Origin of the sequence: Paraburkholderia sp. Ac-20347, assembly GCF_017104805.1 — a bacterium.
In the GTDB taxonomy this organism is placed as follows: Bacteria; Pseudomonadota; Gammaproteobacteria; order Burkholderiales; family Burkholderiaceae; genus Paraburkholderia; species Paraburkholderia tropica.
In genome coordinates, this window is record NZ_JAAGPN010000001.1 from 56490 (window position 1) to 114160 (window position 57671).

The 57671-nt window shown below is 62.6% G+C and carries 54 protein-coding genes (1 of these 54 only partly in view); 15 read left to right on the forward strand and 39 right to left on the reverse strand.

Annotated features, from left to right (window positions below; translation table 11 throughout):
- Positions 1-131: 131 nt before the first annotated feature.
- Positions 132-1145 (reverse strand): FecR domain-containing protein, encoded by a 1014-nt coding sequence (locus G3N97_RS00285; protein ID WP_205991343.1) that lies wholly within the window; start codon positions 1143-1145, stop codon positions 132-134.
- Positions 1146-1157: 12 nt separating this feature from the next.
- A complete protein-coding gene (locus tag G3N97_RS00290; protein ID WP_205991344.1) occupies positions 1158-1661 on the reverse strand; it encodes a sigma-70 family RNA polymerase sigma factor in 504 nt (167 codons plus the stop codon).
- Positions 1662-1991: 330 nt separating this feature from the next.
- Here G3N97_RS00290 and G3N97_RS00295 point away from each other — a divergent pair, with 330 nt between their 5' ends.
- The 3 genes from G3N97_RS00295 (at position 1992) to G3N97_RS00305 (ending at position 4610) form a co-directional block, all read left to right on the forward strand.
- A complete protein-coding gene (locus G3N97_RS00295) occupies positions 1992-2294 on the forward strand; it encodes a DUF4148 domain-containing protein (RefSeq protein ID WP_205991345.1) in 303 nt (100 codons plus the stop codon).
- Positions 2295-2457: 163 nt separating this feature from the next.
- Positions 2458-3135 carry a heavy metal response regulator transcription factor gene (locus G3N97_RS00300; protein WP_065059758.1) on the forward strand — a complete coding sequence of 226 codons (678 nt, stop codon included), beginning with the start codon at positions 2458-2460 and terminating at the stop codon, positions 3133-3135.
- The gene (locus tag G3N97_RS00305) at positions 3135-4610 is read left to right on the forward strand and encodes a heavy metal sensor histidine kinase (RefSeq protein WP_205991346.1); all 1476 of its coding nucleotides are present in this window, start codon (positions 3135-3137) and stop codon (positions 4608-4610) included. Before G3N97_RS00300 ends, G3N97_RS00305 begins: the two co-directional genes overlap by 1 nt.
- Before the next feature lie 16 nt (positions 4611-4626).
- Here G3N97_RS00305 and G3N97_RS00310 read toward each other — a convergent pair whose 3' ends face one another.
- The 7 genes from G3N97_RS00310 to G3N97_RS00340 form a co-directional block, all read right to left on the reverse strand.
- Entirely contained in the window at positions 4627-6066 is a 1440-nt protein-coding gene (locus G3N97_RS00310) for an efflux transporter outer membrane subunit (RefSeq protein WP_205991347.1), read from the reverse strand.
- Entirely contained in the window at positions 6063-7268 is a 1206-nt protein-coding gene (locus G3N97_RS00315) for an efflux RND transporter periplasmic adaptor subunit (RefSeq protein WP_205991348.1), read from the reverse strand. The genes G3N97_RS00310 and G3N97_RS00315 overlap by 4 nt, the downstream gene beginning before the upstream one ends.
- A gap of 55 nt (positions 7269-7323) precedes the next feature.
- Positions 7324-10602 (reverse strand): efflux RND transporter permease subunit, encoded by a 3279-nt coding sequence (locus G3N97_RS00320; RefSeq protein ID WP_205991349.1) that lies wholly within the window; start codon positions 10600-10602, stop codon positions 7324-7326.
- A 139-nt stretch (positions 10603-10741) separates the two neighbouring features.
- Complete coding sequence (locus tag G3N97_RS00325) at positions 10742-11530, reverse strand: metallophosphoesterase (RefSeq protein WP_205991350.1); 789 nt, start codon at positions 11528-11530, stop codon at positions 10742-10744.
- A gap of 40 nt (positions 11531-11570) precedes the next feature.
- Positions 11571-12605, reverse strand: a complete 1035-nt coding sequence (locus G3N97_RS00330; protein ID WP_205991392.1) for a lysylphosphatidylglycerol synthase domain-containing protein — start codon at positions 12603-12605, stop codon at positions 11571-11573.
- Positions 12606-12663: 58 nt separating this feature from the next.
- Entirely contained in the window at positions 12664-13788 is a 1125-nt protein-coding gene (gene hpnI / locus G3N97_RS00335) for a bacteriohopanetetrol glucosamine biosynthesis glycosyltransferase HpnI (RefSeq protein ID WP_241030274.1), read from the reverse strand.
- Between the two features lie 293 nt (positions 13789-14081).
- A complete protein-coding gene (locus tag G3N97_RS00340; RefSeq protein ID WP_205991351.1) occupies positions 14082-14480 on the reverse strand; it encodes a hypothetical protein in 399 nt (132 codons plus the stop codon).
- Between the two features lie 38 nt (positions 14481-14518).
- Here G3N97_RS00340 and G3N97_RS00345 point away from each other — a divergent pair, with 38 nt between their 5' ends.
- Positions 14519-15082, forward strand: coding sequence for a hypothetical protein (locus tag G3N97_RS00345; RefSeq protein WP_205991352.1), 564 nt, complete (start codon positions 14519-14521; stop codon positions 15080-15082).
- On the opposite strand, the gene G3N97_RS00350 is transcribed toward G3N97_RS00345, so the two are convergent.
- Positions 15067-16125 carry a LacI family DNA-binding transcriptional regulator gene (locus tag G3N97_RS00350; protein ID WP_205991353.1) on the reverse strand — a complete coding sequence of 353 codons (1059 nt, stop codon included), beginning with the start codon at positions 16123-16125 and terminating at the stop codon, positions 15067-15069. The genes G3N97_RS00345 and G3N97_RS00350 overlap by 16 nt on opposite strands.
- 215 nt (positions 16126-16340) lie before the next feature.
- Here G3N97_RS00350 and G3N97_RS00355 point away from each other — a divergent pair, with 215 nt between their 5' ends.
- Together G3N97_RS00355 and G3N97_RS00360 are read left to right on the forward strand one after the other, a co-directional pair.
- The gene (locus G3N97_RS00355) at positions 16341-17405 is read left to right on the forward strand and encodes a fatty acid desaturase family protein (protein WP_205991394.1); all 1065 of its coding nucleotides are present in this window, start codon (positions 16341-16343) and stop codon (positions 17403-17405) included.
- A 41-nt stretch (positions 17406-17446) separates the two neighbouring features.
- The gene (locus tag G3N97_RS00360; RefSeq protein WP_205991354.1) at positions 17447-17755 is read left to right on the forward strand and encodes a non-heme iron oxygenase ferredoxin subunit; all 309 of its coding nucleotides are present in this window, start codon (positions 17447-17449) and stop codon (positions 17753-17755) included.
- Between the two features lie 23 nt (positions 17756-17778).
- On the opposite strand, the gene G3N97_RS00365 is transcribed toward G3N97_RS00360, so the two are convergent.
- From G3N97_RS00365 to G3N97_RS00395, 7 genes are all read right to left on the reverse strand, one after another.
- Entirely contained in the window at positions 17779-19665 is a 1887-nt protein-coding gene (locus tag G3N97_RS00365) for a S9 family peptidase (RefSeq protein WP_205991355.1), read from the reverse strand.
- Positions 19631-20806 carry a pyrroloquinoline quinone biosynthesis protein PqqE gene (pqqE, locus tag G3N97_RS00370; RefSeq protein ID WP_205991356.1) on the reverse strand — a complete coding sequence of 392 codons (1176 nt, stop codon included), beginning with the start codon at positions 20804-20806 and terminating at the stop codon, positions 19631-19633. The genes G3N97_RS00365 and pqqE overlap by 35 nt, the downstream gene beginning before the upstream one ends.
- Complete coding sequence (gene pqqD, locus G3N97_RS00375; RefSeq protein WP_205991357.1) at positions 20799-21074, reverse strand: pyrroloquinoline quinone biosynthesis peptide chaperone PqqD; 276 nt, start codon at positions 21072-21074, stop codon at positions 20799-20801. Before pqqD ends, pqqE begins: the two co-directional genes overlap by 8 nt.
- Positions 21075-21087: 13 nt before the next feature.
- Complete coding sequence (gene pqqC / locus G3N97_RS00380; RefSeq protein WP_205991358.1) at positions 21088-21834, reverse strand: pyrroloquinoline-quinone synthase PqqC; 747 nt, start codon at positions 21832-21834, stop codon at positions 21088-21090.
- A 109-nt stretch (positions 21835-21943) separates the two neighbouring features.
- Entirely contained in the window at positions 21944-22855 is a 912-nt protein-coding gene (gene pqqB, locus G3N97_RS00385; RefSeq protein ID WP_205991359.1) for a pyrroloquinoline quinone biosynthesis protein PqqB, read from the reverse strand.
- A 93-nt stretch (positions 22856-22948) separates the two neighbouring features.
- Positions 22949-23020, reverse strand: coding sequence for a pyrroloquinoline quinone precursor peptide PqqA (gene pqqA / locus G3N97_RS39910; protein WP_110327818.1), 72 nt, complete (start codon positions 23018-23020; stop codon positions 22949-22951).
- 264 nt (positions 23021-23284) lie between these two features.
- Complete coding sequence (locus G3N97_RS00395) at positions 23285-24148, reverse strand: NmrA family NAD(P)-binding protein (protein WP_205991360.1); 864 nt, start codon at positions 24146-24148, stop codon at positions 23285-23287.
- Between the two features lie 145 nt (positions 24149-24293).
- Here G3N97_RS00395 and G3N97_RS00400 point away from each other — a divergent pair, with 145 nt between their 5' ends.
- The 6 genes from G3N97_RS00400 to G3N97_RS00425 all read left to right on the forward strand — a co-directional run bounded on the left by G3N97_RS00400 (position 24294) and on the right by G3N97_RS00425 (position 31098).
- Positions 24294-25226 (forward strand): LysR family transcriptional regulator, encoded by a 933-nt coding sequence (locus G3N97_RS00400; RefSeq protein WP_205991361.1) that lies wholly within the window; start codon positions 24294-24296, stop codon positions 25224-25226.
- Positions 25227-25371: 145 nt separating this feature from the next.
- Positions 25372-27207 carry an SLC13 family permease gene (locus G3N97_RS00405; protein ID WP_205991362.1) on the forward strand — a complete coding sequence of 612 codons (1836 nt, stop codon included), beginning with the start codon at positions 25372-25374 and terminating at the stop codon, positions 27205-27207.
- A 92-nt stretch (positions 27208-27299) separates the two neighbouring features.
- The gene (locus tag G3N97_RS00410; RefSeq protein WP_205991363.1) at positions 27300-28199 is read left to right on the forward strand and encodes a LysR family transcriptional regulator; all 900 of its coding nucleotides are present in this window, start codon (positions 27300-27302) and stop codon (positions 28197-28199) included.
- Between the two features lie 122 nt (positions 28200-28321).
- Entirely contained in the window at positions 28322-28996 is a 675-nt protein-coding gene (locus tag G3N97_RS00415; protein ID WP_205991364.1) for a histidine phosphatase family protein, read from the forward strand.
- 55 nt (positions 28997-29051) lie between these two features.
- Positions 29052-29816 (forward strand): SDR family oxidoreductase, encoded by a 765-nt coding sequence (locus G3N97_RS00420; RefSeq protein ID WP_205991365.1) that lies wholly within the window; start codon positions 29052-29054, stop codon positions 29814-29816.
- A gap of 37 nt (positions 29817-29853) precedes the next feature.
- Positions 29854-31098 carry an acyl-CoA dehydrogenase family protein gene (locus G3N97_RS00425; protein WP_205991366.1) on the forward strand — a complete coding sequence of 415 codons (1245 nt, stop codon included), beginning with the start codon at positions 29854-29856 and terminating at the stop codon, positions 31096-31098.
- Between the two features lie 10 nt (positions 31099-31108).
- Here G3N97_RS00425 and G3N97_RS00430 read toward each other — a convergent pair whose 3' ends face one another.
- The 10 genes from G3N97_RS00430 to G3N97_RS00475 all read right to left on the reverse strand — a co-directional run bounded on the left by G3N97_RS00430 (position 31109) and on the right by G3N97_RS00475 (position 41127).
- Positions 31109-32512 carry an MFS transporter gene (locus tag G3N97_RS00430; protein ID WP_205991367.1) on the reverse strand — a complete coding sequence of 468 codons (1404 nt, stop codon included), beginning with the start codon at positions 32510-32512 and terminating at the stop codon, positions 31109-31111.
- Positions 32513-32666: 154 nt separating this feature from the next.
- Positions 32667-33830 carry a porin gene (locus tag G3N97_RS00435; protein WP_205991368.1) on the reverse strand — a complete coding sequence of 388 codons (1164 nt, stop codon included), beginning with the start codon at positions 33828-33830 and terminating at the stop codon, positions 32667-32669.
- A gap of 429 nt (positions 33831-34259) precedes the next feature.
- Positions 34260-35231, reverse strand: coding sequence for an agmatinase (gene speB, locus G3N97_RS00440; RefSeq protein WP_205991369.1), 972 nt, complete (start codon positions 35229-35231; stop codon positions 34260-34262).
- A 12-nt stretch (positions 35232-35243) separates the two neighbouring features.
- Positions 35244-36005 carry a cupin domain-containing protein gene (locus tag G3N97_RS00445; protein ID WP_346777993.1) on the reverse strand — a complete coding sequence of 254 codons (762 nt, stop codon included), beginning with the start codon at positions 36003-36005 and terminating at the stop codon, positions 35244-35246.
- 70 nt (positions 36006-36075) lie between these two features.
- Positions 36076-36774 carry an urea carboxylase-associated family protein gene (locus G3N97_RS00450; protein ID WP_065059732.1) on the reverse strand — a complete coding sequence of 233 codons (699 nt, stop codon included), beginning with the start codon at positions 36772-36774 and terminating at the stop codon, positions 36076-36078.
- Positions 36775-36814: 40 nt separating this feature from the next.
- The gene (locus G3N97_RS00455) at positions 36815-38065 is read right to left on the reverse strand and encodes a M20 family metallo-hydrolase (RefSeq protein WP_205991370.1); all 1251 of its coding nucleotides are present in this window, start codon (positions 38063-38065) and stop codon (positions 36815-36817) included.
- Positions 38062-38889, reverse strand: coding sequence for an amino acid ABC transporter ATP-binding protein (locus G3N97_RS00460; protein ID WP_205991371.1), 828 nt, complete (start codon positions 38887-38889; stop codon positions 38062-38064). Before G3N97_RS00460 ends, G3N97_RS00455 begins: the two co-directional genes overlap by 4 nt.
- Entirely contained in the window at positions 38886-39539 is a 654-nt protein-coding gene (locus tag G3N97_RS00465) for an amino acid ABC transporter permease (protein ID WP_205991372.1), read from the reverse strand. The genes G3N97_RS00460 and G3N97_RS00465 overlap by 4 nt, the downstream gene beginning before the upstream one ends.
- A gap of 31 nt (positions 39540-39570) precedes the next feature.
- Positions 39571-40233, reverse strand: coding sequence for an amino acid ABC transporter permease (locus tag G3N97_RS00470; RefSeq protein WP_205991373.1), 663 nt, complete (start codon positions 40231-40233; stop codon positions 39571-39573).
- A 39-nt stretch (positions 40234-40272) separates the two neighbouring features.
- Positions 40273-41127, reverse strand: a complete 855-nt coding sequence (locus G3N97_RS00475) for a transporter substrate-binding domain-containing protein (RefSeq protein ID WP_065059727.1) — start codon at positions 41125-41127, stop codon at positions 40273-40275.
- 510 nt (positions 41128-41637) lie between these two features.
- On the opposite strand from G3N97_RS00475, the gene G3N97_RS00480 reads away from it, so the two are divergent.
- On the forward strand, positions 41638-42090 hold the full coding sequence (locus G3N97_RS00480; protein ID WP_205991374.1) for a DUF3331 domain-containing protein: 453 nt from the start codon (positions 41638-41640) through the stop codon (positions 42088-42090).
- Here G3N97_RS00480 and moaD read toward each other — a convergent pair.
- From moaD to G3N97_RS00520, 8 genes are all read right to left on the reverse strand, one after another.
- Positions 42041-42298 (reverse strand): molybdopterin converting factor subunit 1, encoded by a 258-nt coding sequence (gene moaD / locus G3N97_RS00485; RefSeq protein WP_205991375.1) that lies wholly within the window; start codon positions 42296-42298, stop codon positions 42041-42043. The genes G3N97_RS00480 and moaD overlap by 50 nt on opposite strands.
- A gap of 62 nt (positions 42299-42360) precedes the next feature.
- Positions 42361-42903, reverse strand: a complete 543-nt coding sequence (locus G3N97_RS00490) for a molybdenum cofactor biosynthesis protein MoaE (RefSeq protein ID WP_205991376.1) — start codon at positions 42901-42903, stop codon at positions 42361-42363.
- 73 nt (positions 42904-42976) lie between these two features.
- Positions 42977-44041, reverse strand: a complete 1065-nt coding sequence (gene moaA, locus G3N97_RS00495; RefSeq protein ID WP_346777994.1) for a GTP 3',8-cyclase MoaA — start codon at positions 44039-44041, stop codon at positions 42977-42979.
- Positions 44042-44251: 210 nt separating this feature from the next.
- Complete coding sequence (locus G3N97_RS00500) at positions 44252-45163, reverse strand: bestrophin family ion channel (RefSeq protein ID WP_205991378.1); 912 nt, start codon at positions 45161-45163, stop codon at positions 44252-44254.
- Positions 45164-45244: 81 nt separating this feature from the next.
- On the reverse strand, positions 45245-46252 hold the full coding sequence (cydB, locus tag G3N97_RS00505) for a cytochrome d ubiquinol oxidase subunit II (RefSeq protein ID WP_205991379.1): 1008 nt from the start codon (positions 46250-46252) through the stop codon (positions 45245-45247).
- Positions 46253-46256: 4 nt separating this feature from the next.
- Entirely contained in the window at positions 46257-47645 is a 1389-nt protein-coding gene (locus G3N97_RS00510; RefSeq protein ID WP_205991380.1) for a cytochrome ubiquinol oxidase subunit I, read from the reverse strand.
- Between the two features lie 98 nt (positions 47646-47743).
- Positions 47744-50023 (reverse strand): FdhF/YdeP family oxidoreductase, encoded by a 2280-nt coding sequence (locus G3N97_RS00515; RefSeq protein WP_205991381.1) that lies wholly within the window; start codon positions 50021-50023, stop codon positions 47744-47746.
- Between the two features lie 399 nt (positions 50024-50422).
- Entirely contained in the window at positions 50423-52750 is a 2328-nt protein-coding gene (locus G3N97_RS00520; protein WP_205991382.1) for an FdhF/YdeP family oxidoreductase, read from the reverse strand.
- A 201-nt stretch (positions 52751-52951) separates the two neighbouring features.
- Here G3N97_RS00520 and G3N97_RS00525 point away from each other — a divergent pair, with 201 nt between their 5' ends.
- Positions 52952-54376 carry a PLP-dependent aminotransferase family protein gene (locus tag G3N97_RS00525; protein ID WP_205991383.1) on the forward strand — a complete coding sequence of 475 codons (1425 nt, stop codon included), beginning with the start codon at positions 52952-52954 and terminating at the stop codon, positions 54374-54376.
- Positions 54377-54423: 47 nt separating this feature from the next.
- On the opposite strand, the gene G3N97_RS00530 is transcribed toward G3N97_RS00525, so the two are convergent.
- The 3 genes from G3N97_RS00530 to G3N97_RS00540 form a co-directional block, all read right to left on the reverse strand.
- Complete coding sequence (locus G3N97_RS00530) at positions 54424-55425, reverse strand: sensor domain-containing diguanylate cyclase (protein WP_241030265.1); 1002 nt, start codon at positions 55423-55425, stop codon at positions 54424-54426.
- Positions 55426-55562: 137 nt separating this feature from the next.
- Complete coding sequence (locus G3N97_RS00535) at positions 55563-55706, reverse strand: hypothetical protein (RefSeq protein ID WP_205991384.1); 144 nt, start codon at positions 55704-55706, stop codon at positions 55563-55565.
- Positions 55707-55888: 182 nt separating this feature from the next.
- Entirely contained in the window at positions 55889-56806 is a 918-nt protein-coding gene (locus G3N97_RS00540; protein ID WP_205991397.1) for a LysR family transcriptional regulator, read from the reverse strand.
- 258 nt (positions 56807-57064) lie between these two features.
- On the opposite strand from G3N97_RS00540, the gene G3N97_RS00545 reads away from it, so the two are divergent.
- Entirely contained in the window at positions 57065-57580 is a 516-nt protein-coding gene (locus G3N97_RS00545) for a TraR/DksA family transcriptional regulator (RefSeq protein WP_241030267.1), read from the forward strand.
- A gap of 30 nt (positions 57581-57610) precedes the next feature.
- Here G3N97_RS00545 and G3N97_RS00550 read toward each other — a convergent pair whose 3' ends face one another.
- On the reverse strand, positions 57611-57671 hold the 3' end of the coding sequence (locus G3N97_RS00550; RefSeq protein WP_205991385.1) for a hypothetical protein. Its footprint extends 200 nt past the window's final position; the window shows 61 of its 261 coding nt (coding positions 201-261); its start codon lies off the right edge, out of view; its stop codon occupies positions 57611-57613.

Sequence of the window (57671 nt, forward strand, 5' to 3'; positions counted from 1 at the left end):
CCGATGAAGAAGTGCTCTCATCTGGCTTGTCCCGCGAGAATCGAAAACAGCTCAGCTTTTTTCGAAATTTTTTCGAATCGTTTTTATCGCGCTAAAAAGTGCGGCTGAAAGGGTGCGCGCGCTCGCCGTCGTCACGCGCGGGCGGGCCCCACGGTGACCCAGAAACGCGTCATGTAGTCCACGCGCAGCGGCAGGGCGCGCGTGAGCGTGTCGAGGACGAGATCGGTATCGGCGAGCAGATAGGTGCCGGAAACACGCAGCGAAGCCACGCGCGGATCGCAACGCAGAATGCCTTCGCGATAACGCGACAGTTCGTCGAGCAGATCGCCGAGGCGCTCGTTACTCGCGACGAGCATGCCTTGCGTCCACGCGGCCGCCGCGTTCGAAACGGGTTCTTTCGCGAGCACGGCGTTTGCGGTGAATTGCACGCGCTCGCCTGCGTTGAGCGTTTGCGCCGACGAGGGGGCAGCGTCCGGCACCACGCGCACCGCGCCTTCGAACACGGCGAGTTGCGTGACGTCGCTCGCCTGACGCACCGAAAAGCGCGTGCCGATAGGCGTTGCCGTGCCTTGCGCGGTCTGCACCACGAAGGGGCGAGGCGCGGGGCCGTCGCGATGGCCGGTGGCGACCATGATCGCGCCGCGCCGAAGCACGATGCGCCGCTCGTCCGTCGTGAATCGCAGGTCGACGGCGGTGGCGGTGTCGAGCGTCAACGAGGTGCCGTCGGCGAGCGTGAGTGTGCGCACTTCGCCGGTCGCGGTGTGCAGATCGGCGGTCCAGCCCGGCCACGCCGAGCGATGGCGTGCGCTCCATGTTGCGCCGCCCGCGAACAGCAACACGGCGAGCGCCTTGATGCCCGCACGGCGATGGCGCGACGCCGGTCCCGCGCCGCTACGCGTCGTGGCTTTCGCGCGCGTGAGCGCAGCGCGCGCGGCATTCGCGGAAGCGCTTTCGCCAATCGATTGAATGCGGCTGGAAACGGATTCGATATGCTGCCAGGCGCGTTCGTGATCGGCATGCGCCGCGCGCCAGGCGTCGAAATCCGCGCGTTGCGAAGGCGTGACGCTGCCGCTACTCAGATCGAGCCACCATTCCACGGCGCGATGCGCGACCTCGGGCGCCACATTGGGCGGCGTGACATTCACGGCGCGCTCCGCTCAGAGCGCGAAAAAACACTGCGCCGCCGCCTTCGCCAGATAGCGCTTCACGGTGGCCAGCGAAATATCGAGCGATTCGGCGATTTCCGCATGCGTGGCGCCATCGAGTTGCGCGAGCAGAAACGCACGCTTGACGATGACGGGCAGGCCGTCGAGCAGCTTGTCGATTTCGCAGAGTGTTTCGAGCAGCAGCGCCTGTTCTTCGGGCGAGGGCGCGAGTGCTTCGGGCACGTGCGCGAGCGCGTCGAGATACGCGCGTTCGACCTGCTCGCGACGCCAGTGGTTATACAGCACGCGCTGCGCGACCGTGGTGAGAAACGCGCGCGGTTCGCGGGCTTCGATCGGTTCTTCGCGATCGAGCAGGCGCGTGAACGTGTCGTGTGCCAGATCGCTCGCGCGATGCGCGCAACCGAGCTTGCGCCGCAGCCAGCCGTGCAGCCACCCGTGATGCGCCCGATAAAGCGCTTCGATTTCGAGGTGCACGGTGGGCGGAAGGGCGTTCATGCGTCTTTACACGGGCGATTGGCAGGTCGGGCGAGCGGCGAGCAAAAAGGGCAGGTTTACAGATTTCGTCGCGTAGCTTACACGCGGGCTTCAGAAAAGTAAATGAGAATTGTTCTCGAAAACTCGATTTGAATCGCCGGTCCATTTGTCCCTTTAAGCTGCGAGTTCAATAGCGGATAAGCGACATTGGCGTGACATTGCACGCACATAACCCGCGGATTACCAATCCGTTATCTGCATTCTGTTTCATGTTCGCTTAAGGCAACGAGACACAAAATGGATTCGCCTTCACCCGTAGTCAATCCGGTTTACTTATTCGAGGATGAATCCATGAAAGCCAAATTGTTTGTTTCGATGATCGTTGCCGCCGCCATGCTGCCGAGCGTGGTTTTTGCCCAATCTTCATTCCAGTCCCGCGAACCGGTTTCGCGCGCCGAGGTCAAGGCGCAAATCGTTCAGGCCGAACACGACGGCACCTTGCATCCGTCCAATACGCGTTATCCGGACCCGGCAATCCACGCCCGGATGTCGACACAAAACGACAGCGGATACGGCATGACGCCCGCGACTTATTCGCAGTCGGGCGCTTCCGTCGCACCCATGTTCGTTAAAGCGATTTACGAACACCATTGAAGCGCGGAATGCATCGCTATTCACCGCCATTCGACGCTTTCTCCCTGGGCCGGGGCGAAGATGTCGAAAATGTAATGCGGTGGTTATCCGCCTGACCGCTACGCGTGCGCGAACCCGGTAGAATCGCGCCATCAGGGAGGCGGAATAAAGCCGGAGAAAACACATGCGAGTCCTCGTTATCGAAGACGAGCCCAAGACGGGCGCCTACGTGAAAAAAGGCCTGGAGGAATCGGGCTGCAGCGTGGACCTCGCGACCGACGGCGCTCAGGGGCTGCTGCTCGCGCAGGAAGAGGAGTACGACGTGATCGTGCTCGACGTGATGCTGCCGGTGCTCGACGGATGGGCCGTGCTCAAGCGCCTGCGCGCCAGCAAGCCCACGCCGGTGCTGTTCCTCACCGCGCGCGACGACGTGGCTGATCGCGTGCAAGGGCTCGAGCTTGGCGGCGACGATTACCTCGTCAAGCCGTTCGCCTTCGTCGAACTGCTCGCGCGCGTGCGTACACTGGCGCGACGCGGCCCGCCGCGCGAAGCGGAGAGCATGCGCATCGCCGATCTGGAAATCGACGTGATTCGCCGACGCGTGAAGCGCGGCACCACACGTATCGATCTCACGCCGCGCGAATTTTCCCTGCTGCAATTGCTCGCACGCCGCCAGGGCGAAGTGCTGAGCCGCACGCAAATCGCCTCATTCGTCTGGGACATGAATTTCGACAGCGACACCAACGTCGTTGAAGTCGCCATTCGCCGTCTGCGCGCGAAAGTCGACGAAGGCTATCCGGTCAAGCTGATCCACACGGTGCGCGGCGTGGGCTACGTGATGGAAGAAAAGGACGCCGACTGATGCCGCGCCGCTCGCTTGCGGTCACGCTCGCGGTGGCGTTCAGCGCCACGACGCTCGCGGTGTTCGTCTGCGTCGGCTGGTATCTGTATCTCGCGCTGGCACAGCAGGTGCGCAAGCACGACGATCAGGACGTCGTGCTCGCCGCGCGCCATGTGCGCCGTCTCGCCACCGAACTCGGTTCCGCGCAGGATGCGCTCGCGCACGCGCAGCGGCTTTCGAGCGCGGTGCTCGGCAATCCCTCGCTCGCTCTGCAGATCGTCGACGCTCAAGGCCACCAACTCGCCGCGCACGACGAAGGAGAAACTTTCGACGAACCGCCCACACCGCTTTCCAACGCCATTGCGTCCGCCGATGTCGATCTCTCGCCCGCGCACGCGGGCGCGCTCGTGCTCGCGCCCGACGCGCGCATTACCGATCGCGCGATTCGCGAATGGCGCAGCGCGCATGGCGTGCCTGTGCGCAGCATCGCCTTCGACGTGACGCTGCGCGATGGCGCGACCGTGCGCGTGGCCATTGCGCGCGACATGCGCGGGCCGCTGAGCCTGCTCGATTCGTATCGCGACACGCTCGCGTTCGCGGGCAGCGTGGGCACGCTCGTCGTGCTGCTCGGCAGTTACGCGTGGATTCGTCTCGCGTTGCGGCCCTTGCGCCAGATTGCCGATCAGGCGCGCGAAGTCACCGCGTATCGGCTGGATCAGCCTATTCGCGTGAAGCACGTGCCGGGCGAACTGGCGACGCTGGTGGCGTCGCTGAACGCGATGCTCGAACGTTTGCACGCGGGTTTTCAGCGGCTTTCCCAATTCACCGCCGATCTCGCGCACGACATGCGCACGCCGTTGAGCAATATTCGCGGCGCGACGGAAATCGCGCTCGCGCGCCCGCGCCCCGAAGAGGAATATCAAACGGTGCTCGCCTCGAATCTCGAAGAGTGCGAGCGACTCTCGCGCATGATCGAGAACGTTATTTTTCTGGCGCGTGCGGAGCATCCGCGCTTTGAAACGCGCCGCCGCGCCGTGAACGTGTACGACGAACTCGAACGCATCGCAGGCTATTTCGAAGGGCTCGCGGAAGAGGCGGGGCTGGCGATTCGTGTCGACGGCAGCGGCACCTTGAATGTCGACGTCGAATTGTTTCGCCGTGCGCTGAGCAATCTGATTGCAAATGCGCTGCGCTATACGCCCGCTGGCGGCACGATCGTTTTAACGGCGACGCCGTCCGCGCATGCGCTCGATGTCGTCGTCGAGAATCCCGGCACGCCGATCCCGCCCGAACATCTCGAACGTATTTTCGAGCGCTTTTATCGCGCCGATCCGTCGCGCACCAGCGCGCCCGAAGCAATGGGCGCGGGCGCATCCGCGGGTCTCGGGCTTGCGATCGTGCGCACCGTGATGGAACTGCACGGCGGCAGCGTGCGCGCGGAAAGCGACGCACGCAGCACGCGATTCATTCTGCGTTTTGTGGACGATGCAGTGTGAAAAGCGTTCGCACGTTTCAATGCGCGTCGCTCCACGTGCCGCCTAGCGCCTGAATCAATCGCACGCAGGCATCCATTCTTCGTCCTTCGATTCCCACGGCATCGCGCTCGTTCGTGAGCGCAATGGTCTGCGACGTGACCACGTCGAGATAACTGACTGCGCCCGCGTTAAAACGATTCGTCGTAAGTTGCAACGCCTGTTGCGCGGCCTGGGCGGCGCGCTGTTGCGTGACCGATTCGTCGGCGAGCGCCTGCAGCGCGGAAAGATTGTTCTCCACCTGCTCGAACGCCACGAGCACGGTTTGCCGATAATCGGCCACCGTGCCGTCGTATTGCGCGGTTGCGCCGTGCAAGGTCGCCGTACGCTTGCCGCCGTCGAACAGCGTGCCGACGAGTTGCGGCCCGATCGACCAGAACAGGCTCGGCGCGCTGAGCCACGGCGCGAAGAACGAGCTTTCGAGACCCGCCGTCGCGCTGAGCACGAGATTGGGAAAGAACGCCGCGTGCGCCGCACCGATCTGCGCATTGGCGGCCGCGACGCGACGTTCAGCAGCGGCGATATCGGGACGTCGCTCGATCAATTGCGCGGGCAGACCCGGTGGAATCGTCGGCAACGTGAACGACGCGTGCGCGACTGGCAGCGAAAATATCGACGCCGGCTCGCCGATCAGCGTGGCGATCGCGTGTTCGAGTTGCGCGCGATTGACGTCGATATCGCGAGCCTGCGTGCGCGTGCTGTCGAGTTGCGTTTGCGCCTGCGCCACCGCCGAAGCGTCGATCGCACCATTGCGCTGCTGGTTCTGCACGATACGCAGCGCGTCGGCGTAGGCCTGCACGCTCGCATCGAGCAATTGCTTTTGCGCGTCGAGCGTGCGCAAATCGAAATAGTCGACGGCGAGTTGCGCGCTCATCGCCAGCCGCACGGATTCGAGATCGGCGGCGCTCGCCTGTGCATTCGCGCTGGCGTTGGTGACTTCGTCGCGAATGCGGCCGAACACGTCGGGTTCCCACGTCGCGGAAACGCCCACGGCGTAATCGGGAATCGTCTTGCCCGCGAGCGACGAACCCTCTTTATTCGCGGACGTGCGATAGCGGTCCTGCGCAACGCCCGCAGTAATGGTCGGCAGAAAACCCGCGCGTTGATAATCGGTTAGCGCGCGCGCCTGATTCAGATTCGCGAGCGCCTTGCGCACACTTTGATTCGACACGTCGATGCGCGCTTCAAGCGTATTCAATTCCGTGTCGTTGAATACGGTCCACCACGCGCCGCGCGGCGTGGCATCGGCGGGCGTGGCGACTTGCCACGCGGACTGCTGCGCCGAAGCGTCGGATGCGCCCGCGAAATGCGTGGGAATTTCGACCTTGGGCGCCTGATACGGCGCGACTGTCGAGCACGCAGCAAGCGTGGTGATCACCGCCGCTGCGAGCGCGCGTTTGGGCAGCGTGCAAAAGCTCATGATTGCTTCGCCCCCGCGTCAGGCGTGGTCGTGGCGATGCTGACCGCTTGCCCGTTCGTGATGCTGTCGCCGGGATTGTCGATCACGCGATCGCTATCCACGAGACCTGATGTGATCTCTACGTGCGTGCCGAAATCGCGGCCCAGATGCACGAGTTTGATCTGCACCTTGCCGCTCGTATCGACGATGGCGACCGACACGCCATCGGGGCGGAACAGCAGCGCGCTCACCGGAATTTCCAGGGCGGGCGTGGCGGTCGTGAGCGCGAGATGCGCCTGCACATAGCCGCCAGGCAGCAGCGCGCCGTCGGCATTATCGACGTCGATCTCCACGCGCAAGGTACGGCTCGCGGGATCGAGCGCGCCTGCCGTGCGTGCCACGCGCGCATTGAAACGACGCCCGGGATATTGCTGCGTCGTGAGCCACGCCTGCGTCGTCGGCGTGATGCTCGCCGCGTCGTCTTGCGGCACGTCCACGAAAACACGCAAGGTCTGCGTTTGCGACAGATGGAACAACTCGTTGGTGGCGTTGGGCGTGCCCGGCGTGCCGCCCGCGGTGACGAGCGCGCCCACGTCCACATCGCGCGACGTAATCACGCCGTCGAACGGCGCGGTGACTTTTTCATACGAAACGAGTTGCGTCAGGCGCGCGACGTTCGCTTGCGCGGCGGCGAGCGCGGCTTGTTTCGTCTGCATGTCGCTGGTTTTGGCGTCGGCGTCCTGCTGCGCAACCGACTGGCTCTGCAACATCGTTTGCCAGCGGGCGGCGGTGGTTTTCGCATACACATACGCGGCCTGCGCTGAGGTTTCGTCGGCGCGGGCCGCACGCAATTGCGCGTCGAGATCGGGCGCGGCGATATCGGCGAGCACCTGGCCCGCCTTCACGTGTGTGCCGATGTCGGTGTACCAGTGCGCGATATAGCCGCTCGTGCGCGCGTAGATCGAAGCATCCGAATAAGGCGTGGCGGCGCCTGGCAGCACGAGGTCTTCGCTCGCCGGCGCGTGCTGCGGTTGCACGACCGAAACGGTGAGCGTGGTCTGCGCGGACGTTTGCGCGGCGAGCGCCTGGTTCGCACGCAGGCGCGGCACGACGCCCGCTGCGAGCAACGCAAGCGCGAGCCCGGCGAGCAAGGGCAATGCGAAGGAGCGCGAGCGGCGTTTAGTGCTGCTGCCACGTTCTTGTGAGTTGTCGGTGTCGTTCATGATCGTGAATCGAGCGAGAAATAAGGAATGTCGATTGAAGCGGCCGGGCGCGGCGTTATTGGTCGGCGTCGGCGGATTGCGCGTCGAGCGCGGCGGCTTCCTGCGCTGTCATTGCTTCGCGCGCCTCAGCGCGTGCTTTACGGCGTGCGAGCCAGCCGTGGACGATGCTGAACACCACCGGCACGAACATCAGCGTGGAGAGCGTGCCGCACGCGAGACCGCCGATCACGGCGCGGCCGAGCGGTGCGTTCTGTTCGCCGCCGTCGCCGAGTCCGAGCGCCATCGGCAACATGCCGATCAGCATCGCGAGCGCCGTCATCATGACGGGACGAAAGCGCGTGAAACCGGCCTGCACGGCGGCTTCCGCAGGCGCGAGGCCTCCGGCCAGCCGCTCGCGCGCGGCGGTGATCACGAGAATGCTGTTCGCGGTCGCAATGCCGATGCAGAGAATCGTGCCGGTGAGCGCGGGTACGCTGATCGTGGTGTTGGTGGCGAACAGCATCCACGCAATGCCCGCGAGCGAGGCGGGCAGGCCGCTCAGGATAATGAGCGGATCGAGCCACGACTGGAAGTTCACGACCATCAGCAGATAGACGAGCGCAACCGCGAACACGAGACCGCCCAGAAGCCCGGAAAACGCCTCGTGCATGGCCTGCACCTGGCCGCGAATCACGATGGACGAACCCGGCGGCAGCTTCGCTTCTTCGCTCTTCACGATGGCGGCGACGTCGTTCGCCACACTGCCCAGATCGCGGCCTTGCACCGATCCAAAAATATCGAGCACAGGCTGTACGTTGTAATGCGACACGACGGCTTGTTGCGTGCCGCGCGTAAACGTGCCGAGCGAGCCGAGCAGATTCTGCACGCGTGGCGCGCCATTGGCGGCGTTTTGCGGACCGCCGGCATCACTCGTGCTCGAACCGGTCAGCGGCAGATTCGCGAGCGCCTGCAGCGAATTCACGTCGTATTGCGGCATCATCACCATGAGCGGATAGCTCACGCCGTTCTTCGGATCGAGCCAGAAATTCGGCGTGGTTTGCGAACTGCCCGAGAGTGCGATCAGCAGGTTCTGCGCGACGTCGCGTTGCAGCAGCCCCGATTGCATGGCTTTAGTGCGGTCCACGTCGATATTGATCGCGGGTTCGTCGCCCGGTTGTTGCAGCCGCGCATCGACAAGTCCGCGCACGCCACGCAGTTTCGCGAGCAGATCGTTTGCGACGACGCGATTGGCCGCGAGTTTGTTGCCGACGATTTGAATATCGATCGGCGCGGGCAAGCCGAAGTTGAGAATCTGGCTGACGATATCGGCGGGCAGGAACGCAAAGCTCACGCCGGGAAACGCTTTCGTGAGGACGTTACGCAGTTGCGCGACATATTGCGCGGTCGGACGGTGGCCCGGTTTGAGCGACACCATCACGTCGGCGTCTTCGGTGCCGATCGGGTCCGACGAGTCATACGTGAGATTGATGCCGCTGACCGGCACGCCAATATTGTCGAGTATCGCGCCTTGTTCCGCAGGCGGAATCACGCTGCGAATGCGCGCTTCCACTTCATCGGTCAGGCGCGCGGTTTGCTCGATACGCGTGCCGGTGGGCGCGCGCAGATGCAGGCGGATTTCGCCGGTATCCACGCTCGGGAAAAAGTCGCGGCCCGTGAAGGCGAGTAGCGCGAGCGATGCAAAACAGCAGCCGAGAAAGATCGGCACGAAGCGGCGGCGTTGCGCGATGGCGCCTGCGAGCGCCGCGTGATAACGCAGACGCAATGCTTCAAAGCGCGCTTCGAATGCGGCCTGAAATTGCGTCACTTTCGCAACGAAAGCGTTTGCACGCGTTTTGCTGGTTTTATTCCCAGTCTTGCGTTCTTTAAGCAAATAGAGTGCGAGCGTCGGCACAACCGTGCGCGAAAAGAAATACGATGCGCACATCGCGAAGATCACCGCTTCCGCCATCGGCACGAACAGATAGTGCGCGACGCCGGTGAGCAGAAACATCGGCGCAAATACAATGCAGATCGACAGCGTGGAAACGAAAGTCGGCACCGCGATTTCGCCGGAGCCATTGAGAATGGCGTCGTAAAGCGGCTCGCCGTTTTCGAGGTGATGCGTGATGTTTTCGATGGCGACAGTGGCGTCGTCCACGAGTATGCCCACGGCGAGCGCGAGGCCGCCGAGCGTCATGATGTTGATGGTCTGGCCGAGCGCGGAGAGCGCGATTATTGACGTGAGCACCGCGAGCGGAATCGAGACGGCGATGATCAGCGTCGCGCGCCAGCTGCCGAGAAACAGCAGGATCATCAGCGCGGTGAGCGCGGCGGCGATCAGCGCTTCGCGGACCACGCCGCCAATCGCGGCCTTCACGAACACCGACTGGTCGCCAAGCGGCGTGATATTCAGTGCTTTCGGCAGACCCGCTGCGATATGCGGCAGCAGCGCACGCACCTGGTCGATGATCGTCAGCGTCGACGTATTGCCGGTCTTTTCGATCGTGAGCAGCGCCGCGCGCTTGCCGTCGCTACGCACGATATTGGTTTGCGGCGCGTAACCGTCGCGCACGTGAGCGACGTCGCGCACGTAAATCACGCTGCCGTTTACCGTCTTGACCGGCAGGTTGTTGAGCGCGGCGATGGTGTCGGTGCTGCCGTTCATCTGCACGTTGTATTCGCGCGCGCCGATTTTCGCGGTGCCGCCCGGCAGAATCAGATTCTGCGCGTTGATCGCATTCACCACGTCGAGCGGTGCGAGACCTTTGGCCTGCAAGGCGTGCGGATCGAGATCGACCATGATCTGACGCACCTTGCCGCCAAACGGCAGCGGCACCGACGCGCCTTGCACGGTCGCGAGCTGCGTGCGAATAAAGCTGTTGCCGAGGTCGTAAAGCTGTTGTTCGGCGAGCGTCGCGCTCGACAGGCCCAATTGCAGGATCGGCACCGTCGAGGCGTTGTAGGTGATGATATTCGGCGGCAGCGTGCCGGGCGGCAGCACGCGCAATATCGACGCCGAATTGCTCGCGGCCTGCGCGATGGCGCGATTGATGTCCGCGCCCGGATGAAAGAACACCTTGATGACCGACACGCCATTCAGCGATTGCGATTCGATGTGTTCGATATCGTCGACGTCGGACGTCAGCGCGCGTTCGTAATTCGACGTAATGCGCTGCGCCATGTCCTGCGCCGAAAAGCCGTTATACGACCAGACGATGCTGACCACCGGAATATCGATGTTCGGAAAGATATCGGTGGGAGTGCGCAGAATCGCGAGCGGTCCCGCGATCAGAATGAGAATCGCGAGAACGGCGAACGTATAAGGGCGGCGCAGGGCGAGCCGGACAATCCACATGACGAACCTGTTTGACGGTGAGCGCGCGCGGCGTGCAGAGCAACGCGCGCGCAATGCGGGCAGAAGTCCGCAGTCTGACGTCGGGGGCTTTGCCGCAGGGTGACCGTCGGATTACAAAATCGTCATGTGGCGAGGCGGATCAGACCTCGATGGTGCGCAGCGGATCGAAGACGCGGTTTTCCCAGACCAGTTCGTCGGCGCGCTGCGCCTCGCCGGCATTGAGCGGATAACCGCGCGGATTCGTCACGACGCGCGCGCCATTCGCGCGATAGTCGAATGAATCGTGCACATGGCCGTGAATCCAGAGATTCGCATAGGGCAGCAAATAACGCAGGTCGCTGAGAAAGGCGGGATTGTCGGGATGCGTGGCGAAGCGGTCGTGAATCGAATCGGGCGAAATGCCGTGATGCGTGACCACGATCGTTTTGCCCTTGAACGGCGCGGCCAGTTCGCGCGCGAGCCACGAAACCGAGCGCTGATGTTCGAGCAAGGCATCTTCAGGGCTGAACGGCGCGCGGCCGTCGAGCGTGATCGCGCTGTGATCCGAATTGGTATCGAGCGCATATTGCATGTCGCGCGCGCGATCGCCGTACAGCGCGTAATCGGTCCACAGGCAACAGCCGAGAAAACGCACGTTGCCGATCACGGTTGCGCTGCGTTCCAGAAAATGGACGTGCGTGCCTTCGGCTCGCGCGTGCAGCGCCGCCGTCACGTCGGGCCATGCGCTGCCATAGGCTTCATGGTTGCCGCAGACATAGACGACCGGCACGGGCCAGTTGGCGAAAGCGTCGAGTGCGTGAGTGCCGCGATGAATATCGCCCGCGAGCACCAGCACATCGGCGCCGGGAGCGGGCGGAAAAGGGGGCGCCTCGGCAAAGCGCGCGTCGAGCGCGTCGAGGTGCAGATCGGAGGCGATCTGAATACGCATAAGGGTCCTGCCAACGAAGCGGAGAATCGAACGCTGCGTATTATCGCGAATCCAGCCGGTCGGGTGCAGTCTGGCTTACATTCTCCGTATCGACGCGATCCGGCGTGCAAGGTACCGGTGCGTTTTCCGCGATCTGCCAGGCAACGAGTCCGGGCAGATAAAACAGCAGATCGCGCAGGCGGCGCGCCCCCGCGAGCGCGAGACAGGTGGGCGCGTCGATGCCCAACACCGAGCCGATCAGCACAAAACCGCCTTCCTGCACGCCCAGACTGCCGGGCACGAGAAACGCAATGCTGCTCGCGAGTTGAATGAGCGCTTCGAATACGAAGGCTTGTGCGAAGGTTGCGTTCACACCCAACGCGTGCAGCGCAATCCAGATTTCGAGCGCGAGACCGAGACATTGCAGCGTTTGCCAGATCACGAGGTATTGCATCACCACGGAGGTCTGGCGCCAGACCGATTTAATCGAATCGTCGATACGCCGCGAATTACCAATTAGTCCATAGACATTACCGCCCGTTACGCGATTGACGAGATTCGCCGCGCGTTCGAACGGACGCGCGTGTTGCACGAGCGCGAACAGCAGCAGGATCGGCATGAAAAGCGCAATGCCCAGCGCGAAATGCGCGGCCACGCGCGCGCCCACGCTGCTCGTTTGCGCCAGCAGATACGCGATGGCGAGCAGCGCGAAAATCACCTGGCTGATGAGCGTGAGCTGCATGTCGGTGACGAGACTCGCGACGATGGCGGCCGGGCGCACGCCCTGGCGGCCGAGCAGGCGGAACGACACCAGTTCGCCGCCGATGCGGGCGACCGGCAGCAGTCCGTTCACCGACTCGCGTATCCAGACGAGCCTGAGCATGAAGGCGAGCGTCGGGCGCTGCGCGCGCCGGATCAGCAGACGCCAGTCCCACGCATTCGCGAGCATGGGCAGCACGTGGACGAGCGCCGCGAGCACGAGGCCGAAGCCGGCCTTGCGCATCAATTCGACGATGGTTGCGGGATTGTCTCGCCAAACGAGCCAGATCGCGAAGATCAAACCGCATAGCGCGGCGACGCGACCGACGTGCTTCATATTCATTCTGGTCCAGCTTATATAAGGAAGTCCACGCGTATTCGATGCGGCCAACGGCTCATTCATCGGAGGAAAGCGTCAGCATGCCCGCGCGGTTCACGCGAAAGCGGCGGCCCCGCCACATGACATGCGAGGAAAGAAAACTGCTGAGATACACTGTGAATTGCACGATATCCCACATCGGCAGCAGCCACCAGCCTTTGGCGGATTGCGCCGTCGCGCGGTCGATGCGCCAGCGCAGCAGTTGGCGTGCCGCGAGGGCGAGCAGCAGCACGCCCGACGACGCCAGCGTGTCGCTCGACGCGAGCAGCGCCAGCAGCGCATAAGGCATCGGATGCATCAGACAGGCGCCGAGATGGCCGAGCCGGTCGGCGGCGCGGATGGTGCGGCTCCAGCGCAGTTCGTGCGTGAACAGCGCGGAAAACGTGGCCTCGGTGCAGGCGTGGCGGACGAGATGCGAGGGCACCGCGACGGTCGTGCCGATGCGGCGCGCGGCTTCACCAAGCGCGTGGTCCTCGGCAAGATGATGCGAGAACTGCGCGAGTCCGCCGATGGCGTCGAGCGTGGCGCGCGTCATGGCGATCGTCTGGCCGAAGCAGGGGCGCGCGCGGCCAATGGCGAGTCCCGTCACCACGCCGGGCAGGAAATGGTAATTGGTGGCGGCGACCGAACCGCGCGTCCAGAAACCGGGCGCGGCGACGCCGCGATAGGCACAGGTGACGATGCCCACGCCCGGCTGTTCGAGTTCGCCCGCGATTGCGCGCAGATAACCGCGATCGACGCTCACGTCGCTATCGGCGAAACACAGCACGTCGTGGCGCACATGATCGAGCATGTTGACGAGATTCGCGACCTTGCGATTAGGGCCATAAAGACGCGAATCGACCACGACTGCAATATCCGCTTCGGGAAAACGCGCGCGCAGCGCATTCACCACGTTGAGCGCTTCGTCGTTGGCGTCGTGCACGCCAAACACATGCTGCACCGGCCCCGGATAATCCTGATCGAAAAAACTCGCCAGATGATCCTCGAGTTGCCATTCCGTGCCGTGCAGCGGCTTCACCAGTGTGACGCCGGGAAAATGTGCCGGCGACGCGGCGTCGCGCCGGAAAAATCGATCGACGAGCCAGGCGGCGAACAAGGTATAGCCGACGCCGATTATCGCGAGAATGGAAAAGGCCATCGTCGCGAGCCAAGCGGCGAAATGCGCGACCGTATGCGTGGCGGATTCGTCGATGGCGATCATCGCCAGCAGCGAAACACCGACGCACGCAATGGTCAGCGCCTTGAGCGAATGGTCGTCGTGTGTGCGAGGCGTGCGCATCATGCCGCGCGCACCGAAGTGAGCGAGCGCGCGCCGCCGTCGAATCTCTCGTTCGACGGAGCCAGCCAGAACAGCGTTTTCATAGGTTGTGTGTCGCCCTGCACGGGTCCATGCCTCGACATAGTGTCGGTGAAGATGGTGACGCAGCGAAGTCAGAACTTCGGGTCGGAATAACGGGGCGCATCGTGACGGCCGGCGAATGCGCCGTGGGCATCGTCGAGTTTCGGCTCGCAAAGCAAACAATGCAAGGTGACCAGCACACGATGAGGACAATCGTGTGAAATCCACCCCATTCCATGTACGTTGCGAGCATCGCGCAGAAAACCGCGGCTCGCTGCATGACGAAACGCCGCGTGCGACATTGCGCGCACGAGCAGTGCGATCAAAACGATCGAAACCGCGGCAGCCAGATGAAAGGTAGGGTTATCGAAACGTTCGATTGGCGCGCCCAGTATCAGCACGCCGATAAAGACCATGCCCTGAATGGCGAGTGCGGCGAGTGCGGCAACCAGAATATGCGCTTGCCACTGGCGAATCGTCCAGAATTTCACGTGTGCGACTCCAGCGGTCCATACCGCGACAGGCATGAGTGGGTTTCAAATTCCATGCGGAACCATTCATTTCGATTGCGGTAAAACATGCGCCATTCAACGCGCCGCACATCGAGACTCCGCGATCGTACGAGCCACTTGCTGAAGGCTTGCTTAAGGCAACGGCGGACAGCGGCAATTCTCCTCGTCTTTATTTGACGATTCGTTACGGCGCTTGCGTGAGCGGTTTTTTTGACGCCGATTTTCATGGCGATTTTTCATCACGATGTTCGGCAATATCGTCACGGTCGGTGAGGATAACAAACCAATTACGTCGCCTGTGTGTCGGCTTTATGTCGTCTACTTTTCATGGCGAAAGATTCACACGCATCATTACGCCAGCTTTCCAATTCTTTCCTGTGCGCCGGAAAAAAAGCGGCCGCCGGTCGACGGCGGCCTTCAAGACACACGCCGGCTCGGGCGATGCCCGCCGACTTGCACGCGTCCAACAATGCAAGACGCGGAAGCTTTCCAGCAGGTTCGGTGCCTGGTTAAACAGACGAATGCAAACGAATCAGCGGATGAATGGTGGAGCGTCGATCCATGCCTACGCAACGAGGTAAGGACTGCGCCTGACGTTTGCCGGACAAAACACGCGAAATTCCACCGGTTCCGCGGTGGGTGTGTCGGCAACGATGCCGCCCGCGTGCAGCGCGTGCTGGAGCGCGGCAATCACCTGACCGTCCGGGTCCTGATCGATGGCGATATCCATGATGCCGGCGTCGATGTATTGCCGATGAACGTCGAGCATTTCGTGGCCGATCCACACCACGTCGCCCGCGAGTCCCGCTTTGCGCAGCGCCGCTTCGATGCCCGCCGAGCCATAACCGGTGTTGTAGATGCCCGCGAGCGGGCCGCGTCTTAGCGCGGCGTTCACGGCGCGATAGCAGCGGTCGTCGGCGTCTTGCGATTCGTTGGGCGAGACTTCGCAGACGAACTGCGGATGGTGTTGCGCGATCTGCTCGCGACAGCCTTCGATGCGGTCGGCGTGCGCGCGATAGTCGAGGCGAGCGGGTAACAGCAGCACGCGCCCCGGTTTAGCGAGGCGGCCGAGAAAATAGCCGGCCGTACGACCCGCGCGCCGATTGTCGATGCCCGCGAAATGCTGCCGCTCGATGCCACCGACGTCGGTGACCATCGTAACGACGGTTTCGCCGCGCGCGATCGCGGCGGCCAGCGCGGCGCGCACGTCGGGCGTGTCCTGCGCGGTGACGATGAGCGCGGCGCGCCGGTGACGCGCGTGGCCGATCGACTCAGGCAGTCGCGCTTCGTCGGCGGCGCTCAACAGCGTGCGATGCACGACGACGCGGCGATCGAGCATCTGCATCGCGCGTTGCAAGGCCTGGCGCAGGCGCTGGAAAAAAGGCAGGTCGCTGTCCGGCAGCAGCACGTCGATGTGCACGAGACCGTGTTGTGTGTCGGGCATCAGGCGCGGCACGCCAAGTTGTTTCGCGGCGGCCACGACGCGTTCGCGCGCCTGCGCCGAGACGCTGCCGCGCTCGTTGAGCACGCGGTCGACGGTCGTCGTGCTGACGCCCGCAAGCTCCGCGATCTCGACGAAGCGCGCGGTGCGCTTGCGCCAGTGCGATGGCGTTTCCTTTGCCACGTTGCATCTCCTCTTTCCCAGGCTTCGTCATGCTGCAGTGCACGCTGACCGCGCGATCGTTCCGGCTACGCTAGAAGAAAGACGAAATTTCGTCAATGTTCGCATTGAGCCGCACCGCGCGCTCACCTATGTTCGTCACATGAGCGCCGCGCAGACGACACGGCGCCGTTCCGGTCAAGGAGACAAAGGTGGCGCACAGGCAAACTGCGGAAACCATGGAGACGTGCGCCCATTCGGCGCGCGAGGCATATCGCTTGATTGGCGGTGCGGGCGAACACGCGCAGGCCGCCGGGCTCGTCAACGCGGACTGGTACAAATGCGCCGTCCCGCGCGCCACGATGAAGCAATTGATGCAGCGCAGCGACGGTCGCGCGATTCGCGACACCATGCTCTGGTACGCAGCGATCATCGCGAGCGGTGCATTGGCGGGTTACGCGTGGTATCTGCATTCGCTTTGGGCAATTCCGGCGTTTCTGCTTTACGGCACGCTCTATTGCAGTCCCGCGGATTCGCGCTGGCACGAAGCGGGGCACGGCACCGCATTCAAAACACGCTGGATGAACGACGCGCTGTATCAGGTTGCCTCGTTTCAGGTCTTTCGTCGCGCCACCGTCTGGCGCTGGAGTCACGCGCGCCACCATACGGATACGCTCGTGGTTGGCCGCGATCCGGAAATCGGCGCACAACGTCCCACCGATTGGCTCGCGCTAGCGCTCAATATCTTCGCGATCAAACACGTGGCGCACGAATTGCCGCGCATGATCAGCGCCGCGTTGGGTCGGATCGGCGCGGAAGAAGAGACCTTTATTCCCGCATCGGAATGGAAAAAGGTGACGCGCGAGGCGCGCATTTCACTGGGTATTTACGCGCTCGTGCTGGCTGCGTGCATCGGCTTTCGCTCGATCTTGCCATTGCTTTATATCGGCCTGCCGAGCCTGTATGGCGCGTGGCTCTACCTGTACTTCGGGCTCACGCAACACGCGGGCATGCCCGAGAACGTGCTCGATCATCGCCGCAATTGCCGCACGGTGAAGATGAACCCGCTCTTTCGATTTCTTTACTGGAACATGAATTATCACGTCGAACATCATATGTTTCCGATGGTGCCGTTTCATGCGCTGCCGAAACTGCACGACGTGGTGAAAGCCGATATGCCCACGCCGTATACCAGCACACTCGCGGCATATGCGGAGATCATTCCGGCGCTGGTGCGCCAGACGCGCGATCCGTCCTATGCGGTCGCGCGGCCCATTCCGGAAGCGGGCGTCGCGCAGGCATAAAGCGCAGCAACAATCATCGACACGACAATCAGGAGACGAACATGACGCAATGGATCGACGCCGCCGCGCTCGACGATATCGAAGACGAAGACGTGATGCGTTTCGATCACGCGGGCCATACCTACGCGATCTACCGCATCGGCGCTGATGTGTATGCGAGCGATGGATTGTGCACGCACGAGCAGGTGCATTTGAGCGACGGACTCGTGATGGGCCATGTGATCGAGTGCCCGAAACACAATGGCCGTTTCGACGTGCGAGACGGGCGCCCGTTGTGTGCGCCCGTGTGCGAAAAACTCCAGACGTGGCCCGCGAAAGTGGAGGGCGGGCGCATCCTGCTCGAAATCTGATGCATCGATTCAGGGCGCGCCGTTTATTCCACGGGTAAGCCGAGAATGTCGCAGTAAAACGCGTATTCGGCTTTGAGCGCGTGGGCCTGATTCACCGCCTTGCGAAAACCGTGGCGCTCGTCGGCGTAATAATGCGCTTCCACACGCACGCCGTTTTCTTCTAGCGCGGCCGCCATGCTGCGCGTTTGATCGGGCGTTACCACTGCGTCGAGTTCGCCCTGGAAGAAAATCACCGGCACGCGAATATCGCTCGCATGGAGCAATGGCGTGCGAGCGCGATAGCGTTCGAGATCGGCAACGGGGTCGCCAATCAGCCAGTCGAGATAATCGGCTTCGAACTTGTGCGTGTGCTCGGCGAGCGTGAGCGGATCGCTCACGCCATACAGGCTGCCGCCGCCGCGAAATACGTTGCGGAACGCCAGCGCGCAGAGCGCCGTGTAGCCGCCCGCGCTGCCGCCGCGAATGAAGGCGCGTGCGGGATCGATACGCTGTTGTCCGGCCAGCCAGGCGACGACATTGCAGGCGTCGTCCACGTCGGCCACGCCCCAGTTTTCGCGCAGCGCTTCGCGAAACGCGCGGCCATAGCCGGTGCTGCCGCGATAGTTCAGATTGACGACGGCGAAGCCGCGCTGCGTCCAGTACGGAATGCGCGGATCGAACACGGGATAGCAGGCCGAAGTCGGGCCGCCGTGAATGAATAGCACGACGGGCGGCGCCTTCACGTCGCCTTCGGGCGCATAGAAATAGCCATGCGATTCGCCATGCGCGTGCTGATCGTCGTCGTAGCCGCTGGGGAATCGCAGAATCTCCGGCTGCGGAATGCGCGCGTCGGGCATCATCGGCGACACTTCGGCGAGCACACGCACGCGATGATCGCGACGTCCGATCGCGAGCACGGCGGCGGGGCAAGTCGGCGAAGCGGCGATGCAATAAAGATGCTCCGCGTCGGCGGCGAGATTGCGAAAGCGGCTGTATTCGGCGGCGAGTTCGTGGCATGCGCCATCGGCGTCGCGATGGCCGAGTTTGCCCCAGCCGTGCTCCATCCATGCGCCCAGATTCGTGCCGTCGTCGAGCGCGATCCAGCTGCGTCCGCCGAGCTGCCACGGCGCGGCAGCGTGGTCGGCGGGCGTGGTCGGCAGGGCTTCGAGCGTGCCGCCGGATTCGCGCCAGGGCTGCCAGAAACCGGCGCGATCGCTCAGGCAGAACAGATGGCCGTGCGCGTCGAAATGCGGCTGTTGCAGCGCTTCTTCGCGTGCGTCGCCGGCGAGCGTGCGCGGCGCGCTCCAGCCTTGCGCGCCGCGTTCGCTGATACGCAATTGCGTCGACGTCCACGGCTGATGCGGGCGTTGCCATTCGATCCATGCGAGCCGCGATCCGTCGGGGCTCAGGCAGGGCGCGGCGTAAAAATCGCCGCCTTCCGCGAGTACCGTGCGCGCGCCGTCATCGAGTGCAATCGACACGAGGCGATGCGTGTCGCCTTCTTCTTCCACCGCGAGAATCGCGCCGTGGCTGAAGCGCAGATCGCCATAGCGCCGCGTGCCTTGCGTGAGCGCGACGGGCGCGCCCTGAGCGTCATGGGCGTCATGAGCGTCGATAGGCTGACGATAAAGCTGCTGATCTTTTTCGTTGACGAAAACGAGCGCGTCAGCGGCGATGCAAAATGAGCCGCCGCCGTATTCGTAGACGCGTCCACGCACGCTGAAACCATCGGGCGTCAAACAGCGCGGTGCGTCGCCCGCTTCGCGCGGGACGGCGTGCCAGATCCGGCACACGGCATCGGCAGGATCGAACGCCGACCAGAATACGCCGCGCTCGCTCGCGGCCAGTTCGATGAAATCCTTGCCGGCCGCCACGGCCTGCTCGGCGGTAATGCGCTCAGGGATTGCCGAGCGTGCGGGAGTTTCGGTCATTGCGGAAGATGAGCGGTTGAGTCGTGGGCACCGGCTGTGCCGCCTCGCTGCGCGCCTGCACGATGATGCGGTGCTCGGGCGATTTTCCGCACACGGGGTCCGCGTTCGCCGCGTCGCCGGTCAGCATGAAAGCCTGGCAGCGGCAGCCGCCGAAGTCTTTCTCTTTCTCGTCGCACGAGCGGCACGGCTCGGGCATCCACGCGTCGCCGCGAAAGCGGTTGAAGCCGAACGAGTCGTACCAGATGTGGCGTAGATCGTGATCGCGCACGTTGGGAAACTGGATCGGCAACTGGCGTGCGCCATGGCACGGCAGCGCGGTGCCGTCGGGCGTGACGGTGAGGAAAATCGCGCCCCAGCCGCCCATGCAGGCCTTCGGACGTTCCTCGTAATAATCGGGCGTCACGAAAATCAGCTTGCACGGATTGCCGCTGGCTTCGAGTTTCTCGCGGTATTCGTTGGTGATGCGTTCCGCGCGTTCGAGCTGTTCACGCGTCGGCAGCAATTGCGCGCGATTGAGTTTGGCCCAGCCGTAAAACTGGCAGGTCGCAAGTTCGACGAAATCGGCTTCGAGCGCAATGCACAACTCGATGATGCGATCGATGTCGTCGATGTTATAGCGGTGCGTGACGAAATTCAGCACCATCGGATAACCGTGCGCCTTTACGGCGCGCGCCATCGCGAGTTTCTGCGCGAACGCCTTGCTCGAACCGGCGAGCATGTTGTTGACCTGCTCGTCGCTCGACTGAAAACTGATCTGAATGTGATCGAGTCCCGCGCGCTGAAAATCGGCGATCTTCTGTTCAGTGAGGCCAATGCCCGACGTAATCAGATTGGTGTAATAGCCGAGTTTGCGCGCTTCGCCGATCAATTCGGCGAGGTCCTGGCGCACCAGCGGCTCGCCGCCGGAAAAACCGATTTGCGCCGCGCCCATCGCGCGCGCTTCGGTCATCACGCGAATCCAGTCCTGCGTGCTCAGTTCGTTGCCCTGACGCGCGAAATCCACGGGATTCGAGCAATAGGGGCATTGCAGCGGGCAACGGTACGTGACCTCGGCGAGCAGCCACAGCGGCAGGCCGACATTCGGCGCCGCCGTGGTGGCGGAGCCCGTCGACGCGGCGGGCGAAAGCGTGAGTTCAGACAAGATCGATCCAGTGCTTTTCACGCGCGACGAGCATGAATTGCTCGACGTCTTCGGCCAGTTCCGGCACGCCGGGGAATTGCGTATTCAGCTGGTCGATGATGGCCGCGACGCTGTGCTCGCTATCGATCAGCGAGCCGATCGCCGAGGCGCTTTCATTGAGCTTCACCATGCCCTCGGGATAGAGCAGCACGTGCGCGTTCTGCGCGGGCTCGTATTGGAAGCGATAACCCCGGCGCCAGACCGGTTTCAGATTGCGGTCGAAATTCACAGTGTGGTTCCTTTTAAACGCCCTTGTGCCAGACGCGCTCGTTCGTGACCGAATGATAAGGCGGGCGGCCGAGTTCGTACGCCATCGACATCGCGTCGAGCATGGTCCACAGAATGTCGAGTTTGAATTGCAGAATCTCCAGCATACGCTGCTGGCTTTCATACGTCGTGTAATGCTGCAACGTGATCTGCAAACCGTGTTCGACGTCGCGACGCGCCTGGCTCAGACGCGAGCGGAAATATTCGTAGCCGCGCGGATCGATCCACGGATAATGCGTCGGCCACGTATCGAGGCGCGACTGGTGAATCTGCGGCGCGAACAGTTCGGTGAGCGAGCTGCTCGCGGCTTCCTGCCAGCTCGCGCGGCGCGCGAAATTCACGTAAGCGTCTACCGCGAAACGCACGCCCGGCAGCACCAGTTCCTGCGAACGCAATTGCTCGGGATCGAGCCCGACCGCTTCGCCCAGACGCAGCCACGCTTCGATTCCGCCGTCTTCACCCGGCGCGCCGTCGTGGTCGAGCAGACGCTGAATCCAGAGGCGACGCACTTCGCGGTCGGGACAATTGGCGAGAATCGCCGCGTCCTTCATCGGAATGTTGACCTGGTAGTAGAAGCGGTTGGCCACCCAGCCCTGGATCTGCTCGCGGGTCGCTCGGCCCTCGTACATCGCCACGTGATACGGATGGTGAATGTGATAGAACGCGCCTTTGGCGCGCAGGGCCTGTTCGAATTGTTCGGGAGTGAGGGCGGGTTGGCTCATGTTTCGGTCCAATGGCGTCGCGGCGAAATCGCGCGCGGCTCAGGAAAGCGCGCTCAGCGCGCGCTGTAATCGGCGTAGTCGGGGGCGCGTGACGGGCGCATCGCAATCATCAGATCTCGATGCTCATGCCGTCGAACGCGACTTCCACCTGGCGGCGCGCGAGTTCGGCGCGCTCGGGCGAATCTTCATCGAGAATCGGATTCGTATTATTGATGTGCGTGAGAATCTTGCGCGCGCGTGGAAACTGTTCGAGCACTTCCAGCATGCCGCCTGCGCCGCTTTGTGCGAGATGGCCCATCTGGCGGCCCGTGCGCGTGCCCACGCCGCGTTGCTGCATTTCGTCGTCGGTCCAGAGCGTGCCGTCCACGAGCAGGCAGTCGGCTGCATGCATGCGTTCGAGCAGCGCGGCGTCCACTTCGCCGAGGCCAGGCGCGTAAAACAGCTTGCCGCCCGTGCGCAGATCTTCGATCACGAGGCCGATGTTATCGCCTTCATGCGGATCGTGACGATGCGGCGAATACGGCGGCGCGGCGCTGCGCAGCGCGAACGGCGAGAAACGCAGATTGGGACAGGCGGGAATCTGGAACGCCTCGCCCGAAACGATCGGGTTCCAGCGCAATCCGCCGTTCCAGTGCTGCAGCATGGTGAACAGCGGAAAGCCCGTGCTCAGATCCTCGTGGACCATGTCGGTGCACCAGACGTCGTGCGGGCAGCCTTCGCGCAGGCTCAGCAGGCCGGTCGTGTGATCGATCTGGCTGTCCATCAGCACGATGGCGGCAATGCCGGTGTCGCGCAGCGCGCGGTTCGGCTGCATCGGCGCGAAGCCCTGTAATTGCGCGCGGATATCCGGCGAGGCATTGCAGAGTACCCACGAAACGCCGTCGTCGGAAACGGCAATCGACGATTGCGTGCGTGCATGGGCGCGAATGCGGCCGCTGCGAAAGCCCGCGCAATTGGCGCAATTGCAGTTCCATTGCGGAAAGCCGCCGCCGGCTGCGGAGCCGAGAATTTGAATATGCATGCTTGATGAAAGGCGACGCCGTTGCGCGCGTCAAGAGCGTCAAGAGAAAAAGCCCCGGCGGGCCGGGGCTATCGTGACCGTCGATGCTGCGAATTAACGGTTCGAGATGTACATCGTGATTTCAAAACCGAGACGCAGGTCGGTATAAGCGGGCTTGGTCCACATGGCGGAACTCCTTTCGTTGAAACGGGTTGAACAGGCGGACGCCGGGTGAGCGAACACGAACGTCATCCGCCTCACGCGCATCGTATCAAATTTGGACACGATGCCGCATTGAGGTTTGCAATTGGTGTTTTCCGCTACATGAAACGAAGCTAATTCCTCTGATTATTTCTATTGACGCAAAAATAGAGGAATAAATTGCATTATTGCGCTATTCGATGGAATTTGAGCGAGTGTTGGTGAAATGTAAGAAGATTCGAATCACGCTTATTGATCGCGCTTGCAGAGGCGTTGAATGGCGGATTCCAGTGTCACACGGCCTTTCCACGTTTGAGCCGGCGCGTCGAATTCGATCCAGCCCTCGTTGAAGCCGTCGAGCATGCGCATGCGCGGCAGTGGATTGAGCATGCCCTGTGCGCGGAATTGCGCTTCCCAACTTTCACGCGGCACGCTTTGCGCGCGCACCGGTTGATCCAGCGCCTGCGCGAAGGCGGCGGCGATCTCATTGGGCGTCACGCGGCGCGGACCTTCGAGTTCGACCACGCGCGCGTCGTCCCACGTTTCCTGCAGCAATTGCGCCGCAACGCGCCCGATGTCCTCGGTCGCGACCATCGGCACAGGTTTGTCGAGCGGTTGCAGGAAGCTCGCGATCGTGCCCGATTCGCGCGCGGGCGGGACATCCCACGCGGCATTCTCGAAGAACCACGCCGCGCGCAGAAAGGCGACCGGCGAGGGCAGCGTGCGCAGGGCGGTTTCCATCAGGCCGAGCTGCGTGAGCAGATTCGACTCGCGCGCCTGAGCTCCGATGGTCGACAGCACGACCACGCGTTCCGGCCGCGCGGCACTCAACGCCACGCGCAGCGCCTCGATGGTGCGTTTCGATTCCGCGAAATCCGGCGAGGGATCGAAAACCGGCGGCAGCAACACGAATACGCCGCGTGCGCCTTCGAATGCGTCGCGCAGAGCGTTGGCGTCGTTCATATCGGCGAGCGCGATTTCGCAGCCTTGCGCCGCCCACGGCGCGCCTTTTTCGGCGCTGCGCACAACCGCGCGCACCGCTTGTTGCTGGGCGATCAGCGCGCGTGCGAGCGCGCCGCCAACCTGACCTGTGATTCCCGTAATGGCGTACATCTGCATGCTCCCGTTCAGTGGTGCGAGGAAAGTGTTCGACGCTTCGAATTGTGGGCGCGGCGCGTGCGTTACACCATGACATGGAAGGCATGGGACTCATGACACAATGGCATCAATCCACGACGAGCGTGCCAGGAGATTCACGATGTCCTTCGACGAACGCATTCTCAACGGCATGGGCGTGATGACGGCCATCGTCGACAGCGGCAGTTTCGCGGGCGCGGCGGAGCGGCTCGACATGTCGCAATCGGGCGTGAGCCGCTCGGTCGCGCGGCTCGAAGCGCGGCTCGGCATCCGCCTGTTCGATCGCACCACGCGCACCGTCATGCTGACCGACGAAGGGCGCCGTTTCTACGCGCAAGTGGTGCCGCTGCTCGACGGGCTCGAAGACGCGGCGTCGTCGGCGGCGGGCGGCGCGAGCGCGGTGCGCGGACGGCTGCGCGTGAATGTCGATCCGTTCTTTTCGAAGATCGTGCTGAGTCCGCGCATCGGCCAGTTCATCGAGCGTCATCCCGAACTCGATGTCGATCTCTTCACGCGCGACGAGCTCGGCGATATGGTGGCCGACGGTTTCGATCTCGCCGTGCGCTTCGGCGTGCCGCGTCCGTCGACGCTCGTTGCGCGCAAGCTGCTGGACACGCGCATCGTCACGGCGGCGTCGCCGGCTTATCTGAAGAAGCGCGGCCGCCCGCTCAAACCCGCGGATCTCGAAGGCGAACCGCATCACTGCATTCACTATCGCGATCCGGAAACGGGGCGGCCGTTCGTGTGGGAGTTTCACCGGCCGCGCAAGAAACTCGTGATTGCCGCGCGCGGGCGGCTGATGGTGAACGATGTATCGACCATGCACGGCGCGTGTCTGGCGGGCCACGGCATTGCGCAGATCATGGCGCTCGGCACGCAGCCGCTGTTCGACAGCGGCAAGCTCGTCGATCTGTTTCCCGACTGGCCCGATGAGCGTTTTCCGCTTTACGCGCTGTATCCGTCGCGGCGTTTGCCGTCCGCGAAAGTGCGGGCATTTCTCGACTTCATCGTCGGCATCACGGGCGCGACCTTGAAAGACGTGCCGTGGTATTGAAGCGGATGGCATTTCTCCAGACTTTTTATTTCAATGAAATGTCCCGATAAAACAATTACTTACTTGCGGTCGATTCACGTGGCGCGATAATCCGGCACACTCCGCGAATTAACGCCCGCCCGGCTATCCGACTCATCGAGCGTTCATGGTGTCCACCGAACTCCTGATTACCGTTGGCAGTCTCGCGAGCGCCATCGCGATGTTCCTGATCGGCCGCCCGCGAGCGGACGCCGTGGCGCTCATCATGATCGTCGTGCTGCCGCTGGCGGGCGTGATCACCGTGCCCGAGGCGCTCGCGGGATTCTCCGACGCCAACATCGTGCTGATCGCGGCGCTGTTCGTGCTCGGCGACGGACTCGTGCGTACCGGCGTCGCGCAGCGCGTGGGCGACTATCTGATTGCACGCGGCGGCTCGAATGAAAAGCGGCTCGTGGTGCTGATCATGGCGGTGGTCGGGCTCATGGGTTCGGTGATGAGTTCGACGGCCATCGTCGCGATCTTCATTCCCATCGTGTTGCGCATCGCGCGTCAATCAGGCGTGTCGCGCGCGCGCCTGCTCATGCCGATGAGCATGGCGGCGCTGACGAGCGGCATGCTCACGCTCGTTGCCACCACGTCGAATCTGGTCGTGAACAGCGCACTCGTTCATCGCGGCCATCACGGTTTTGGCTTCTTCGAAATCACGCCCGTCGGCGTACCGATCCTGATCGCCTGCATTGCATGGATGCTGTTCGCGAAGCGCCATTTGCGCGGTGCGGAACGCGACTCGACGCTCGTGCGCCCGACGATCAACGACTGGGTGCAGCGCTATTCGCTCGAAGGACGTGCGTTTCGTCTGCGCGTGCGCGCGCATTCCGTGCTGGTCGGGCAGACGCTCGGTGAATGCGGACTCGACGACAACCCCGACGCACACGTGGTCGCCATCGAGCGCCGCGCGCGTATGGGCACGACGGTGCTGCTCGCGACCTCGGACAGCAATGTCGCGCCCAACGACGTCCTGCTGCTCGACGTCGAAAAAGAGGACTTCGATTTACAGGCGTTCTGCACGCGTTTCGCGTTGGTGCCGATGCGCATGTCGGGTGCGTATTTCACGGATCAAACGCACGACGTGGGCATGGCGGAAGTGATCGTGCCGCCCGATTCGAATCTCGTCGGTAGCGTGCCGCGCAGTTCGGTGGCGCTGCGTCGTCATGGCGTGACCGTGGTGGGTTTGCGGCGCGGCGACGCGCCGCTCGCGCGCAGCCTTCAGACCAGCAAGATCAAGGTCGGCGACACGCTGCTGGTGGTCGGCCCGTGGCTCAGTCTCTTCACGATGGATTCGGTCGAGCGCGACATCGTCTGTCTCGCGATGCCGGTGGAAAGCGAGGCCTTCGTGCCTGCGCCGCACAAGGCGCCGCACGCGATTGCCTGCATGGCGCTGGTGATCGCGATGCTGCTCACGCCGTGGGTGCCGAATGTGCTCGCGGGACTGATCGGCTGCCTGCTGATGGGTGCATTAGGCTGCGTGAGTCTCGACAGCGCCTATCGTGCGATTCATTGGCGCAGCCTCGTGCTGATCGTCGGCATGTTGCCGTTTTCGATTGCGCTGCAAAGCACCGGCGGCATCGACATGGCCGCCGACGCGGTGCTGGGCGTCGCGGGCGGCTGGGGCGTGCATGGCCTGCTCGCGGCGATTTTCGTCATGACGCTGGTAGTCGGCATCGTCATTTCGAGTACGGCGACAGCCGTGTTGATGGCGCCCGTGGTGATTGCGATGGCTGCGCATTTGCACGCGTCGCCGTATCCGTTCGCGATGACGGTGGCCGTGGCCGCTTCGGCGGCGTATATGTCGCCGGTTTCCACGCCCGTGAATTCGCTGGTGAGCACGGCGGGCGGGTATCGCTTCGGCGAGTTCTTTCGCGTCGGGTTGCCCGCTTCGCTCGCGGCGCTCGTGATCAACGTGCTGCTCGTGCCGTTGTTGTGGCCTGCGTATCTGCATTGACCACACGTTTGACAGTAGCGCGCCGCGCCGGTTAGTCTCGGGCGAGACCGTAAGGTATTCCTTTATGAGTTTGTGCCCCTGAGTTTGCACCCATGAGTCTGACGAAGATCGACCTCAATCTCTTCATTGTTTTCGAAGCCGTCTATCGCACGCGCAATCTTACGCGCGCGGCGGAACTGCTTTTCATCACGCAGCCTGCCGTGAGCAATGCGCTCGCGCGCATGCGCAAGACTTTCGGCGATCAACTGTTCGTGAGCACGTCCGCGGGCATGATGCCGACGCCCGTTTCCGAAAATATCATCGGACGCGTGCGCGAGGCGCTGCAATTGCTCGATTCGAGCACGCATGCGGGCGAGCAATTCGATCCGGCGACGTCGCAGCGCACGTTCCGCCTGAGCATGAACGATCTCACCGAAGCCTTGCTGCTGCCCGCGCTCGAAGAGGTGCTGCAACGTCAGGCACCGGGCATCCGCATCGAAAGTTATTTCACCACGCGCCGCGAAGTGCCCGAGGCGCTGGCGAGCGGGGCGGTGAATCTCGCGATCGACGCGCCGCTGATCGACGATCCGCAACTCGAACAGCAGGCGCTGGGCCGCGACCGTTATGCGTGTCTGCTGCGCAAGGATCATCCGTTCACGAAGAAAAAACTCACGCTCGACGATTATCTGCGACTCGGCCATATTCACGTGTCCAGCCGCAGGCAGGGGCCGGGTCTCGTCGATACGGAATTGAACAAACTCGGCATGCGGCGCACGATTCAAACGCGCGTGCAGCATTATCTGGTCGCACCGTTGATCGCCATGCGCACCGACCTCGTATTGACTGCGCCGCTCGCGCTTTTACGCCGCTACGACGCGCGTATTCTCGCGTTGCCGTTTGAATTGCCGGAACTCGAATCGCACGGCTACTGGCATCGCAGCGTGTCCGGCGATCCTGCGCATCGCTGGCTGCGCGAGCAGATCGGCCGTCTGATGCGCTCGCGAAAGTCCTGATTTTTCGATGCACGGTGATGCGCCATGGTGTCACCGATGGTTATGCACAGGTATCAATAGAATAAATTTCCTGAATGCCTCGCGGGCCGGTATCGTGACTGCCATGTTCAGACGAGGATGGCATGGCGGAACTCTATCTGGTGCGGCACGGACAGGCGTCGTTCGGCGCTGAAAACTACGACGAGCTTTCTCCTTCCGGGCGCACGCAATCGCGCTGGCTCGGCGAATATTTCGCGCAGCAGGCGCTCGAATTCGACCGCGTGGTGATCGGTACGATGCGTCGCCACGAGCAGACCGCCGACGCGATTCTCTGGGCCATGCGCGGACTGCGCACCGACGTCGTGCGCGACGCCGGCCTCAACGAATACGATTTTCGCGCACTGTTCGCGGCGCGTGAAAACAGTGAGCCGACGTCTGGTAACGCGCCTGAAAGTTCGCCGAAGGACTTCTACAAAGCCCTCAAACAGACGCTGCATCTCTGGTCGGAAGACCGCTTGCCCGGCAAGCTGCCCGAAAGCTGGGTGCAGTTTCAAACACGTGTCGAACGCGCGCGTCAGGCGATTCAGCGCATGGGCCGCAAACGCGTGCTGGTCGTGAGTTCGGGCGGACCCATTTCCGTTTTCACGCAGCAGATTCTGCAGGCGCCTGCAGCCGCCTCCATTGCGCTCAATATGCAGATCCGCAATAGCAGCGTGAGCCAGTATGTGTTCAATGAACAGGCCATGTCGCTCGTGAGCTTCAACGTCTTGCCGCATCTGGAACTGGCCGACCGGCGCGAGTTCGTGACTTACGGCTGATTCGCGTCGGCTTTGCGCGACGGAACGTATCCATTAACTATCATCGAGGTGAAGTGTGACGACGAATCTCTTCGACTTGACGGGAAAAATAGCGCTGGTGACCGGCGCGAGCCGCGGTATCGGGGAAGAAATCGCGCGGCTGTTCGCGGAACAGGGCGCGCATGTGATCGTGTCGAGCCGCAAGCGCGAGGACTGCGAAACCGTGGCCCATGCGATTCGCGACGCGGGCGGCAGCGCCGAGGCGTATCCGTGCCACGTGGGCCGCATGGACGATATTCACGCGATCTTCGAGCATATTCGCGCCAGGCATGGCCGGCTCGATATTCTCGTGAACAATGCCGCGACCAATCCGTATTACGGCCACATTCTCGATACCGATCTGGCTTCGTTTGAGAAAACCGTCGAAGTCAATCTGCGCGGCTACTTCTTCATGTCGGTCGAGGCCGGCAAGATGATGCGCGAAAAGGGCGGCGGCGCCATCGTCAATACGGCGTCGGTGAATGCGCTGCAGCCCGGTGACAAGCAAGCCGTCTATTCGATCACGAAGGCCGCCATCGTCAACATGACGCGCGCATTCGCGAAGGAATGCGGGCCGCTCGGCATCCGCGTGAATGCCTTGCTGCCGGGTCTGACAAAAACGCGTTTCGCAGGCGCGCTGTTCGACAATCAGCCGCTCTACGAAGGCTTCTTGAAGACGATTCCGCTGCGCCGCCATGCCGAGCCGCGCGAAATGGCCGGAACCGTGCTCTATCTGGTGTCGGACGCCGCGAGCTTTACGACCGGCGAATGCATCGTTGTCGATGGCGGACAGACGATCTGAGCCGGTTGCGGCATGTCAGCCCCGCAAGGAGAATGAAATGGATTTTGCCTTTAGCCCGAAAGTCGACGCGCTGCGCACGCAATTGCGCGCATTCATGGACGCGCACATCGTGCCGCGCATTCATCAATGGCACGAGGAAGTGAATGCCGGAAAATATCCGGTTTCATTCATGGAGGCGCTCAAAGACAAGGCGCGCTCGGAAGGCCTCTGGAATCTGTTCTTGCCGCATCTGCGCGACGACGAGCCGGGCACGCGGCTCACGAATCTGGAATACGCGCCGCTCGCGGAAGTCATGGGGCGCGTGTCGTGGGCGTCGGAAGTCTTTAACTGCAATGCGCCGGACACGGGCAATATGGAATTGCTCCATATGTTCGCCACGCCCGCGCAGCGCAAGCAGTGGCTCGAGCCGCTGCTCGACGGCAAGATCAGCTCGGCGTTTGCGATGACGGAGCCGGCGGTGGCGTCTTCCGATGCCACGAATATCACGACGTCGATCCGGCGCGAGGGCAACGATTATGTGATCGACGGTCGCAAATGGTTTATCACGAATGCGGCGCATCCGAATTGCCAGCTGTTTATCCTGATGGGCAAGACCGATGTCGATGCGCCCACGCATCGTCAGCAAAGCATGATTCTCGTGCCGCGCGATACGCCGGGCGTGACGATCATCCGCAATATTCCGGTGCTGAATCACATTGCGCCCGAAGGTCACTGCGAGATCGAATTCAAAGGCGTGCGCGTGCCGCGCGAAAATCTGCTCGGCGAGGAAGGCAGTGGTTTTGCGCTCGCGCAGGCGCGTCTGGGTCCGGGCCGCATTCACCATTGCATGCGCTCGATTGGCGCAGCCGAACTCGCACTCGAATTGATGATCGAACGCGCGCAGTCGCGCACGGCGTTCGGCAAGACGCTGCTCGAGCACGGCACGGTCGCGGAATGGATTGCGAAGTCGCGCATCGAAATCGATCAGGCGCGCCTGTTCGTGCTGAAAACCGCGTGGATGATCGACAGCGTTGGCGCGAAAGACGCACGCAAGGAAATCTCGATGATCAAGGCGCTGGTGCCTGGCGTGCATACCGCCGTGTGCGATCGCGCGATGCAGGTGTTTGGCGCGATGGGGCTGACGCCCGATACGCCGCTCGCCGACAGCTGGACGTGGGGTCGCGCGCTGCGCTTCGCCGACGGTCCGGACGAAGTGCATCTGCAAAGCATTGCGCGTATGGAAGTGAAGGCGCAGCGTCGCGATAAAGAAGGCGGTAATCCGTATTTGAAGCCTTCTGTATAGGGTGTTGGCGTTAGGACCGTTCGCGCGCGAGCACACGTTCGCCTGCATCGTGCGCGAGCATCACGCTATCGACGATCGCCAGCGCCGCCATGGCCGCGATCATGCCGAACGCGAGATGAAAATCGCTTGCGTGCGGGGTGCTTGGCGGCGTGCCGTGCAGCAGTTGTGCAATCGATAGCGCGAGCGCGCCAATCGCAATCCCCATCCCCGCATTCATCTGCTGCAAGACCGAAAAGAGCGTCGTTGCGTGGCTCATCTGCGCTTGCGGCACGTCGGCGAAACCGATGGTGTTCATCGCCGTGAACTGCATCGAGCGCGTCATGCCGCTCACGAACAGCAGCGCGCACACGATCCAGCGCGGCGTATCCGCATTCAGCAGCGTGAAGGCCGCGAAGCCCAGCGCGACCAGCACGCCATTGCCGATCAGCACTTGACGAAAGCCGAACGTATTCATGATGCGCGTGGTCGCGGGTTTCATCGCCAGATTGCCGGCGAACAGCCACAGCAATAACGTGCCCGCTTCAACCGCGCTATAGCCGAACGCGAGCTGAAACATCAGCGGCAACAGAAACGGCGCGGTGCCGATGGCGATGCGAAACAGCGAGCCGCCGAGCGCCGTCACGCGAAACGTGGCGATGGAAAGCGGCGCGAGACCGAAGAGCGGATTTGCCGCACGCTTGAGATGGAACGCGGAAATCGCCAGCAGTGCGAGGCCTGCCGCGAGCATGGCGAGTGCGAGCCAGCGCGACACATCCGCGCGGCTTGCCGCTTCGAGGCCCGACATGAAGAGGCCGAAGCCCGCGCCCGTGAGCACGAAACCGGTTACGTCGAAGGGCGCGCGGCGCGCGTTCTCGTTGTCGACGAGCGCGAGGGCCGCGATCAGCGCCGCGATGCCGAGCGGCAGATTCAGCAGAAAAATCCAGTGCCAGCTCCAGTGCGTGCTGATCCAGCCGCCGACGGGCGGACCGAGCACGGGCGCGACGAGCGCGGGCCATGTGAGGATCGCGATCGCGCGCACGATCTCTTCCTTGGGCGTGTGGCGCAGCACGACGAGGCGGCCGACCGGCACCATCATCGCGCCGCCCACGCCTTGCAGCGTGCGCGCCGCGGTGAACGCAGCCAGATCGCCGCTCGCGGCGCAGAGCAGCGAGGCGAGCGTGAAGATGACGATGGCGGCGCAGAACACGTTGCGCGCGCCGAAGCGGTCGGCCATCCAGCCGCTGATCGGAATGAACACCGTGAGCGCGACGAGGTACGCGGAGACTCCGATCGACAGATGCGCGGCGGCGGTGACGAAGTCGCGCGCCATCGTGGGCAGCGCGGTGCCGATCACGGTGGCGTCGAGGTTTTCCATGAAGAACACGGCGGCGACGAGCAGAGCGGTCGCGGTGCGGCGGTCGAGGGCGAGTCTCATAACGGGCGGGCGAAGGTCGACGGCATCGAGCGATCGAGTATAGCCCGCATCGGCTGGCCCCATCATGCAAAACCGCCCGGAACGCAGAGCGTTTCGGGCGGTTCGGGTACGACGCGAGTGGCCGGTCAAACCGGCGCAATCGTCGGCTATACGCTTAGAAGCGGTGACGCAGGCCGAGGTTGACCATCGTCTGCGAACCCGTGCCGTTGTAACCGTACGAGCCGATCGAAGCTTGCGCTGCGACGACTTCGCCGGTGTCCGCGTCACGCGTGTTGCCGCTGGCGTGCTGATAAGCCGCCGTCAGGTAGATGTCCGTGCGCTTCGACAGGTTGTAGTCGCCGCCCAGCGAGATCTGGTGGTAGTTCGCCGACGTGTCGCCGCTTGCGTGCGTGTAGCTGTAGCCAACGCCCAGCAGCAGTGCCGGGTTCAGCTGGTAGTTCACGAACGCCTGCGCCGTGTTGTACTTCTGCGTGGTGTTGAACGCCGAGTCAGCGTCAGCCGCGTATTGCGCGTTGCTGTAGCCGAGGCCCAGGTTGAACGAACCCACCGTGTATTGCGCGGCGATACGTGCGATCTGCAGCGAGTGCGCAGTTTCGTAGCCGGTGTTGACCGCGCTGTCGAACGTGCCGCCGTCCGAGGTGCTCGTCCAGCCGGTGGAGGCGCGGTCGCCTGCGCTGTTGGCTGCGTAGAAGTAGCCGCCTGCGACTGCCAGCGGGCCGTTCGTGTACGAAACGGCTGCCGAGTACGACTGCTCCGAGCCCGTCGAGCCGGCGACGCCGCCGAACGAGTACATCGTTTCCACTTGCAGGCCACGGTAGACCGGCGAGGTGTACTTGATGGCGTTGTTCACGCGGAAGCTGTTGTCGTAGTTGTCGACGTCGCCAGCGGTTGCGAATGCCGAACCGAAGTAGTTGTCTTCCGTGATGCCTTGAACCAGGTCAACCAGCGGATCGTATTGGCGGCCGAGCGTAACCGTACCGAAGCGGTCGCTTGCGAGGCCAACGAATGCCTGGCGGCCGAACAGCTTGCTGCCTTGGCCGAGGCCACCCGTCGACGGGTTAAAACCGTTTTCGAGCTGGAAGATCGCCTTGAGGCCCGAGCCCAGATCTTCCGAACCCTTCACGCCCCAGCGCGAACCCGACAGGTTGCCGGCGCTGCTGTTGCCGAGGGCCCACAGGTTGTTGCTGCCGTCTGCGTGGCTGACGTAGGTGATCGACGTGTCGATCACACCGTAGAGCGAGACGCTCGATTGAGCGTGGGCGGCGCCGGCGATGCCGAACGAGGCCAGTGCTGCAAGAGTAAGGGCGCGTGATTTCATCTGTAACTCCGTTGTTGTTGTGTGGCTTTTGAAACGAGAAGCGAAGGCTATCGCGTGCCATCATTGATGCGCAAGCAATTAAAAAAGCCGTAGCAAATTTGTGACAACACGGAGAGACAATTCGAAGAAATGCGCGTGCGACGCCGTAGCGCGGATTAAGTCAACGTATTGAAATAGATGAAATAAATGGTAAGAAAAAATCGCGTGCGACACACCGCGCAAGTGATTTAATGCCGCATTTCAAGGGGTTTTAGGCGCAGAAGAGAACCTTCGCGCCAGAAAAAAAGCCCCGCCGTACAGGCGGGGCTACTAAGCGTGGATAACTGTTTGAAACTCAAAACAGTTGGCGCCATTGTATGGCATCAAAAAATCGTAATTAGTGCGGATTCAGCAATAGATTCGTTCATAAATTGAACTGGCCGATGTGAATCAAGTGTGGTCGGCGCCTGCTGTGACATGGCCGCGCGCGAATAGACACAGCATTTCGTACATCAGTGTGGCCGCAACCAGCGCGGTATTACCTGACGGATCGTAAGGCGGCGAGACCTCTACCACGTCGCCGCCCACCCAATTCAAGCCATCGAGTCCGCGCAGCAGCGCAAGCGTTTCGCGCGTTGTGAGGCCGCCGATTTCGGGCGTGCCGGTGCCAGGCGTGAAGACCGGATCCAGCCCGTCGACGTCGAGCGAGAGATAGACCGGCATGTCGCCCACGATGCGTCTGGCCTCGGCGGCGATCGCGGCAGGCCCGAGTGCCTCGAATTCCTCGATGAACACGACGCGCATGCCGTGGTCGAGCGAATAGCGCCAGCCTTCGTCGCTGTTCTGCGCGCCGCGTATGCCGATCTGGATCGTGCGCGTGGGATCGAGCAGACCTGCTTCCACCGCGCGGCGGAAGGGCGCGCCGTGCGTGAATTTGGAGCCTTTGTACGCGTCCCAGGTGTCGGTGTGCGCGTCGATATGCACGAGCGCGAGCGGCGTCTTCGCCGCCTGTGCTGCACCGATCGCCTGGAAGATCGGAAAGGTAATCGAATGGTCGCCGCCCGCAATCAGCGCGCGTTTTCCGGCGCGAAACACGGGCTCGAAGAACGCGCGGATATCGGCATGCGCGCGCTCGATGTCGTAAAGATGCTCGAACGGCACGTCGCCGATATCGGCCACGCGGCACGCCTCGAACGGATTGAAACGCGTGACGTGATGGATCGCGCGCATCATCGTCGACATATTGCGGATCTCGCGCGGGCCGAAGCGCGCGCCGGGCCGCGCCGTCACGCCGCCATCGTAGGGCACGCCCGCGAGCGCGATGTCGTAGTCCTGCGGGTCGCGCGCGAACGGCACGCGCATGAAGGTGGGAATGCCGGCGAAACGCGGCATCTGCATCTGCGAGAGGTCGGTCTGGGTCATCGGCGCAAGCGCTTAGAAGGTCGGCGGCGTGTTGATCCACAGGATGCGCGTGACGGTGTCGCCTGGATTGCGGTAGCTGTGGGGCTCGGTGCTCGGGAAGTAGAACGAGTCGCCGGCCTGCAGACGCCAGGTCTCGTCGCCGAGCGTGAGCTCGAGTTCGCCATCGAGCACGTAGCCGAGTTCCTCGCCCGCGTGGCTGATCTGTTCGTCGCTGCGCGCTTGCGGTTCGAGCACGTGAATGTCGCCTTGCAGCAGACGTCCCGGTCCCGGTACGACGAGGCGTTCGAGCACGATCGTCTGTTGCGCGGAGCGCCCGCGCGCGCCTTGCGCGGCGGGAAAGCGCACGGCGGGACGCTCGCTCGCGCGCTGCACCGGCGAGGCGGACGCAACCGGACCCGAGACCAGCGCCGCGACGTTGGTGTCGAGCGCCAGCGCGAGCCGGTGCAGCGTGGCAAGCGAGGGCGTGGCGTGGCCGCCTTCGACCTTCGACAGCAGGCTCTCCGAGCAGCCCGCCTGTTCCGCGAGCGCCTTGAGCGTCATCTGCTGCACGAGGCGCGCGTGGCGCAGACGCGTGCCGAGGCCGTCGGTGCCCGTCGACGCGGCGGGCGCGGCCGTTTTGACCGCTGTTTTGCGGGCGGTTTTCGCGGCCGCTTTCACAGCGGCTTTCTGCGCCGGCTCAGCAGTGGCGACGGCGCCGGCGGCGGCGCGCGTACTGGTGCCCGCGCGGGAAGGACGGGCGGAGCCCGTCGAGGAAGATCGTTTGTCGTTGGCCACGTGTGTGTTTCCGTCGATCGGAGAGATCAGGGCGACGGCAACGTCGCCACTATCACCGGCATAGCGTGTGTTACGCGAACACCGTGAACTCGACTTCGAGCGGGTTGAGCGCGTTGATCGGAATGATATCCTGCGGGCACGCCGACATCGCCACCACGCAATCCATCACCGCCTTGATTTCCACGTAATCGCCGGCCTTCGAAACGGGCGGCAGCCAGTCGATCGAATAATCGGGCTTCACGGGAATGTTCATCCACAGGTTGAACGGCTGCGGCACTTCACGCGTGCGCAGACCGATGGCCTTGAGCGCGAGACGCAGATTGTCGGCGCAATTGTCGTGATAACCCTCGACGCCGAGATTGCGATAGCGATACAGATCGCACGCGGCGATCAGCGTGTCGTGCACGCCGGGCGACGTGTCCGTCACGAGTTCGGCGATCGGGCGGCGCTGGTTGGTCACGAGCGGATCGCCCGGCTGCGGAATGATCTTGTCGAGATACGCGCGCGTGTGTTCGAACGAGAGGAATTCGTTCAGGTGTTGCGCGTTGAAGATCCACGTATCGCAGACCTGCGTGCCATGCGGATTCGCGATGCGAATGGTTTGACCCGCCTTCACGCGCACGGCGCGGCCGCAGCGCGCGGGGACGGTGTAGGTCTTGCCGAGTTCGGGCGTGCCGTCCGCGGAAATCGGCTCGTGCAGCGTGGCGTTGATGCCGTTTTCGGTGCCGTTGTCGTCGGCGTGCGTGGCGGTGGCTGCGGGGAAATTCATAGGGACTCCTGATGTGGTGCGGGTGAAGTGGGTCAATCGCTCAGGCATTGCAGAGCGTGGTCAGACTGTGGGCGAGCGCGCGTGCGCCCAGCACGAGGTGATGCGGATGCGTGGCTTCGACCGGGTTATGGCTGATCCCGCCGATGCTTGGCACGAACAGCATCGCGCTCGGACAATGCCCGGCGAGATACATGGCGTCGTGAAACGCGCCGGACGTGAGCCGCGTGGCGGGCGCATCGAGCGCCTGGCAGGCGGCGTCGAGCGTCGCGAGCACGGCCGCGTCGAAAGCGACGGGCGCGTGCGAGAACAGCGCTTCGAGGCGGGCTTCGTGGCGCTTCGCGAGCGCGTGCACGGCGTCGTCGAAGGCGTCGAGCACGGCTGAGTCGGGATGGCGGAAGTCCACCGTGAAGCTCACGTTCGAAGGAATCGTGTTGATCGAATTCGGCTCGACGTTCCAGCGCCCGAAGGTGACGCGCGTGTGCTCCGCACCCAGACGGCGCGCGATGCCGTCGAGTTCGGCGTGCAGCGCGAGCGCGAGCGTCATCGCATCGCGGCGCAGCGGCATGGGCGTGGTGCCCGCGTGAGCTGCCACGCCGGTGCAATGAAACGCGTACCAGCGCACGCCCTGAATGCCGCTGACGACCGCGAGCGGCAGGTCGGCATTCTCGAGTTGCGGGCCTTGTTCGATATGCAATTCGACGAAGGCGTGCGCGGTTTCGCCCGCTGCGTGCGAGGCGAGTTCGGGGAATGCCTGCTGATGGGCGTCGAGCGCTTCGCGCAGCGTCACGCCTTGCGCATCGCGCGCATCGAGATAACGCGCCATGCGCGCCGGTTCGACGAACGCGCTCGAACCCATTGCGCCCGGCGCGAATCGCGTGCCTTCCTCATTGGTCCAGATCGCGACTTCGAGCGGACGGCGCGTTTGCGCGTTCGCGTCGTTGAGCGCTTCCAGCACTTCGAAGCCCGCGAGCACGCCGTAGCAGCCGTCGAGCTTGCCGCCCGAAGGCTGCGTATCGATATGGCTGCCGGTCACGACGGGCGCGAGCGCTTCGGTGCCCGCGCGGCGGATGAACAGATTCGCGCACGCATCGACGGACACCGTGCAGCCGAGCGCATGCGCGCGCTCGATCAGATAGCGGCGCGCGTCGAGATCGTCGGCGCTCAGGGCGGGGCGATTCACGCCGCCGTCGTCGCGCGCGCCGAACGACGCGAGCGTTTCAACGGCAGCGAGCAAACGCTCGGCATCGACGTGCTGCGCGATACGGGTCGCGAATTCTTGCGGCGCGTTCACGATGCGGCTCCTTGCGCGGCGAGCGCGGGTTCGGCGGCGAACGTCAGGCTGCGTTCGAGCCACGGTTTGAGAAACTGCTGCAGGCGCGGCGTGCGCGTGTTGCCGAACAGTTGCGCGGGCGGTCCTGCTTCGACGATCGCGCCCGCTTCCATGAACACGACCTTGTCGGAAATCTTCGCGGCGAAGCTCATTTCGTGCGTGACCATCACCATCGTCATGCCGTCCTGCGCGAGCGAGCGGATCACGTTGAGCACTTCCTCGACGAGTTCGGGATCGAGCGCCGAGGTGGGTTCGTCGAGCAGCATCACCTCCGGCTCGATCGCGAGCGCGCGCGCGATGCCCACGCGCTGCTGCTGGCCGCCCGAGAGGCTCGCGGGCCAGGCGTCGGCCTTGTGGCCCATGCCCACGCGTTCGAGCGCTTTGTGCGCTTTCTCGCGGGCCTCGCGCTTCGGCATCTTCTTTGCGAGCACGAGCGGCGCGGCGACGTTGTCGAGCACGCTCATATGCGGCCACAAATTGAATTGCTGAAACACCATGGCCACGGGGCGGCGCACATCGGCGATGCTCGCTTCGCTATCACGATCGCGCGGCGTGCGGCCCGAGGAGCGATAGCCGAGCAGCTGGCCCTTGATCCACACTTCGCCTTCGTCATAGGCTTCCAGAAAATTCATGCAGCGCAGGGCAGTCGTCTTGCCCGAGCCGGACGGTCCGATCAGCGTGACGATTTCGCCGCGCATGATGTCGAGGTCGATGCCCTTGAGCACGCGGTTTGCGCCGTATGACTTGCCGACGGCGCGCAGCTGGAGAATCGGAAGAGCGCTCATGAGGTCTTTCGCTGAAAGGGAATGCGTGCCGTCGCGCGCTGTGCGAGCAGCGAGACGGCCTGGGTCAGCAGCCAGTAGCACGCGATTAGCAGCGCGTACGGGCCGATATACGTATAGGTCGAGGCGACCACGTCGCTTGCCGTCATCGTCAGTTCGGGCACGGTGATGATCGACGCCACCGCGCTCTCCTTGATCACGAGAATCGTTTGATTGGCGATGAGCGGCAGTGCGAAGGCGAGCGCCTGCGGCAGTTCGATCGCGCGAAACGTGGCGCGCCGGCTCACGCCGAACGCGGCGGCCGCTTCGAGCTGGCCGCGCGGCACGCTGGCCCACGCGGCGCGGAAAATCTCCGCGAAATAGGCGCTGGCGTAGATCGCGAGCGAAACGACGGTGGCTTCCACGGCGCTCATCGTCACGCCGATCATTGGCAATCCGAAATAGATGATGACGAGTTGCGAGAGATACGGCGTGCCGCGAATCAGCCAGATGAACGCGCCATACGGCAGCGCGAAGGCGCGTCCGAACGCGAGGCGCAGCGCGTTGAGCGCGAAGCCCGCCACCATGCCGATGAGCGCGGCGAGCACGCTGACTTCGAGCGTGACGACCGTGGCGGCGGCGAAGCGGGGAACGAGGGCAATCAGCGAGTCCATGGGGGCATCCGTGCAGACGTTCGGTGCAGACTTAAGCGCGCCGCGCCGTGCGGCGAGCGAAGACATGGCCGGCGCAGGCGAGCAACGACGTGATCGCCAGATAAAAGACGGCCGCGAGCGAATAGACTTCCAGCGGCCGATAACTCGACGACGAGAGTTGCTGACCCACGCGCATCAGGTCCGTCACCGAGATCACCGAGACCACGGCCGATGCCTTGACGATGTCGATCATCTCGGACACCAGTGCGGGCAGCGTGGCGCGCACCACCTGCGGCACCTCGATATGCCAGAGCACCTGGCGGCGCGTGAGGTTGAAGGTGAGCGCGGCCTCGATCTGGCCGGGAGCAATGGCGCGAAAACCCGCGCCGAGAATCTGCGATTGATAGGCGCCCGTGTTGAGCGAGAGCCCGATCGCGGCGGCCACGACGCCCGGCAGTTCGATGCCGAGCGCCGAGGGCACGTAGTAAAACACCAGCAATTGCGCGAGGACCGGCGTGCCGCGCAGCACGCTCACATAGACGCGCGCTGCGCCGCGCAACAGGCGGCTGTGGCTGACCGACATGGTGTAGACGAACACGCCGACGAAGAAGCCGCAGCCCACGGCGACAGCCGACAGCCAGAGCGTCGTCAGCGCGCCGTCGAGAAGCTGCGGCAGATAGCCGGCGCAGCGCGTGAGCAGATCGGGTGCGTTCATGTTGCGCGAGGTCCGGTAAAACGTGGGTGAAAACGCGGGTTACAGCGTCGGAGCGGGCAGCGCGTCGGCGGGCACGTCCATGGTCGAACCGAACCACTTCTCCTGCAGCTTCTTCATCGTGCCGTCCTTGTTCGCGCGGGCGATGCCGTCGCTAAAGAGCTTCAGCAGCGCGGCGCTGTCCGCGTCCTTGCGCGCGACCCACGCGAAGTAGCTCTTCGGACCGATGGTTTGCGGCAGCAGCGTGAACACGCCCGGACGCGACTTCATCAGCGGCCCGAGATTCGCGACCGATTGCGCAACGGCGTCGAGACGGCCCACTGCGAGATCCGCATACGCTTCGTCGAACGACACGTATTGCTTGATCTGCTTGATGCCGGGACCGCCTGCTTCCTTGAGCTTCTTGTCGAGCGCGACGAGCGCCTGCAATTGCGCGGAACCCGTTTGCGAGCCGACGACCTTGCCGTTCAGATCGTTCGGCGACTTGATGGCGCTTTCGTTCGCACGCAGCAGCACGCCGGTCGTGGCGTCGGCGACGGGCAGCGTGAAGGCGAAGTGATCGGCGCGATCCTTGTTGACGGTGACGGCGGTCACGACGATGTCGAAACGCTTCGCGTCGAGGCCCGGCAGCAGGCCCTGAAACGGCAGATCGAGCTGCTTCACCTTGACGTCGGGCAGCGACTTGAGCACGTAGGCCATGAGGTCGGCGTCGTAGCCGACGATCTTGCCGTTATCGACGTATTCGAACGGTGCGTAGCGTGCTTCGGTCGCGACCGTGATTTCCTTGTTCGATTTGATGCGCGCGAGCAGATCGTCCTGTGCGAGCACGGGCGCGGCGGCGGCGAGCGTGAAGACGCCGCTCAGGGCGAGGACGAAACGGCGGACTGACTTATGCATGATGTTCCCTGGAAGACCGTGGCGAGTGGTGAAAGTGACAGGAATCGTATTCAAGTAACTTGAATGATGTTCAATTAGCATGATGCGTGCCAGCGGCCGGAAACGCCGCTGCACAAGGCGGAAGGGGAGAAAGTCGGGACGCGGCGTGCACCGCGAGCGTGAGCGATGCCGTGATGTGCACCGCATAAAAGGCACGATGCACCGCGATGGGGAGGGGTGGCGCAGAACCGTGCCTGGCGGCGGCAAGCGTGCGAATCGAGCGGAACGGTGCTCTATTAACGACGCGAATGTGTGAGGGCTTTGATGAGAGAGCCAGCGGCGGACTCGCTGCTCATGCCGATTCCAGTCTGATGGATATTGACCGATTCATCGTATCGGTTTGAAATGGCTCATTTCCATGCGTCGGGTGCTAGCATGGAAATGAATCGGGGATCGTTCCGTGCTCAATAAAAGAATCGTAATACGGTATGAATTAAACAGATAAACCCCGTCTTCCAGGAGAGGCACACGATGCGAGAACTCAGTGGCGGCAATGCGTGGCAATACACGCTCAATCTGCTCGGCGGCGGCCCGGTTCCTCACGGTCGTACGGTGCGCTCCTCGCGCCGTGCGTGCGCCAGTCGAGCCACGCGGATCGAACCTCCCGTTGCGCGGCCCGTGCCTGCGTTGCGCGCGCATTTTGCGTTTGTCGAAGCGTGGTCGGACAACCTGATTTCGGTGTCGTGGAGCGATCCCACCAGCGGGCGTTATGCCGAGCAGCCGTGGCGTCTGTGTATCGCGAGAAAGCGTGGTCTGTGCGCGCTCACGGGCGCGCCGATTCAGCGCGGCGACAAGATCTATCGGCCTTTCACGCGTGGCGTGGCGCCCATCAACGCGGACTGGGCCGTGCTGGCTTCGGCGTTGAACGCGTCGCTCATCCCCCCGTCACGGGAGGGAAAAACGCAATCTCGCTGTCCTGCCTGACCACGAAGTCGCTGCTCACCATTTCGTGATTCACCGCCACGCGAACCGGCCGGGCGCTGTCGAGCGCTTCGGCCGCGTCCGCGCCGCGTTGCCTGAGCTGATTGCGCAGCCCGTCGATGGTGATCTGCGTGGCGTCGACTTGCAGTGTTTCTTCCGCCATGCCGAGCGATTCGCGAATGCTCGCGAAATATTTAATGGTGAGTTTCATGAATCAAGTCCTGATGCGAATTCGTGCGACGGGATATCCGACCGTGTATCGATAAACGGATTTCATCCCCAGCGAAGCATGGCTTGCTCGTCGTGGCTTTTCGCTTCGACCCAATGGGATTTGCCATCGCGGCTGATTTCTTTTTTCCAGAATGGCGCGTGCGTTTTCAGAAAGTCCACGATGAATTCGCAGGCCTCGAATGCGGCTGCACGATGCGGCGAAGCCACCACGACGATCACCACCGGAAGACCGAGCGCAATACGCCCTATGCGATGCACGACCTTCACCGCATCCAGCGACCAGCGTGCCGCCGCTTCCTCGACGATGCCCCAGAGCGAATGCTCGGTCATGCCCGGATAGTGCTCGAGTTCGAGCGCGACGATGTCGTCGCCATCGCCGCTATTGCGCACGATGCCGATGAAATCCACTACGGCGCCCACGTTCGGGTTGCGCATGATCGGCGAGACTTCCGCCGCCACGCCGATGGGCGCGTGCTGCACGCGCACTTCAAAGCCCGCTGCAATGCCGCTTGCGGGCGAGGGGACATCTTCAGCGGGCGTTTTTTCGCCGGCTTGCCGCGCATCTCGATCCGAAGGCTGTGTCATTGCGTCATTTCCTCTGGGGGCCTCGATGAGTCCGCGATGCGCGATTCGTGAGGCGTAACGCGGCGTGCGCGGCTTAGCCGCCAACCAGCGACATGCGCACGGTGGGCCAGGTCTTGCCCGTACCGGCGCGGCGGCGGTCGGCGTTCAATTCCGAATAGCGGTCGTCGCGCGCATTCCAGCGCGCGTGAATGGCGTTCTGCAATTGCTCGCCGGGCACCGCTTCGCCGAGCCACGGTTTCAGATCCGCGCCTTGCGTCGCGAACAGGCAGGTATAGAGCTGGCCGTCTGCGGACACGCGTGCGCGCGAGCATTGGCCGCAAAACGGCTCGGAGACGCTCGCGATGAAACCCACTGTGCCTTGACCGTCGGCGTGGCGATAATCGACCGACGTGGCGGCGGCATCGGCACGATTGGCGGCAACGAGCGGAAATGCCGTTTCGACGATCGCACGCATCTCATGCGCTTTCAGCACCGTGGATTGCGACCAGCCCGCCGCGCCGCCGACATCCATGAATTCGATAAAGCGCAGCGCAATATCGCTGCCTTTGAAATGCTGCACGAGCGGCAGAATCTGATTGTCGTTCACGCCGCGCTCGATCACCGTGTTGACTTTCACCGGCGCGAGGCCCACGGCCTGCGCCTGTTCGATGCCGTCGAGAATGCGCGCGACGGGCAGGTCCACGTCGCTCATGCGGCGGAATACGGTGTCGTCGAGCGCGTCGAGGCTGACCGTTACGCGCGAGAGGCCCGCGTCGCGCAAACCACGCGCACGCGCGGCAAGCAGCGAACCATTCGTCGTGAGCGCGATATCGAGCGGCTTGCCGTTGAGCGTGGTGAGTCGGGCGAGGCGTTCGATGAGCGTTTCGAGTCCGCGTCGCAGCAGCGGTTCGCCGCCCGTGATGCGGATTTTCTCGACGCCGAGCGCCACGAATGCCTGCGCGATTTTCATCATCTGATCGAACGAGAGTCGCTCGGACGCGCGCAGAAAACGATAGTGCTCGTCGAAGACCTCGCGCGGCATGCAGTAGGTGCAACGGAAATTGCACTGATCGATCACGGAGAGGCGCAAATCGCGCAACGGCCGGTCGCGTCCGTCGCGTACCGCGGCAGCGGGCGCAGCCTCGGCGCGGGCAGTCACTGCGGATTGGACGGTAGGGGCTTCGGCGACGGCGTTCACGATCGGTTAGGGTGGGGCGAAAAGGCGATTGGAATACGGCGACAGGCTCCAGCAGCGGTCAATTGGAGCGATATCGCGAGCTTGTGTGCAGCATAGTGCCGCGGGCGCACGACGCTGGTGCACAGTCGGTGATGGAACGCAGCAGTACAGTTGGGCCGCGAGGGCGAAGCCTCAGGTCAATTGATAGGGACGGATAGGCGCAACCGGCTCGGGCAGGGCGCATCCGCAGAGTTCGAGCACGGAGCGTTCGATATTGCGCGACATGGCGTCGAGCGCGAGCGCATTGGGCGTCAAGCTGAATGGATCGGCGACTTCGCTGGCAATGGCTTCGAGCGCAATCAGTGTGTATGAGATGAACACGCACAGCAGCGGCGTGAAGAATTCCGTGGAATCGACCAGTCCGAACGGAAGCAGCACGCAGTACGCGTAGACGGTGCGATGCAGCAGCACGTTGTACGCAAACGGAATCGGCGTCGAGGCGATGCGTTCGCAGCCGCCCAGCGATTTGCCGAGTTCGGCGAGTTGCGCGTCGAACATCCACAGCCGCGTATCGGAGGCGTGCAGGCGATGTTGGCCGATCGCCAGTTCACGTCGCATGTCGTTGAGTATCGACATCGGTTTATAGCACTGGCCGCTTAACGCCTCGGCGCGTTCGCGGCCGAGCAGACGTACAAAGTCCTGCGAGGGATCGGTGCCGCGTAATTCGTGTTTGAGCGCGTAAATGAAGGCAATCAATTGCTGCGCGATGCGTTGCGTGTCGGCACGCTCGGGCACGTAGCAGAGCATTTGCGACGTGAGCGTGCGGGAAGCTATCAGCAGATTGCCCCAGAGATGCCGCGCTTCGTTAAAGCGCTCGTAACTCGCGTTATTGCGAAACGCGAGAAAGATCGCGAGCGCCACGCCGAATAAAGTAAACGGCGCGGTATTGAGCGGAATCTTTTCGCCGAACACGCGCCCGTGCGTGAAAACGGCGAGCGTGCTGACAACGGCCATGAAAATCAGCTGCGGAATGATCGACGAGAGCACCGAGCCGTTCCAGATGAACAGCAGGCGGAACCAGTTCTCGCGCGGCCGGACGATCATGATGCTTATTTATTATGGGCACGATACGGATGCCGCGCGCGCCGGTGTCTTTAACGCGGGCGCGGCGCGGCGTCATGCCGGTCAGTGATAGCCGGGGTCGCCTTCGCGCACCTTGCCGCGGAATACGCGATATTGCATTGCGTTGTAGACCAGAATGATCGGCAACACAATCACGGTGCCGACGAGCGCGAATAGCTGGCTCGAACGTGTCGACGAGGCCTCCCAGATCGTGAGCGAAGGCGGAATGATATACGGCCAGATGCTGATAATGAGCCCCGTATAACCGAGAAAGCAGATCACCAGCGACAGCACGAAAGGCGTGGTTTCGTGGCGCGCGCGCAGCGCATGGAAAATGCCCCACACGCTCGCGACCACGAGAATCGGCACCGGCAGGAACCAGATGAGATTGCCGCTGAGGAACCAGCGTTGTCTCACCGAGGGCAGACCCAGCACGGTCCACAGGCTGACGACGGCAATCGCCAGCAGCAGCACCGCCACGAGCGGGCGCATGACTTCACGCATCTTGCGCTGCAACTCGCCGTCCGTTTTCATGATGAGCCAGCCGCAGCCGAGCGTGGCGTACGTGAGCAGCACGCCGAAGCCGCAAAACACGCTGAATGGCGAGAACCAGTCGAACGGATCGCCCGCGAATTTATCGTCGACGATCTTGATGCCTTGCAGCAGCGAGCCAAGCGTGACGCCCTGGCACATGGCCGCGAGCGCCGAGCCGCCAATGAACGCGAGGTCCCATGCGTGTTGTGTGCGCGTGGCTTTTCCGCGCAATTCGAACGCCGCGCCACGGAATATCAGGCCCACCACCATCAGGATCAGCGGCATGTAATTGGCGGGCAGCAAGGTGGAGTACACCACGGGGAACGCGCCGTATAAACCGGCGCCGCCGAGTACGAGAAAGGTTTCGTTGCCGTCCCAGACGGGCGCGACGGTATTGAGCATCACCTCGCGTTCGCCTTTGCCTTCGAAAAACGGAAAGAGCAGGCCGATGCCGAGATCGAAACCGTCGAGCATCACGTAGATAAACACGCCGAGGCCGATAATGGCGGCCCAGATCACAGGAAGGTCGATTTGCATGGCCTTACTCTCCCACCACGGCGTCTAGCGCGCGATTATGCAAGCCCGGATATTTCAGCGATTCGTTCGTTTCCACGCCGGTCGCCGGTCCTTTTTTCATCATCTTGAGCATGTAATACACGCCCGTTCCAAACACGAGGAAATAGACGATCACGAAGATCAGCAGCGACACGCCCGCCTGTTGCGCACCGATAGGCGAGACTGAATCGATGGTGCGGACCACGCCATAGACGGTCCACGGCTGGCGGCCGACTTCGGTGGTGATCCAGCCCGCGAGCAGCGCGAGAATGCCCGATGGTCCCATGCAGAACACCAGCCGCTGAAACGCGCGCGATTCATACAGTCGCCCACGCGGTCGCAGCAGCAGGCCCAGCACGGCGGTCAGCAGCATCAGCATGCCGAGGCCGGCCATGATGCGGAACGTCCAGAATACGATCGGCGAATAAGGCCGGTCCTGAGGCGGAAATTCCTTGAGACCGCGAATTTCACCATTCCAGCTATGCGTGAGAATCAGGCTGCCTAAATGCGGCACCTTGATCGCGTAGCGGGTGACTTCGGCATCCATATCGGGCAAACCGACGAGATTGAGCGCCGTGCCGCCGTGCTCGGTTTCCCACAGTCCTTCAATCGCCGCGATCTTCGCAGGCTGATATTCGCGCGTATTGAGCCCGTGCGCATCGCCGACGAAAATCTGCACGGGCGCGAGCACGAGCAGCATCCAGAGCGCCATCGAGAAACTGCGCTTCACCGGCACGTCGCGGCGACCGTGCAGCAAATGCCATGCGCCGCACGCGGCCACGATAAACGCGGCGACGATAAACGCCGCAATCGTCATATGAGCGAGCCGGAACGGGAAGGACGGATTGAAGATCACTTTCCACCAGTCGACCGGCACGATGCGGCCATTCTGGATGGCGTAGCCTTGCGGCGTCTGCATGAAACTATTCGACGCAAGAATCCAGAAAGTGGAAATGAGCGTGCCGACCGCCACCATGAGCGTGGAAAAGAAATGCGCTTTCGGACTCACCCGATTCCAGCCGAACAATATCACGCCGAGAAAACCGGCTTCGAGAAAGAAAGCGGTCAAGACTTCATAGGTCAGCAGCGGACCGGTAATATTGCCCGCAATCGTGGAGAAGCCGCTCCAGTTCGTGCCGAATTCGTAAGCCATCACGACGCCCGACACCACGCCCATGCCGAACCCCACGGCGAATATCTTCACCCAGAAGCGGTACATGTCTTTATAGGCGGGGTCGCCGGTGAGCAGCAGACGCCATTCGAGCACGGCCAGAAAGCTCGCCATGCCGATGCTGATCGCCGGAAAGACAATATGAAAGGAGACGGTGAACGCGAATTGCAGCCTGGCGAGATGAAAGGCGTCGAAGATATCCATGATTCTTGTGAACTCCCATTGACGACTGCGTTCGCATGCCGGGCGCCGCCGGACGGGGCTGCGCGGCGCCCGGCCCGGCTTCGCGGCATGGCACGCACCTAATTTCCGGTCGCGCGCACGACCTGTACTGGCACGGATTTATACGAGGGCGTGCCGCTCTCCTTGTCGATATAGTCGAGCGGAACGAGCACATTGGCTTCAGGATAGTACGCAGCGACAGAACCGCGCGCGATGCTGTACACAATCGCCGTGATGTTCTTCAGACGAAGCGTGCGTCCCGACGACGTGACCGTTTCGATATCGACCTGATCGCCGTGCTCGATGCCGTGGGCCGCCATGTCGTCGGCGTTCATGAAGAGCACGTCGCGCCGGCCAAACACGCCGCGATAGCGGTCGTCCATCGCGTAGATCGTCGTGTTGTACTGGTCGTGGCTGCGTATCGTGATGAGTCGCAACACGTTTTCCGCGCCCAGCACGTCGGCGTCTTCCCTTACGCCGCCATAGACCGAGAACACGGCCTTGCCCGAAGGCGTGTGCCACTGGCGCTCGGTGGGCGGCAGCGGCAGGCGGAAGCCGCCCGGCGCGCGAATGCGCCGGTTGAAGTCCTCGAAGCCCGGCACGGTGCGCTCGATGAGATCGCGAATGCTGTCGTAATCGGCGATCAGTTCCATCCACGGCACTTTGGTATGGGGCAGCGTGGCGCGCGCCATGCCGGCCACGATGGCGGGCTCGGAGCGCAGCTGGTCGGACGCAGGCGTGAGCTTGCCCGCCGACGCATGCACCATCGACATCGAATCTTCCACGGTGATCGATTGGCGTCCGCTACTTTGCATGTCGAGCTCTGTGCGGCCGAGGCACGGAAACAGATAGGTTTCCTTCGACACCAGCAAATGCGTGCGATTGAGTTTCGTGCCGATATGCACGCCGAGGTCGAGCGCGGCCATCGCGGGAAACGATTGCGCGGTGTCGGGCAGCGCCACCGCGAAATTGCCGCCGAGGCACAGCAGCGCTTTGGCCTTGCCGTCGATCATCGCCTGCATGGCCTGCACTGCGTCGTGACCGTGGCCGGCGGGCGGTGTGAAGCCACAGGCATCTTCGATCAGCTTGAGAAAGGCCGGCGACGGCTTTTCGGTAATGCCCACCGTGCGATTGCCTTGCACGTTCGAATGGCCGCGCAGCGGGCAAATACCCGCGCCGGGCTTGCCGAAATTGCCGCGCATCAGCAGCAGGTCGGCGATCAGGCGCACATTGGCCGTGCCCTTGTTGTGCTGCGTGATTCCCATGCCATACGTGACGATGGTGGCATTCGATTTCGCGTAGGCGATGGCCACGTGTTCGAGATCGGGCCGTGCGAGGCCGCTGGCTTTCTCGATGTCGTCCCACGAGGTGGCGTCGAGGTCCGCCGCGAAAGCGTCGAAACCGTCGGTATGTTGCGCGATGAAATCTTTGTCGAGCACGCCGCCTTGTTCTGCTTCCATTTGCAGCAGCGCTTTCATCACGCCTTTGAGCGCGGCGGCGTCGCCGCCCGCATCGACCTGAAAATACGTCGAGGCGATGCGCGTGGAGCCGAAGGTCGCCATTTCGATCATGCTCTGCGGATCGGCGAAACGTTCGAGCGCACGTTCGCGCAGCGGATTGAATACGATTATCGGCACGTTGCGACGCGCGGCTTCGTGCAGCGTGCCCATCATGCGCGGATGATTCGTGCCGGGATTATGACCAATGGAAATAATCAGCTCGGTCGAATCGAAATCGTCGAGCGACACCGTGCCTTTGCCGATGCCAATCGATTGCGGCAGGCCAACGCTGGTCGGCTCGTGACACATATTCGAGCAATCGGGAAAATTGTTGGTACCGAATTCACGCGCGAACAATTGATAAAGAAATGCGGCTTCGTTCGACGCGCGTCCGGACGTATAAAACTCCACCTGATCCGGCGAAAGCGAACGCAGGATTTCGCCGATGCGCGCAAAGGCGTCTTTCCAGTCGACGGGGCGGAATGTATCCGTCGCGCGGTCGTAGACGAGCGGATGCGTGAGCCGCCCCATGTCTTCGAGTTCGTAATCGCTCTTTTGCAGCAGCGAGGTGACGGTATTGGCCGCGAAGAATTCGGGCGTCACGCGTTTGGTGGTGGCTTCCCAGGTGACGGCTTTCGCGCCGTTTTCGCAGAACTGGAACGTCGATCGATGCTCCTTGTCGGGCCACGCACAGCCGGGGCAATCGAAGCCGTCGGGCTGATTGGTCCGCATCAGCGTGATGGGCGCCTCGATGCTTTCCATCTGGTCGTGAATCGCCTGCGCCGTGGCTTTGAGCGCGCCCCAGCCGCCCGCCGGACCGGTGTAGGGATGGACGCCTGGCACATCGCGTAGTTTCGTCATAGGAAACTCCATTCGGTGTTTCGCTTGCGCGCTGAAGCCGCCGCGCAAGACTGCGCCGCAACCGCATCGCAATGAAATCCCATCCCGGTCATCAGGATTCAGTTTAGGAAATCCCGATATGGAGACAAGAATGAAATACCCCGATTCGCCTTGGCTATCTTTCGAATTGCGTTGCGTTGTGTCTAATTGAATATATCGATTTCCAATGACGAATACGCGCTTCAAAATGGTGAATGCCGCCGAAGCGGATTGCAAGCGGAGTGAAATGAAGCGTGTCGTCCTATTCTAAAGACGAGCGTTCAGGGCGTGAACGCGCGCCGACCGATATTAGCTATCGGCGCCAGCATCGGGCGCGTTCGTGCATCATGAAAGCTCACACCGCGATGGGAAATGTGCGTTTCAGAAAGCAGGCAGTTCCGCGGGCTCGGAGGACGCGTGCAACAGCACGGGAATCGACTTGGAAGTCGGCGTGTTGCAGACGTCGCCTACGCTCGCGAGCGGCACGAGCGGATTGGTTTCGGGGTAGTAGGCGCCGATGCAGCCGCGCGGAATGTCGTATTCCACGAGGCGGAAATGATCGGCGCGGCGCGCGATGCCGTCCTCCCAGACGGTGCTCATATCGACCCAGTCGCCATTCTTGAAACCTAGCATCGCGATATCGGCGGGGTTGATGAACACCACGCGGCGCTGACCGAACACGCCGCGATAACGGTCGTCCAGCGCGTAAACCGTGGTGTTGTACTGGTCGTGCGAGCGCGTCGTCATGAGCGTCATCAGGCGGTCGCCGTGCTGCGCCTTCGCGCGCGCGATCGGCGTGTCCTGCTGCACCGCGTGCACGATGAAATTCGCTTTGCCGGTGTCGGTTTTCCAGTCGCGTTCGCGCGAGGCGACGCGCAGATGAAAGCCGCCCGGATGCTGGATGCGTTCGTTGTACTGGTCGAAGCCTTCGATGGTTTGTTCGATGGCGTCGCGCACTTTGGCGTAATCGCTCGCATAGCCGAGCCAATCCACTTTCGCGTCGCCGAGCGTGGCGTGGGCGATATTCGCGACGATCGCCGTTTCCGACATCAGGTTCGGCGACGCGGGCTTGTTCATGCCGTAAGAGATATGCACCATACTCATCGAGTCCTCGACCGTCACGCCTTGCGCGACGCCGTTCTGCAGGTCGATTTCGGTGCGGCCGAGCGTTGGCAGAATGAGCGCGCGCTCGCCGTGCACGAGGTGGCTGCGATTGAGCTTGGTGGTGATGTGCACGGTGAGTTTGCACGAGCGCAGGCCGTCGAAGGTACGCAGCGTGTCCGGCGTCGCCATCGCGAAGTTGCCGCCGAGGCCGATGAATACTTTGAGGCGGCCTTCGATCATGTGCTCGACCGTTTCCACGACGTCGAGTCCATGCTCGCGCGGCGGCGCGAAATCGAAGACCTGGCCGAGACGATCGAGAAACGCTTGCGACGGCTTTTCCTCGATGCCGACGGTGCGATTGCCCTGCACATTCGAATGGCCGCGCACGGGGCACAGGCCCGCGCCTTCGCGGCCGATATTGCCGCGCATCATCAGCAGATTGGAGAGCAGATGCACGGTTTGCACCGAATGCTTGTGCTGCGTGATGCCCATGCCCCACGTGGCAATCACACGTTTGCCGTTCGCATAGACGCGCGTGAGCCCTTCGATATCTTCGCGCGCCACGCCCGATTCCGCTTCGAGCAGCGGCCAGCTTTCGTTGCGCAGATCTTCGGCGAAGGCCGCGAAACCCAGCGTGTGCTCGCGGATAAAGTCGATATCGAGCACGCGCTCCGTGCCGTTTTCGAGCGCTTCGTCGTCGAGTTCGATCAGTCGCTTCGCGACGCCTTTAATCAGCGCGAAGTCGCCGCCGAGTTTCGGTTGGATAAACATCGACGCAATTTTCGTGCTGCCGAACGTGATCATTTCCATCGGATGCTGCGGGCTCGTGAAGCGTTCGAGCCCACGTTCGCGCAGCGGATTCACCGACACGATCGTCGCGCCGCGCCGCGAAGCCTCGCGCAATTCGCCAAGCATGCGCGGGTGATTCGTGGCCGGATTCTGGCCGAAGATAATGATGGTGTCCGCGGCTTCGAAATCGTCGAGCGTCACCGTGCCCTTGCCGATGCCCACCGTCGTCGGCAGGCCGCGGCTGGTGGCTTCGTGACACATATTCGAGCAATCGGGGAAATTGTTGGTGCCGAACATCCGCACGAACAACTGATAGACGAACGCGGCTTCGTTGCTCGCGCGGCCCGAGGTATAGAACGCGGCTTCGTCGGGCGAATCGATTGCGTTCAATTGCTCCGCGATCACCGCGAAGGCGTCGTGCCACGCGATGGGCTGATAGCGATCGGTGATCGCGTCGTAGACCATCGGATCGGTGAGACGGCCGTGCTGTTCGAGTTCGTAATCGGTCTGCTTCATCAGCGACTCGACGGTGTGCTTCGCGAAGAAGTCCGGCGTGACGCGTTTGCTCGTGGCTTCGGCGGCCACGGCCTTCACGCCGTTTTCGCAGAACTCGAATGTCGAGGCGTGCTCGCGGTCGGGCCATGCGCAGCCGGGACAATCGAAACCATCCGGCTGGTTCTGTTTAAACAGCGTGCGGTAATTGCCGCCCGACACACGCTCCTTGATCAGATTGATGGCGACATATTTGAGTGCGCCCCAACCCGCGGCGGGGTGGTGATACGCCTCGATTTTTCCCTTTGATTTCGCCTTGTCCATTACCCTTCGCTCCGGTGAGGTTGCGCGGCCCCGGGTCGATCCGCGAGGCGTCAAGCGCGCTAACTGCATAGCCGAAAGCGTAAAAGGTCAGGGCGGCGTGCATGACGCACAAAATCCATTCAGCACTTAGAGTACAGTTGCGCCGCGCCGCCGCATTACACTGCGCGTGCCGCGCTATGAGCGTCTATCGGGGAGAAGGCAGTGAAACTCTATGAAAAGCTCGCGGACGACATTGAAACGTTGATCCGCAAGGGCGTGTACCGGCCGGGGGACCGCGTGCCGTCGGTGCGCCAGGCGAGCCAGCAGCACCGCATCAGCATTACCACGGTGATTCGCGCGTATCTGCTATTGGAAAGCCGTGGCGTGCTCGAAAGTCGCCCGCAATCCGGCTATTTCGTGAGCGTGCGCGTGAACGAAGGCAGCGTGCAATCCGATGAATTGCGCCCGAGCCAGCCGATTGCCGTGTCGGCCACGGTGGACGTGAGCCGTCTCGTGCTCTCCACGCTGCGCTCGATCGGCGCCGACGACGCCGTGCCGCTCGGCTCGCCGTATCCCGATCCGTTTTTGTTTCCGTATGAAAAGATCAATCGCTATGCATCGGCGGTCGGGCGCAGAAAGTCGCTGTGGGGCGTGAACAACGCCTTGCCGCCGGGCAGCCCGGAATTGCTTCGGCAGATTGCACGGCGCTATCTCGAGAACGGCATGGCCGTGGACCCCAACGAGATTATCGTGACCGTGGGCGCGACCGAAGCCATGAATCTCTGTTTGCAGGCCGTGGCGAAACCGGGTGACGTGATTGCCGTGGAGTCGCCCACGTTCTATGCGATGCTGCACGCCATCGAACGCTCGGGCATGAAGGCCATCGAGGTCGCGACGCATCCCGAGTACGGCATGGATGTGGACGCGCTCGCGAAGATTCTCGAAACGGAAAAGGTGGCCGCCTGCATGGTGATGCCGAATTTCCAGAATCCGCTCGGCTTTCTGATGCCTGACGAACGCAAGCGCGAACTCGTCGAGCTGCTCGCCAAAGCGGAGATTCCGGTAATCGAAAACGGTGTTTACAACGAGCTGTATTTTGGCGACTCGCATCCCACCACGCTGAAATCGTATGATAAACAAGGCAGGGTGCTGCATTGCGGTTCGTTTTCGAAAAGCCTCACCGCCGCGTATCGGATTGGCTGGGCGCTGCCGGGGCGTTATCGCGATCAGGTCGAGAAACTGAAATTCCTCAATACGCTGACGACCTCGGTCGTGCCGCAACTCGCCATCGCCGAATATCTCGAACGCGACGGTTACGAGCATCATTTGCGGCGCGTTCGCAAGAATTACGCGCAGCAGGCCAATCTGATGAAAGCGATGGTCACGCGTTTCTTCCCGGCGGGCACGCGTATGTCGAGTCCGGCGGGCGGTTACGTGCTGTGGATCGAACTGCCCGCGAAAGCCGATTCAATGAAGCTATATCAGCTCGCACTGGCGCAAGGGATTACGATCGGGCCGGGCTATATGTTTTCGGTCTCGGACAATTACCGAAATTTCATTCGCCTCAATTACAGCAGTCCGTGGTCGCCGGAAATCGAACAGGCGATTATCACGGTCGGCAAGCTCGCGGCGTTTTGTGCGAAGTGAGTGCGCTGTTCAGCTCGATTCCAGCACGACTCCGGCTCAACTCCCGCTTAATGAATCACAACCGCGTTGCGGCCCGCGTGCTTCGCGCGGTAGAGCGCGAGGTCGGCGGCCGCGAAGGCAGCCTGGCTGTTCGTGCCTTCGAGCGCCGTGCGCTGCGTGAGCGCCGCGCCGACGCTCACGGTCACCACGCCTGCCGTGGAGTGCCGATGCGCGATGTCCAGTTGCATGACGCCACGCCGTAGTTTTTCGAGGATGGCGGGCACCTCGCCGCGCGGCTGCCCGCTGAGCAGCATGCCGAATTCTTCGCCGCCCATACGGCCCGCGATCACCTGATATTCATCCGCCACGTCCTGCAGAACCGCGGCGACTTTCTGCAGACAGACGTCGCCCGCCGGATGACCGTAGGTGTCGTTGAATTGCTTGAACCAGTCGATATCGACCATCACGGCCGTGAGCCAGTCGCCGGGCTGGGCGTCGTGCCATTTCTGGCGAATGCTCTCCAGCATGAAGCGGCGGTTGAACAGGCGTGTGACGGGGTCGGTGGCCGTCGCGCAGCGAAGCTTCAGATCGTTCTCGATCATTGCGCGCAAATGTTCGAACACGTCGCGATGCGCGTCGGTCAGCACGCGCGGTTCGGGGTCCATCGCGCAGAGCGCGCCGACGCGTTCGCCACCGGGCGCGTGCAGCGGAATGGCCGCATAGAAGCGCACGAACGGCGCGTTGCTGACCAGCAGGCATTGCGTGAAGCGCGGGTCGCCGCGCGTGTCTTCCACCACGAACAGCTGGTCGGATTCGATCACGTAATTACTCAACGACTGCTTGCGCGGCACGGGATGCAGCACCACGCCGGCTTCGGCGCGATAGTGCTGATGCTCGGCGTCGAGCAGCAGCACCGCAGTGATCGACGCGCCCGTGACGGTCTTGAGAATGGCGGCGGCGTGACGGAAACACTCGCGCATGACCTGATCGTCGTGCAGGAGCCATTCGATGATCGGCGAGTCGCCGGACTCGCTTGCGCCAGTGAGGCGCTCGTCAGGGAAAAAGGGCAAGGCGGGTTCCGTGGTATGCCGTCAAGCACGGGTCAACGGCATTTTCCACGCAAACTTGAGTGCCGAAGCGCGGCGGGCGCGTAATAAATACATGCCGAGCCGCGTTGATTCATATGATGAAATGAAGTGCGCGATGCCTATTTGTTGATCATCGCCATGACCAGGAAGTGAAACGGCAGGGTGAGCAGCACGGTCGCGCCAAAACCGACGCACCAGAGAATGGCAATCCACTTCAGATCGTGCATAAAGCGCTGGCGGCGATCCCGCGAGTCACGTTTCATGGCCGACTCCCTTTGAAGGTCTGCTGGGGCATTATGGCATTGCCTTGCATCGACGATCAATACGCGGGGCAGGGCGATGCGAACGAGTGAAAACGGAACGGAAGACGGCAACGGCGAACGCCATAACTATTTGTATTCCTGATTAATTGAATTGGTTGCCGTCTTCCACAACTGATGAACTTTCAGACTTCCGCTTTCTCGCAGCGCTCGAATGCTTCGGCCATGAACGCCTTCAACGTATCGACGATTTTGCGCACGCGCGCCGGGACGGGCCGTTGTGGGCGAATCAGCAGATTGAGCGCAAGCTCAGGCACTTCCCAGTCGGGCAGCACGCGCACGAGACGCCCCGCTTCGATAGCGGCGTTGGCGGCCGGTTCCTCCAGCACGCACAAGCCCGCGCCCGCAAGCACCATTTCGTACATTGGCCGCCAATGCGTGGTCTTGATCGTCGTGCGGACCGGCACGCTGTCGACGACGTCGCTGTCGAGCGCGAGCGGCAACTGGTTGGCGTCGAACGTGCCTTTCACGCGAATGAAATTGTGCTCCACGAGTTGAGCCGGCGATTCGATGGCTGCGTGCCGCGCAAGATAATCGGGCGACGCCACCAGCAGACGGCGGATCTGACCGAGCGGCCACGCAATAAACGCGCCGTCCGCGAGTGGCCCGAGGCGAAACGAAATATCCACGCCTTCGGTCACGAGATCGGCGATCTTGTCGTTCAGCACCAGTTCAATATCGAGGCGCGGATACAGATCGCGCACACGTTTCAGTCCTTCCGGCAAGATCGTCTCGCCGAGACAGTGCGGCGCAGCAATGCGGATCGTACCCTTGACGATGTGCTCGTCGTTGGCCACTTCCGCCAATACCTGTTCCACCGCGCCGAGCAAGGACTTGCTGCGTTCGTGAAAGAGGAGCCCCTCCGGCGTGCATTGGAACGTACGCGCATTGCGCAGCAGCAATTGGCAGCCGAGATATTTCTCCAGCCGTTCGATCCGTTCGCTCACGGCAGGCTGGCCGATTTCCAGATCGCGCGCGGCGCCCGACATGCTGCCGCGTTCGACCACTCTCACGTAGATCCGCATGGCTTCCAGCAGGTTCACGCGCCGCTCCTTGCCGTTTGTGGCGCGGGACATCGACACCATTGACACCATTGACACCATCGACAGATAGATCCTTGCATTCGTTGCGCTCCTGATTCAGGGCGTCGCGTGAGTGGATGCGACGCCATCATGAGTCACAGATTAAAAGGACACAGTGAGTCGCGGAATGCACAAATCCGGGCGGTTGATGAGAGTACAGTTTGAGCGATGTGCTTCGCCGCTTTGCGCAGAGGCACAGTGCTTCGGATGGCGAGTGCTATGCTCGATCAGCGAATCAGGCGGCGCACGCATAGTGCGCTTTCATCGATTGAAAGCTATTTGTCGGGTGAAATGATGGCCGCGGGTTTGAACGCCATATTCAAACGCCCGCCACACAGGCCTTTTCTTCGGAGAATCGACATGACCGGACAGACATTGAGCGCAGCGTTCATCGAAGAACAGCGCAAGCGCTTGCTGACGATGCAGCGTGAGGTGCTGGGCGGCGAGGAAAACACCATTGGCGCGGAACGCAATCAGGAAGAGGCCACCGGCGCGGAAGCCGAGGAATACGAAGACGATGCCCAGAAGATGGAGCAGGACATCGCGAATCAGGCGCTGCGCAATGTGAATCAGCAGCGCATTGCCGATATTCAACGCGCGCTGGAAAAAATCGCCGATGGCACGTATGGCTTTTCCGATGAGAGCGGCGATCCCATTCCCATCGAGCGTCTGAAAGTGCTGCCCGAAGCGGTATTGACGGTGCAGGAACAGAGCGCGCGCGACGCCGGACAATAAGCGCGCTCTTGAGCCGCTTCGACCCGAGTGTCAGGCTACCGCGCTGACGGGCGCTTCAAACAGTTCGAGCAGTTCCTGCATGGTGGCGCGC

Bases quoted from the DNA above. Each gene is read 5' to 3' on its own strand.
- G3N97_RS00315 (WP_205991348.1), bottom strand. From the start codon at position 7,268: ATGAACGACACCGACAACTCACAAGAACGTGGCAGCAGCACTAAACGC.
- G3N97_RS00460 (WP_205991371.1), bottom strand. From the start codon at position 38,889: ATGAGCGCTCTTCCGATTCTCCAGCTGCGCGCCGTCGGCAAGTCATAC.
- G3N97_RS00515 (WP_205991381.1), bottom strand. From the start codon at position 50,023: ATGACGAAACTACGCGATGTGCCAGGCGTCCATCCCTACACCGGTCCG.
- G3N97_RS00500 (WP_205991378.1), bottom strand. From the start codon at position 45,163: ATGATCGTCCGGCCGCGCGAGAACTGGTTCCGCCTGCTGTTCATCTGG.
- G3N97_RS00355 (WP_205991394.1), top strand. From the start codon at position 16,341: ATGGAGACGTGCGCCCATTCGGCGCGCGAGGCATATCGCTTGATTGGC.
- G3N97_RS00425 (WP_205991366.1), top strand. From the start codon at position 29,854: ATGGATTTTGCCTTTAGCCCGAAAGTCGACGCGCTGCGCACGCAATTG.
- hpnI (WP_241030274.1), bottom strand. From the start codon at position 13,788: ATGGCCTTTTCCATTCTCGCGATAATCGGCGTCGGCTATACCTTGTTC.
- G3N97_RS00510 (WP_205991380.1), bottom strand. From the start codon at position 47,645: ATGGATATCTTCGACGCCTTTCATCTCGCCAGGCTGCAATTCGCGTTC.
- speB (WP_205991369.1), bottom strand. From the start codon at position 35,231: ATGACCCAGACCGACCTCTCGCAGATGCAGATGCCGCGTTTCGCCGGC.
- G3N97_RS00405 (WP_205991362.1), top strand. From the start codon at position 25,372: ATGGTGTCCACCGAACTCCTGATTACCGTTGGCAGTCTCGCGAGCGCC.
- pqqB (WP_205991359.1), bottom strand. From the start codon at position 22,855: ATGCATATTCAAATTCTCGGCTCCGCAGCCGGCGGCGGCTTTCCGCAA.
- G3N97_RS00475 (WP_065059727.1), bottom strand. From the start codon at position 41,127: ATGCATAAGTCAGTCCGCCGTTTCGTCCTCGCCCTGAGCGGCGTCTTC.
- G3N97_RS00400 (WP_205991361.1), top strand. From the start codon at position 24,294: ATGTCCTTCGACGAACGCATTCTCAACGGCATGGGCGTGATGACGGCC.
- G3N97_RS00480 (WP_205991374.1), top strand. From the start codon at position 41,638: ATGCGAGAACTCAGTGGCGGCAATGCGTGGCAATACACGCTCAATCTG.
- G3N97_RS00545 (WP_241030267.1), top strand. From the start codon at position 57,065: ATGCTCGATCAGCGAATCAGGCGGCGCACGCATAGTGCGCTTTCATCG.
- G3N97_RS00430 (WP_205991367.1), bottom strand. From the start codon at position 32,512: ATGAGACTCGCCCTCGACCGCCGCACCGCGACCGCTCTGCTCGTCGCC.
- G3N97_RS00520 (WP_205991382.1), bottom strand. From the start codon at position 52,750: ATGGACAAGGCGAAATCAAAGGGAAAAATCGAGGCGTATCACCACCCC.
- G3N97_RS00365 (WP_205991355.1), bottom strand. From the start codon at position 19,665: ATGACCGAAACTCCCGCACGCTCGGCAATCCCTGAGCGCATTACCGCC.
- G3N97_RS00535 (WP_205991384.1), bottom strand. From the start codon at position 55,706: ATGAAACGTGACTCGCGGGATCGCCGCCAGCGCTTTATGCACGATCTG.
- G3N97_RS00330 (WP_205991392.1), bottom strand. From the start codon at position 12,605: ATGAAGCACGTCGGTCGCGTCGCCGCGCTATGCGGTTTGATCTTCGCG.
- G3N97_RS00320 (WP_205991349.1), bottom strand. From the start codon at position 10,602: ATGTGGATTGTCCGGCTCGCCCTGCGCCGCCCTTATACGTTCGCCGTT.
- G3N97_RS00410 (WP_205991363.1), top strand. From the start codon at position 27,300: ATGAGTCTGACGAAGATCGACCTCAATCTCTTCATTGTTTTCGAAGCC.
- G3N97_RS00450 (WP_065059732.1), bottom strand. From the start codon at position 36,774: ATGAATTTCCCCGCAGCCACCGCCACGCACGCCGACGACAACGGCACC.
- G3N97_RS00305 (WP_205991346.1), top strand. From the start codon at position 3,135: ATGCCGCGCCGCTCGCTTGCGGTCACGCTCGCGGTGGCGTTCAGCGCC.
- G3N97_RS00465 (WP_205991372.1), bottom strand. From the start codon at position 39,539: ATGGACTCGCTGATTGCCCTCGTTCCCCGCTTCGCCGCCGCCACGGTC.
- cydB (WP_205991379.1), bottom strand. From the start codon at position 46,252: ATGCAAATCGACCTTCCTGTGATCTGGGCCGCCATTATCGGCCTCGGC.
- G3N97_RS00295 (WP_205991345.1), top strand. From the start codon at position 1,992: ATGAAAGCCAAATTGTTTGTTTCGATGATCGTTGCCGCCGCCATGCTG.
- G3N97_RS00300 (WP_065059758.1), top strand. From the start codon at position 2,458: ATGCGAGTCCTCGTTATCGAAGACGAGCCCAAGACGGGCGCCTACGTG.
- pqqC (WP_205991358.1), bottom strand. From the start codon at position 21,834: ATGAGCCAACCCGCCCTCACTCCCGAACAATTCGAACAGGCCCTGCGC.
- G3N97_RS00325 (WP_205991350.1), bottom strand. From the start codon at position 11,530: ATGCGTATTCAGATCGCCTCCGATCTGCACCTCGACGCGCTCGACGCG.
- moaD (WP_205991375.1), bottom strand. From the start codon at position 42,298: ATGAAACTCACCATTAAATATTTCGCGAGCATTCGCGAATCGCTCGGC.
- G3N97_RS00490 (WP_205991376.1), bottom strand. From the start codon at position 42,903: ATGACACAGCCTTCGGATCGAGATGCGCGGCAAGCCGGCGAAAAAACG.
- G3N97_RS00290 (WP_205991344.1), bottom strand. From the start codon at position 1,661: ATGAACGCCCTTCCGCCCACCGTGCACCTCGAAATCGAAGCGCTTTAT.
- G3N97_RS00435 (WP_205991368.1), bottom strand. From the start codon at position 33,830: ATGAAATCACGCGCCCTTACTCTTGCAGCACTGGCCTCGTTCGGCATC.
- G3N97_RS00395 (WP_205991360.1), bottom strand. From the start codon at position 24,148: ATGTACGCCATTACGGGAATCACAGGTCAGGTTGGCGGCGCGCTCGCA.
- G3N97_RS00360 (WP_205991354.1), top strand. From the start codon at position 17,447: ATGACGCAATGGATCGACGCCGCCGCGCTCGACGATATCGAAGACGAA.
- G3N97_RS00415 (WP_205991364.1), top strand. From the start codon at position 28,322: ATGGCGGAACTCTATCTGGTGCGGCACGGACAGGCGTCGTTCGGCGCT.
- G3N97_RS00310 (WP_205991347.1), bottom strand. From the start codon at position 6,066: ATGAGCTTTTGCACGCTGCCCAAACGCGCGCTCGCAGCGGCGGTGATC.
- G3N97_RS00470 (WP_205991373.1), bottom strand. From the start codon at position 40,233: ATGAACGCACCCGATCTGCTCACGCGCTGCGCCGGCTATCTGCCGCAG.